This window comes from Jeotgalibacillus proteolyticus (assembly GCF_050107735.1).
Classification (GTDB): Bacteria; Bacillota; Bacilli; order Bacillales; family Jeotgalibacillaceae; genus Jeotgalibacillus; species Jeotgalibacillus proteolyticus_A.
Genome location: NZ_JBNILO010000001.1, coordinates 458,972 through 516,642, shown reverse-complemented (window position 1 = coordinate 516,642; position 57,671 = coordinate 458,972). Strand labels below are relative to the sequence as shown.

The 57,671-nt window shown below is 43.7% G+C and carries 57 protein-coding genes and 1 tRNA gene (2 of these 58 running past the window's edge); 4 read left to right on the top strand and 54 right to left on the bottom strand.

Features of this window, described 5'->3' with window-relative positions; all coding sequences use genetic code 11:
* From ACQCT8_RS02660 to ACQCT8_RS02635, 6 genes are all read right to left on the bottom strand, one after another.
* A protein-coding gene (locus ACQCT8_RS02660; RefSeq protein WP_426868194.1) for a phosphoglycerate kinase crosses the window boundary here: on the bottom strand, positions 1 to 71 show its 5' end (the start). Its footprint begins 1,117 nt before the window's first position; 71 of the gene's 1,188 nt are visible here — the first part of the coding sequence; the start codon lies at positions 69 to 71; its stop codon lies off the left edge, out of view.
* A gap of 144 nt (positions 72 to 215) precedes the next feature.
* Complete coding sequence (gap, locus tag ACQCT8_RS02655) at positions 216 to 1,223, bottom strand: type I glyceraldehyde-3-phosphate dehydrogenase (protein WP_278240365.1); 1,008 nt, start codon at positions 1,221 to 1,223, stop codon at positions 216 to 218.
* A gap of 39 nt (positions 1,224 to 1,262) precedes the next feature.
* The gene (locus tag ACQCT8_RS02650) at positions 1,263 to 2,303 is read right to left on the bottom strand and encodes a sugar-binding transcriptional regulator (protein ID WP_426868192.1); all 1,041 of its coding nucleotides are present in this window, start codon (positions 2,301 to 2,303) and stop codon (positions 1,263 to 1,265) included.
* A gap of 179 nt (positions 2,304 to 2,482) precedes the next feature.
* The gene (locus tag ACQCT8_RS02645) at positions 2,483 to 2,722 is read right to left on the bottom strand and encodes a glutaredoxin family protein (protein WP_426868190.1); all 240 of its coding nucleotides are present in this window, start codon (positions 2,720 to 2,722) and stop codon (positions 2,483 to 2,485) included.
* 72 nt (positions 2,723 to 2,794) lie between these two features.
* A complete protein-coding gene (locus tag ACQCT8_RS02640; RefSeq protein WP_426868188.1) occupies positions 2,795 to 3,619 on the bottom strand; it encodes a uroporphyrinogen-III synthase in 825 nt (274 codons plus the stop codon).
* A gap of 142 nt (positions 3,620 to 3,761) precedes the next feature.
* A tRNA-Arg gene (locus ACQCT8_RS02635) sits at positions 3,762 to 3,833 on the bottom strand.
* Between the two features lie 277 nt (positions 3,834 to 4,110).
* Between ACQCT8_RS02635 and clpP the strand changes: the two genes are divergently transcribed.
* Positions 4,111 to 4,713, top strand: a complete 603-nt coding sequence (clpP, locus tag ACQCT8_RS02630) for an ATP-dependent Clp endopeptidase proteolytic subunit ClpP (RefSeq protein WP_426868186.1) — start codon at positions 4,111 to 4,113, stop codon at positions 4,711 to 4,713.
* A 444-nt stretch (positions 4,714 to 5,157) separates the two neighbouring features.
* Here clpP and ACQCT8_RS02625 read toward each other — a convergent pair whose 3' ends face one another.
* The 16 genes from ACQCT8_RS02625 to ACQCT8_RS02550 form a co-directional block, all read right to left on the bottom strand.
* Complete coding sequence (locus tag ACQCT8_RS02625) at positions 5,158 to 5,415, bottom strand: HPr family phosphocarrier protein (protein ID WP_426868184.1); 258 nt, start codon at positions 5,413 to 5,415, stop codon at positions 5,158 to 5,160.
* 83 nt (positions 5,416 to 5,498) lie between these two features.
* Positions 5,499 to 6,446, bottom strand: a complete 948-nt coding sequence (whiA, locus tag ACQCT8_RS02620) for a DNA-binding protein WhiA (protein ID WP_426868182.1) — start codon at positions 6,444 to 6,446, stop codon at positions 5,499 to 5,501.
* A 143-nt stretch (positions 6,447 to 6,589) separates the two neighbouring features.
* On the bottom strand, positions 6,590 to 7,576 hold the full coding sequence (locus ACQCT8_RS02615) for a gluconeogenesis factor YvcK family protein (protein WP_426868180.1): 987 nt from the start codon (positions 7,574 to 7,576) through the stop codon (positions 6,590 to 6,592).
* Entirely contained in the window at positions 7,573 to 8,460 is an 888-nt protein-coding gene (gene rapZ / locus ACQCT8_RS02610; RefSeq protein WP_426868178.1) for an RNase adapter RapZ, read from the bottom strand. Before rapZ ends, ACQCT8_RS02615 begins: the two co-directional genes overlap by 4 nt.
* An 18-nt stretch (positions 8,461 to 8,478) precedes the next feature.
* Positions 8,479 to 8,937 (bottom strand): NUDIX hydrolase, encoded by a 459-nt coding sequence (locus ACQCT8_RS02605; RefSeq protein ID WP_426868176.1) that lies wholly within the window; start codon positions 8,935 to 8,937, stop codon positions 8,479 to 8,481.
* Positions 8,938 to 9,215: 278 nt separating this feature from the next.
* Entirely contained in the window at positions 9,216 to 10,166 is a 951-nt protein-coding gene (trxB, locus tag ACQCT8_RS02600) for a thioredoxin-disulfide reductase (RefSeq protein WP_426868175.1), read from the bottom strand.
* A gap of 90 nt (positions 10,167 to 10,256) precedes the next feature.
* Entirely contained in the window at positions 10,257 to 11,717 is a 1,461-nt protein-coding gene (locus tag ACQCT8_RS02595; RefSeq protein ID WP_426868173.1) for a tetratricopeptide repeat protein, read from the bottom strand.
* Between the two features lie 253 nt (positions 11,718 to 11,970).
* A complete protein-coding gene (gene hisIE, locus ACQCT8_RS02590) occupies positions 11,971 to 12,615 on the bottom strand; it encodes a bifunctional phosphoribosyl-AMP cyclohydrolase/phosphoribosyl-ATP diphosphatase HisIE (protein ID WP_426868171.1) in 645 nt (214 codons plus the stop codon).
* Positions 12,612 to 13,370: an imidazole glycerol phosphate synthase subunit HisF gene (gene hisF / locus ACQCT8_RS02585; protein ID WP_426868169.1), complete on the bottom strand. Its 759-nt coding sequence runs from the start codon at positions 13,368 to 13,370 to the stop codon at positions 12,612 to 12,614. The genes hisIE and hisF overlap by 4 nt, the downstream gene beginning before the upstream one ends.
* Entirely contained in the window at positions 13,370 to 14,098 is a 729-nt protein-coding gene (gene hisA, locus ACQCT8_RS02580) for a 1-(5-phosphoribosyl)-5-[(5-phosphoribosylamino)methylideneamino]imidazole-4-carboxamide isomerase (protein WP_426868167.1), read from the bottom strand. The genes hisF and hisA overlap by 1 nt, the downstream gene beginning before the upstream one ends.
* Positions 14,095 to 14,733 carry an imidazole glycerol phosphate synthase subunit HisH gene (gene hisH, locus ACQCT8_RS02575; protein ID WP_426868165.1) on the bottom strand — a complete coding sequence of 213 codons (639 nt, stop codon included), beginning with the start codon at positions 14,731 to 14,733 and terminating at the stop codon, positions 14,095 to 14,097. Before hisH ends, hisA begins: the two co-directional genes overlap by 4 nt.
* The gene (gene hisB, locus ACQCT8_RS02570; RefSeq protein ID WP_426868163.1) at positions 14,734 to 15,324 is read right to left on the bottom strand and encodes an imidazoleglycerol-phosphate dehydratase HisB; all 591 of its coding nucleotides are present in this window, start codon (positions 15,322 to 15,324) and stop codon (positions 14,734 to 14,736) included.
* A gap of 67 nt (positions 15,325 to 15,391) precedes the next feature.
* Positions 15,392 to 16,669, bottom strand: coding sequence for a histidinol dehydrogenase (hisD, locus tag ACQCT8_RS02565; RefSeq protein WP_426868161.1), 1,278 nt, complete (start codon positions 16,667 to 16,669; stop codon positions 15,392 to 15,394).
* 45 nt (positions 16,670 to 16,714) lie between these two features.
* The gene (gene hisG / locus ACQCT8_RS02560) at positions 16,715 to 17,353 is read right to left on the bottom strand and encodes an ATP phosphoribosyltransferase (protein ID WP_426868159.1); all 639 of its coding nucleotides are present in this window, start codon (positions 17,351 to 17,353) and stop codon (positions 16,715 to 16,717) included.
* Position 17,354: 1 nt separating this feature from the next.
* The gene (locus ACQCT8_RS02555) at positions 17,355 to 18,536 is read right to left on the bottom strand and encodes an ATP phosphoribosyltransferase regulatory subunit (RefSeq protein ID WP_426868157.1); all 1,182 of its coding nucleotides are present in this window, start codon (positions 18,534 to 18,536) and stop codon (positions 17,355 to 17,357) included.
* Between the two features lie 345 nt (positions 18,537 to 18,881).
* Complete coding sequence (locus tag ACQCT8_RS02550; RefSeq protein ID WP_426868155.1) at positions 18,882 to 19,673, bottom strand: SurA N-terminal domain-containing protein; 792 nt, start codon at positions 19,671 to 19,673, stop codon at positions 18,882 to 18,884.
* 281 nt (positions 19,674 to 19,954) lie between these two features.
* Between ACQCT8_RS02550 and ACQCT8_RS02545 the strand changes: the two genes are divergently transcribed.
* Positions 19,955 to 20,542 carry a biotin transporter BioY gene (locus tag ACQCT8_RS02545; RefSeq protein ID WP_426868153.1) on the top strand — a complete coding sequence of 196 codons (588 nt, stop codon included), beginning with the start codon at positions 19,955 to 19,957 and terminating at the stop codon, positions 20,540 to 20,542.
* Between the two features lie 202 nt (positions 20,543 to 20,744).
* Here the strand turns inward: ACQCT8_RS02545 and ACQCT8_RS02540 are convergent, their stop codons facing one another.
* The 5 genes from ACQCT8_RS02540 to hprK are packed head-to-tail and all read right to left on the bottom strand — an operon-like array spanning position 20,745 to position 24,665.
* Positions 20,745 to 21,269: an acyltransferase gene (locus tag ACQCT8_RS02540; RefSeq protein WP_426868151.1), complete on the bottom strand. Its 525-nt coding sequence runs from the start codon at positions 21,267 to 21,269 to the stop codon at positions 20,745 to 20,747.
* Positions 21,266 to 21,919 carry a pyrophosphatase PpaX gene (ppaX, locus tag ACQCT8_RS02535; protein ID WP_426868149.1) on the bottom strand — a complete coding sequence of 218 codons (654 nt, stop codon included), beginning with the start codon at positions 21,917 to 21,919 and terminating at the stop codon, positions 21,266 to 21,268. The genes ACQCT8_RS02540 and ppaX overlap by 4 nt, the downstream gene beginning before the upstream one ends.
* The gene (locus tag ACQCT8_RS02530; RefSeq protein WP_426868147.1) at positions 21,903 to 22,859 is read right to left on the bottom strand and encodes a nucleoside recognition domain-containing protein; all 957 of its coding nucleotides are present in this window, start codon (positions 22,857 to 22,859) and stop codon (positions 21,903 to 21,905) included. The genes ppaX and ACQCT8_RS02530 overlap by 17 nt, the downstream gene beginning before the upstream one ends.
* Before the next feature lie 12 nt (positions 22,860 to 22,871).
* Positions 22,872 to 23,702, bottom strand: a complete 831-nt coding sequence (gene lgt, locus ACQCT8_RS02525) for a prolipoprotein diacylglyceryl transferase (RefSeq protein ID WP_426868145.1) — start codon at positions 23,700 to 23,702, stop codon at positions 22,872 to 22,874.
* A gap of 27 nt (positions 23,703 to 23,729) precedes the next feature.
* The gene (gene hprK / locus ACQCT8_RS02520; protein ID WP_426868143.1) at positions 23,730 to 24,665 is read right to left on the bottom strand and encodes an HPr(Ser) kinase/phosphatase; all 936 of its coding nucleotides are present in this window, start codon (positions 24,663 to 24,665) and stop codon (positions 23,730 to 23,732) included.
* A gap of 168 nt (positions 24,666 to 24,833) precedes the next feature.
* On the opposite strand from hprK, the gene ACQCT8_RS02515 reads away from it, so the two are divergent.
* The gene (locus ACQCT8_RS02515; RefSeq protein ID WP_426868141.1) at positions 24,834 to 25,523 is read left to right on the top strand and encodes an N-acetylmuramoyl-L-alanine amidase; all 690 of its coding nucleotides are present in this window, start codon (positions 24,834 to 24,836) and stop codon (positions 25,521 to 25,523) included.
* Between the two features lie 141 nt (positions 25,524 to 25,664).
* Here ACQCT8_RS02515 and ACQCT8_RS02510 read toward each other — a convergent pair whose 3' ends face one another.
* The 9 genes from ACQCT8_RS02510 to ACQCT8_RS02470 all read right to left on the bottom strand — a co-directional run bounded on the left by ACQCT8_RS02510 (position 25,665) and on the right by ACQCT8_RS02470 (position 37,257).
* Positions 25,665 to 25,925 carry a hypothetical protein gene (locus ACQCT8_RS02510; RefSeq protein WP_426868139.1) on the bottom strand — a complete coding sequence of 87 codons (261 nt, stop codon included), beginning with the start codon at positions 25,923 to 25,925 and terminating at the stop codon, positions 25,665 to 25,667.
* Positions 25,926 to 26,131: 206 nt separating this feature from the next.
* Positions 26,132 to 27,367 carry a DUF4097 family beta strand repeat-containing protein gene (locus ACQCT8_RS02505; RefSeq protein ID WP_426868137.1) on the bottom strand — a complete coding sequence of 412 codons (1,236 nt, stop codon included), beginning with the start codon at positions 27,365 to 27,367 and terminating at the stop codon, positions 26,132 to 26,134.
* 264 nt (positions 27,368 to 27,631) lie between these two features.
* Positions 27,632 to 30,514 carry an excinuclease ABC subunit UvrA gene (gene uvrA, locus ACQCT8_RS02500; RefSeq protein ID WP_426868135.1) on the bottom strand — a complete coding sequence of 961 codons (2,883 nt, stop codon included), beginning with the start codon at positions 30,512 to 30,514 and terminating at the stop codon, positions 27,632 to 27,634.
* Between the two features lie 6 nt (positions 30,515 to 30,520).
* Positions 30,521 to 32,503, bottom strand: a complete 1,983-nt coding sequence (gene uvrB, locus ACQCT8_RS02495) for an excinuclease ABC subunit UvrB (protein ID WP_278240333.1) — start codon at positions 32,501 to 32,503, stop codon at positions 30,521 to 30,523.
* A 277-nt stretch (positions 32,504 to 32,780) separates the two neighbouring features.
* Entirely contained in the window at positions 32,781 to 33,026 is a 246-nt protein-coding gene (locus ACQCT8_RS02490; RefSeq protein WP_278240332.1) for a CsbA family protein, read from the bottom strand.
* 37 nt (positions 33,027 to 33,063) lie between these two features.
* Positions 33,064 to 33,702: an HD domain-containing protein gene (locus tag ACQCT8_RS02485; protein WP_426868132.1), complete on the bottom strand. Its 639-nt coding sequence runs from the start codon at positions 33,700 to 33,702 to the stop codon at positions 33,064 to 33,066.
* A gap of 147 nt (positions 33,703 to 33,849) precedes the next feature.
* Entirely contained in the window at positions 33,850 to 35,043 is a 1,194-nt protein-coding gene (locus ACQCT8_RS02480) for a PDZ domain-containing protein (RefSeq protein WP_426868130.1), read from the bottom strand.
* A gap of 145 nt (positions 35,044 to 35,188) precedes the next feature.
* Positions 35,189 to 36,616, bottom strand: a complete 1,428-nt coding sequence (locus ACQCT8_RS02475; protein WP_426868128.1) for a S41 family peptidase — start codon at positions 36,614 to 36,616, stop codon at positions 35,189 to 35,191.
* A gap of 74 nt (positions 36,617 to 36,690) precedes the next feature.
* Complete coding sequence (locus ACQCT8_RS02470; RefSeq protein WP_426868126.1) at positions 36,691 to 37,257, bottom strand: TlpA family protein disulfide reductase; 567 nt, start codon at positions 37,255 to 37,257, stop codon at positions 36,691 to 36,693.
* 480 nt (positions 37,258 to 37,737) lie between these two features.
* Between ACQCT8_RS02470 and ACQCT8_RS02465 the strand changes: the two genes are divergently transcribed.
* Positions 37,738 to 37,935 carry a hypothetical protein gene (locus tag ACQCT8_RS02465; RefSeq protein WP_426868125.1) on the top strand — a complete coding sequence of 66 codons (198 nt, stop codon included), beginning with the start codon at positions 37,738 to 37,740 and terminating at the stop codon, positions 37,933 to 37,935.
* A gap of 213 nt (positions 37,936 to 38,148) precedes the next feature.
* Here the strand turns inward: ACQCT8_RS02465 and ACQCT8_RS02460 are convergent, their stop codons facing one another.
* The 18 genes from ACQCT8_RS02460 to ACQCT8_RS02375 form a co-directional block, all read right to left on the bottom strand.
* Complete coding sequence (locus ACQCT8_RS02460) at positions 38,149 to 39,588, bottom strand: murein hydrolase activator EnvC family protein (protein WP_426868123.1); 1,440 nt, start codon at positions 39,586 to 39,588, stop codon at positions 38,149 to 38,151.
* A gap of 45 nt (positions 39,589 to 39,633) precedes the next feature.
* A complete protein-coding gene (gene ftsX, locus ACQCT8_RS02455) occupies positions 39,634 to 40,518 on the bottom strand; it encodes a permease-like cell division protein FtsX (RefSeq protein ID WP_426868121.1) in 885 nt (294 codons plus the stop codon).
* A complete protein-coding gene (gene ftsE, locus ACQCT8_RS02450; RefSeq protein WP_426868118.1) occupies positions 40,508 to 41,194 on the bottom strand; it encodes a cell division ATP-binding protein FtsE in 687 nt (228 codons plus the stop codon). The genes ftsX and ftsE overlap by 11 nt, the downstream gene beginning before the upstream one ends.
* Positions 41,195 to 41,463: 269 nt before the next feature.
* A complete protein-coding gene (locus ACQCT8_RS02445) occupies positions 41,464 to 41,775 on the bottom strand; it encodes a c-type cytochrome (RefSeq protein WP_426868117.1) in 312 nt (103 codons plus the stop codon).
* A 53-nt stretch (positions 41,776 to 41,828) separates the two neighbouring features.
* The gene (locus ACQCT8_RS02440; RefSeq protein WP_426868115.1) at positions 41,829 to 42,698 is read right to left on the bottom strand and encodes a YitT family protein; all 870 of its coding nucleotides are present in this window, start codon (positions 42,696 to 42,698) and stop codon (positions 41,829 to 41,831) included.
* A gap of 1,057 nt (positions 42,699 to 43,755) precedes the next feature.
* Positions 43,756 to 44,854 (bottom strand): peptide chain release factor 2 gene (gene prfB / locus ACQCT8_RS02435; protein ID WP_426868113.1). Its coding sequence is split into 2 segments (ribosomal slippage): positions 43,756 to 44,781 and positions 44,783 to 44,854, totalling 1,098 coding nucleotides; the frame shifts between segments, so codons are not numbered across the junction.
* A gap of 103 nt (positions 44,855 to 44,957) precedes the next feature.
* Positions 44,958 to 47,471: a preprotein translocase subunit SecA gene (gene secA / locus ACQCT8_RS02430; protein ID WP_426868111.1), complete on the bottom strand. Its 2,514-nt coding sequence runs from the start codon at positions 47,469 to 47,471 to the stop codon at positions 44,958 to 44,960.
* Positions 47,472 to 47,812: 341 nt separating this feature from the next.
* Positions 47,813 to 48,640 carry a DUF1028 domain-containing protein gene (locus ACQCT8_RS02425; RefSeq protein ID WP_426868109.1) on the bottom strand — a complete coding sequence of 276 codons (828 nt, stop codon included), beginning with the start codon at positions 48,638 to 48,640 and terminating at the stop codon, positions 47,813 to 47,815.
* An 83-nt stretch (positions 48,641 to 48,723) separates the two neighbouring features.
* Positions 48,724 to 49,257 (bottom strand): chromate transporter, encoded by a 534-nt coding sequence (locus ACQCT8_RS02420; protein WP_426868107.1) that lies wholly within the window; start codon positions 49,255 to 49,257, stop codon positions 48,724 to 48,726.
* Positions 49,254 to 49,802 carry a chromate transporter gene (locus ACQCT8_RS02415; RefSeq protein WP_426868311.1) on the bottom strand — a complete coding sequence of 183 codons (549 nt, stop codon included), beginning with the start codon at positions 49,800 to 49,802 and terminating at the stop codon, positions 49,254 to 49,256. Before ACQCT8_RS02415 ends, ACQCT8_RS02420 begins: the two co-directional genes overlap by 4 nt.
* Before the next feature lie 62 nt (positions 49,803 to 49,864).
* Entirely contained in the window at positions 49,865 to 51,409 is a 1,545-nt protein-coding gene (ggt, locus tag ACQCT8_RS02410) for a gamma-glutamyltransferase (RefSeq protein ID WP_426868309.1), read from the bottom strand.
* A gap of 264 nt (positions 51,410 to 51,673) precedes the next feature.
* A complete protein-coding gene (locus ACQCT8_RS02405) occupies positions 51,674 to 52,741 on the bottom strand; it encodes a YecA family protein (RefSeq protein ID WP_426868105.1) in 1,068 nt (355 codons plus the stop codon).
* Between the two features lie 105 nt (positions 52,742 to 52,846).
* Positions 52,847 to 53,431, bottom strand: a complete 585-nt coding sequence (gene hpf, locus ACQCT8_RS02400; protein WP_426868103.1) for a ribosome hibernation-promoting factor, HPF/YfiA family — start codon at positions 53,429 to 53,431, stop codon at positions 52,847 to 52,849.
* Between the two features lie 210 nt (positions 53,432 to 53,641).
* The gene (locus ACQCT8_RS02395; RefSeq protein WP_426868101.1) at positions 53,642 to 54,625 is read right to left on the bottom strand and encodes an aldo/keto reductase; all 984 of its coding nucleotides are present in this window, start codon (positions 54,623 to 54,625) and stop codon (positions 53,642 to 53,644) included.
* 129 nt (positions 54,626 to 54,754) lie between these two features.
* Positions 54,755 to 55,384, bottom strand: a complete 630-nt coding sequence (locus tag ACQCT8_RS02390) for a YesL family protein (protein ID WP_426868099.1) — start codon at positions 55,382 to 55,384, stop codon at positions 54,755 to 54,757.
* A gap of 35 nt (positions 55,385 to 55,419) precedes the next feature.
* Positions 55,420 to 56,286, bottom strand: a complete 867-nt coding sequence (locus tag ACQCT8_RS02385; RefSeq protein WP_426868307.1) for a carbohydrate ABC transporter permease — start codon at positions 56,284 to 56,286, stop codon at positions 55,420 to 55,422.
* 75 nt (positions 56,287 to 56,361) lie between these two features.
* Positions 56,362 to 57,240 carry a carbohydrate ABC transporter permease gene (locus ACQCT8_RS02380; protein ID WP_278240312.1) on the bottom strand — a complete coding sequence of 293 codons (879 nt, stop codon included), beginning with the start codon at positions 57,238 to 57,240 and terminating at the stop codon, positions 56,362 to 56,364.
* Positions 57,241 to 57,398: 158 nt separating this feature from the next.
* Positions 57,399 to 57,671, bottom strand: partial view of an extracellular solute-binding protein gene (locus ACQCT8_RS02375; RefSeq protein WP_426868096.1) — the final stretch only. It continues 1,035 nt past the right edge of the window; 273 of the gene's 1,308 nt are visible here — the last part of the coding sequence; its start codon lies beyond the right edge, outside the window; it ends in the stop codon at positions 57,399 to 57,401.

The window sequence follows — 57,671 nt, the reverse complement described above, 5'->3', positions numbered from 1 at the left end:
ACGTTGAAGTCAACGCGGCAAAAAACGCGTTTCCCCTTCAGTTCAATTTCTCTCATGCTCTTTTTGTTCATTGCAAAAGGCCTCCTTATGGTGGGTTGAGGGGTTGCTTTGAAAAAAGGGAGGGGGAACCATCCCCACTCCCCGTTATCCCCTCTAATTATAGAGGATGAAGTGGTTAAAAACCAATCATTCTTCTATAGTAAAAAGGTTGGATTTTATAGTCCTTTTTCAGCCATGAAAGCAGCTAGATCAACACAACGGTTTGAATAGCCAGTTTCATTGTCATACCAAGAAAGTACTTTTACCATGTTTCCTTCAAGAACCATTGTTGAAAGACCATCAACAATTGAAGAAGAAGTATTGCCATTGTAATCTGTTGATACAAGCGGCTCGTCGCTGTATTGAAGAATTCCTTTAAGGTTTCCTTCAGCAGCTTCTTTAAGCGCTTCGTTTACTTGATCAGCTGTTACTTCCTGATCAAATTCAGCTACAAGGTCAACAAGTGATACGTTTGGAGTCGGTACACGCATTGCCATACCATTCAATTTGCCTTCAAGCTCTGGAAGCACTAGAGAAACAGCTTTCGCAGCACCAGTTGATGTTGGAATGATGTTCTCAGCAGCTGCACGGGCACGACGGTAGTCTTTGTGAGGCAGGTCAAGAATCTGCTGGTCATTTGTGTATGAGTGAATTGTTGTCATCATACCGCGTTTAAGACCAAATTTATCGTTAAGAACTTTTGCAAATGGAGCAAGACAGTTTGTTGTACAAGAAGCATTTGAGATTACGTGGTGGCTTCCTGCATCGTATTTGTCTTCGTTAACACCCATTACAAGTGTGATATCTTCATCAGAAGCTGGCGCAGAAATAATGACTTTCTTCGCTCCGCCTTCAAGGTGCTTCGCAGCGTCTGCACGCTTCGTGAAACGTCCAGTAGACTCGATTACTACTTGAACTCCAAGGTCTCCCCATGGAAGCTGAGCAGGATCTTTTTCTGCAAGGACTTTGATTTTATGACCGTCAACGACAAGATCGTCTCCGTCTACAGTTACTTCAGCATTCAATGTTCCGTGAACTGTATCGTACTTAAGAAGGTGAGCAAGCATATTAGCATCAGTTAAATCGTTTACTGCTACTACTTCTACCTCCGGGTTATTTAGTGCTGCACGATATACGTTACGTCCAATACGTCCAAATCCGTTAATACCAATTTTTACAGTCATGAATAAGTTCCTCCTTCATAATTTTGGGGATGGTTAAATCTATTTTAAAAGGGATGACCCTTTCAAAAGCTCTTTTGCTGCTCCTTCGTCTGTGATCAGAGTCGAAGAAGACTGAGGCGTGCCTTTAAAATACGATTGAATGGCATTCGCCTTGGATGCCCCTCCCGCAACAGCAAACACGTTGGGGATGGAAGCTAAGTCTTTCAATTGAAGGCCGATCGTTTTAACTTTGTGTACGATTTTCCCGTGCACGTCAAAATAGTAGCCAAATGCTTCTCCTACTGCCTGACCTTCAAGAATGGTTCTGAGGTCATCTTCACTTGTGTTGCGGCGCTTTGCCATTGTAGCGGCATCGCCTATTCCATGAAGAACAATAGAAGCAGAAGTAATTAAAGCCATAACTTCCTTGATGGAAGGCTCCTTCATAATGGATTCATACATTTCCCGGCTTACCTGATCCGGCACATACAAGACGCGATGCTTGGCACCTGACTTTTGAGCCATTGTGGCACAAATGACATTCGCCTGGTTTTGAACGTCTTCCCCAATGCCGCCTCTAGCCGGAACAAAAAGCATATCCGGTGAAGCAAAGTCCGGGGTAAGCATCCCTGCAACAGACGACATCGTTGTGCCTCCTGTTACTGCGATAGTAGTATGGTCGGTTACGCAGCCCTTCATGCTTTGAATTGCAGCACGTCCCAGCTCTTCTTTCACCCATGGCGAATCGTCGCTGTTACCCGGTACAATCATGACACGCCGGACACCGAGTTTTTCCTTTAAGGAATCCTCCATTACGTTTATACCCACTATTTCATTCATCATGCGTTCAAGCGGCAATAAGATGTCGAATCCATCTTTTGTTAAACTCATACCTGAAGCATGAATATGAAGCAGATCCTGTGATTTCAGGAATTCTACCTCACTCCGCAAAACGCGCTCAGTCATCCCAAGCGATTGGGCCAGACTTCTTCTTCCCACGGGCTGCAGAAAACGAACGGATCGCAGAATATGATACTTCTGCTGTAAATCATCAAGCAGGTTTGGCACCAATCGCTTTTGGATGTCAATAAATGTTGGCATAAAAAAGCTCCTTTTTTAAGTTGGTGTGATCTTTTATGTATTCCCTAACTGACGGTAAAATATCGAGCTGGACATTAATAATCCCTCATAGACATATTATGTCCCATTAAGGATAAAAAAAAGATCCCTGCTGCATTTTTAATCATAACAGGGAATGATTTAGGTTACAAGCAATATTGTCAAGTGTTTTTTTGCAAACGTTTACTTAGCGTAGGGTAGTCCACTTGACCATACTGAATGATTTCCCCGCCTGTTTTTATAACCGGAATCATAAGCCCGAATTCTTCAGTCCATTCATCCCGCTCATTAATATTTTTTTCCTCTATTATAAAGGACTGATCCTCCTGCACGAGTTTCAGCATGATTTTCGCTTCCTCGCACAGGGGGCAGTCAGGCCGTGTATAAAATTCCACAATCATTGGCATATCCTCCTATATCTTATTCTGGGGATCAATACTAGGTAAGGGCAAATCACCCAGAGGAAAACATCTTTATAAATGAGAAGCGGATTCTTTTTCAATATACTTTGCAAGCTCTACGATCATAGCGCCCATCCGCTCCCGCTCCGGCGCTATATACCGGCTTACTCCTTCGTCTCTCAATGCTTCTGACGTTACTTTTCCTACTGAAACGGCAAGCACATGCTCTTCAAACACCTGATGAATACGGTCAGTCAGATCTTTTTTTCTCGCATAATCAAAAAGTGACCTCACCTGAATTTGTGTGGTAAAGCACACTGCATCTGCCTCGCCGTTCAGCAGTTCACTGCATAGCGTTCCGACGGTTTCTTCATCCGGTGGAATATGCTGATACGGAAGAACCGTCTCAACCTCCGCTCCTTTGTTTTCAAGAAATGAAACAAGGCTTGGCGCAGACTCTCCGTTGAGCTGAATCATCACATGCTTCCCGTTAAAATCCACCTCTGCAAGCGAACGAATCAGCCCCTGCGTAGAGCCATCTTCGTCAACAGCTAGAGGCTTAAGCCCGTTTCTTTTTAAAACGTTTAGGGTTTTATAACCTCGGGAAGCAATTTTTGCCTCTCTCAGTCTGCACAAAAATTCCTCCTCTTTTCCCATGTTACGCGCTATTCGCAGCAGCGTTTCTGTTCCGATACCCGTTGTGAAAATAATCCAGTCTGCGCCGTCCTCAATAAACCGGGCAACAGAGGGTTCCACTTCTTTCTCTGCTAAAAACACCGTTCCCTGGAGAGGCCGGCTGACCGGCTGTCCACCCTGTTTTTGAATTAATGCACTAATCTCTTCTATCTTTCTCGATCCGCCGATGACGATCGTTTTGCCTTCAAGTCCTTTTGCCATACCGAGCACTCCAATCCGTTCTTATTGATTTGATTTAGTTTAACATGATTTATTACTAGTGAGGAGAGAAAACAAGCCGGCATAGAAAAAGCAGCCATTCCCTTAGTGGGTATGACTGCTTTTGGGCTTAAATATTGGTGTATGCCCTCGAAGGGAATCGAACCCCTATCTCAAGAACCGGAATCTTACGTGTTATCCATTACACCACGAGGGCAAGTTTAAAAGTAACAATAGTACAAAATAAAATATATATCCTCATATGGGTTCTTTAAGGACACTTGATTATTATAATAGACAATTAGAGGATATGCAATAGTAAATGTCGAATCCTCTTTGTAATGCCTCAAACTTGTTAAACGTATAGGTGAATGGGTATGATGGTAGTAATACCGTAAGCAGGAAAATCAAACATATGATTTGACCTTTCCTGACCTTAGATGTATGATGACAATACATATCTCATATGAAGAGAATCAAAGGAGGCATTTCGGATGAATTTAATTCCAACAGTTATTGAACAAACAAATCGCGGCGAGCGTGCGTATGACATTTATTCGCGCCTGCTAAAAGACAGAATCATTATGCTTGGAAGCGGCATTGATGACAATGTAGCCAATTCAATCGTTTCGCAGCTTCTTTTCCTGGAAGCAGACAATCCTGAAAAAGATATTTATCTTTACATCAACTCTCCGGGCGGAAGCATTACAGCCGGAATGGCAATCTACGATACGATGCAGTTTATTAAGCCAAAAGTTCAAACCATCTGCATTGGTATGGCTGCTTCAATGGGCGCGTTCCTGCTTGCTGCCGGTGAAAAAGGCCACCGTTACGCCCTGCCAAATGCTGAAGTTATGATTCATCAGCCACTAGGCGGTGCTCAAGGTCAGGCAACTGAAATTGATATTGCAGCGAAACGGATTCTTTTCCTTCGTGACAAGCTTAATCAAATTCTTGCAGACCGCACTGGTCAGGACTTTGAAACCATTCAGCGCGACACAGAGCGTGATAACTTCATGACAGCCGGCCGTGCGAAGGATTATGGCCTGATCGACCAAATCATGGAACGAAACGATATTACAGAAACAAAATCATAAGAGAATTAAAAGAAGACCCGGCCATTTCATTGGCGGGTCTTCTTTTTTACATCTAAACTGCGGATCACGCTCTGTTCTTATTAAACTTCACAATGCTTGGCAGGAGCCAGAAACCAATAATTGCACCTGTTATAATACTGCCGATAAAAAAATTTCTTTCAAACTGCCCATTTATAAGGCTTAAGACTATGGCGAACAGTCCTAATAATGCCGCAAAGGACAGGCTTAGTACCACTCTTTTCTTTTTAATACTAAAACTCCTTCTGCGTTTAACATATAATTCTATGAGGATTGCACTATGTCTATTCCCCGTTTCAGTCTTTTTACACTTGTCAGGACCTGGTGGTTTCTATTCCATCTGTCAGGTCTGGTAAATGCTTCGCTTCTAAATAATTTGGACAAATAAAAAACCCCTGCAAAATTCAGCAGGGACGTTGCGACAAGCTATTTTTTTTCTTCCACGTATGATGCAAGCGATTGCAAAGCCTCTTCTTCGTCCAACCCCTCTGTCATAAGCGTAAAGGTGGTACCCGGTCCTAATGCTAAGCTCATCAGTCCCATGATGCTTTTTGCATTAACCTTTTTTCCGTCCTTCTCTATAAATACGTCTGCTTTATAACGTGTGGCTTCCTGTACAAAAAGTGCTGCCGGCCTAGCCTGCAAACCGGACTTCAAATTAACCGTTACGTCCTGTTGCTTCATTTAACATCCCCCTCATGTGGTCATATTACAGTTGAAAGCTTGATTTGTATTCTTGTCTATACCACAAATCAGCCTATTCAACCTTAATTTTCTACCATTTCTCCTTTGCGGAGCTTTTCTGCGATCTGATCAATCTTCCTTAATCGATGATTAATGCCTGACTTGCTGATGTTTCCTCCAGAAACCATTTCACCGAGTTCTTTTAGTGTCACATCCTGATAGGCAACTCTTAATTCTGCAATTTCACGTAGCTTGTCCGGCAGGATGCTTAACCCTGCGTGCTTTTCAATGAATCGGATGTTCTCCACCTGACGCAGAGAGGCTCCGATGGTTTTATTCAGGTTTGCTGTTTCACAGTTTACCAGACGGTTAACCGAGTTCCGCATGTCGCGGACAATCCGAACATCTTCAAAGCGGAGCAATGCTTGGTGAGCACCGATTAAACTGAAGAATTCAGTGATTTTTTCTGCTTCTTTTAAATAGGTGATAAAGCCTTTTTTGCGCTCGATCGTTTTGCTGTTTAGCCCAAATGTATTCATCAGCTTACTAACTGAATCATTGTGCTCTTCATATAATGTGAAAATTTCCAAATGATAAGAGGAAGTTTCAGGATTATTCACAGACCCTCCAGCAAGAAATGCGCCGCGCAAATAGGCACGCTGACAACATTTTTTACCTAGAATGGAAGGAGAGATTTCATGATTAATGGAAAAGCCCTCTTCCAGGATGCTGAGATCTTTTAAAATTTGCTGTGCCTGCTCTACCACTCTTACTATATAAACGTTATTCTTCTTAAGCCTCATTTTTTTACGAACAAGAAGCTCGACCTGAATAGCGTAATTTTTTTTAATTAACGTGTAAATTCTTCTGGCAATTGCTGCGTTTTCTGTTTGAATATTGACAACCAGCAGCCGATTGGAGAAAGAAAGCGATCCGTTCATGCGGATAAGAGCAGACAGCTCTGCTTTTGCGCAGCAATCGGCTGCTTCGATCTGAGTCAGCTCTTTTTTCGTTTCTGATGCAAATGACATACTCATTCACCAGCCTTTCTTCAGATCATTGAAAACTGCCTTATCTGTTATTGTGCATCCTGAGACTCTTCTGCTGATCGATCTCAGATGCTGCATACAAACTAAAGGCTGTTAACTGATCTGATTTGTTACTCGTAAAATCTTTACCGATACTTAAAACCTCGATTTTCTTGGAGCAGTTTTGCAATAATAGACGCCACCCGTTCCGTATCGTGGCGGATGAGTCCATTATGGTGTGTAATAATTTTATCATAAACTGCCTTTAGACCGAGACCCTGAAGGCGATCGACATCAAATTGTACGGGTTCTGCCATTTCTTTATCATAAAGGGATTTTACTTCCATCGGAATTTCTTCGTTGTTTACGAGAACATAATCCAAAAAGTGCTCTCCCATATGTTCATAAAGAGCCTTAATATGATCTCCGGCTGTATAGTTGAGCGTTTCACCGGCCTGCGTCATTAAATTGCAGATATAAACCTTTGGCGCTTTGGAGGCAAGAACTGCTTTACCTATATTTTTCACAAGCAGATTGGGAAGGATGCTTGTGTATAACGATCCCGGTCCAATCACGATCATATCCGCTTCCTGAATCGCTTCTACTGCCTGCGGCAACGCTTTCACGTGTTCAGGTGAAAGAAAAACCCGGCTGATTTTTTTTCCTGAGAACGGTATTTTAGATTCACCCTTGATGATGGAACCATCCTCCATCTCTGCTGAAAGAAGAATGCTTTGATTGGCCGAAGGCAGCACCTGCCCCCGAACATTCAATACCTTGCTCATTTCCTGTATGCCATGGGCAAAATCTCCTGTAATGGAGGTCATTGCGGCAATAATGAGATTTCCTAAAGCGTGTCCGCTTAATTCATTCTGGCTCGCAAAACGGTATTGAAACATTTCTTCAACCAGCGGCTCTACATCAGATAAAGCTGCCAGTACATTTCGAATATCACCCGGAGGCGGTATGTTTAAATCTTCCCGAATTCGCCCTGAGCTCCCGCCGTCATCCGCTACTGTCACAATGGCTGTTAAGTCAAGAGGCTGGTTTTTTAAGCCCCGGAGAAGCACAGATAACCCTGTGCCCCCTCCAATTACAACAACTTTTCCTTGCTCGGAATGCTTTGGTGTCAACTTGTTTTCCTCTTGCGTTTTTCAATATCACGGTGGGTAATTCGTGTATGATAATCTTTGGCAAAGGAACGGGCAATTTCCTCAGTCAGAGCGACAGAACGGTGCTGGCCGCCAGTGCAGCCAATCGCTACAACAAGCTGGCTTTTTCCTTCACGCTTATAATGCGGAAGCATAAAGGTTAAAAGGTCCAGCGTTTTTTCTAAAAACTTTTGTGTCTCGGTCCATTTCATGACGTATGTTGACACTTCCTCATCAAGACCTGTCTGCGGCCTCATGTGGTCAATATAGTGCGGGTTGGGAAGGAACCGCACATCAAATACGAGATCCGCGTCAATTGGGATTCCATATTTAAAGCCAAAAGACATGACGTTTACAGTAAAAAGCGACTGTTTATTCGCTGAGAATTCTGCGAGTATTTTTTCCCGCAGTTCTCTGGGCTTTAACGTGGACGTATTGTAGATTGTCTGAGCGCGCCCTTTTAAGTCCTGCAGCAAAAGCCGCTCCTGCTCAATTCCTTCGAGCGGCAGACCAAGCGGCGCGAGAGGGTGGGAGCGCCGTGTTTCTTTATAGCGTCTGACAAGTGCATCGTCGTCGGCATCCAAATAAAGAATTCGCGGGGTTACATAATCAGATTCGTGAAACTGATCCAGCGCCTTAAACAGCGAATCAAAGAATTCTCTGCCTCTTAGATCCATTACCAGCGCCACACGATTCATTTTATTGTTCGATTCCTTCATCAGCTCTAAAAACTTTGGCATCAGTGCAGGAGGAAGATTATCTACACAGAAAAAACCGAGATCTTCAAAGCTTTGAACGGCGACTGTTTTACCCGCACCGGACATTCCCGTTATAATGACCAATTCAACATCATTGACAGCTGACATAAGGACTCCCCCTTTTTCTTAATTAGGATCTAAACGATAAGAAAGAAGCTTAAAATCCTTCGTATACGTAAATGTTCCATAAATAACGCCTTGACCGTGCGCTACATATTCCAATATATGTCGGTCGCCTTCAGCCATATCGAGAGTTTGGATCGCTTCTACCGGCTGCCATTGAAGAATGCCCTCCGGCGATTCATCCATAATGACGCCATCTCCCTCAGTAGCCAAAAACGTAAACATCATCCACTCTGAAACAACTTCATTGCCTTCTTTAATAATAAATGTAAAGATTCCTTTAATATCTGGATTTTTAACATAAATACCGGTTTCTTCCCGGTATTCCCGAATACAGGCATCGCGTACGGATTCCCCTGCCTCCATCTTGCCGCCTGGTGCAACCCACCAGTTTCTGCGGGGCTTTTGAAGCAGCAGTGCCTGCCCATCTTTTATATAAACACAATTTGTAATTCGCTGCATTTTATCACCTGCTTAATTTTGCTCATTCATTTTATTATACATGCTTTTAAGTCCCTGAACAATTAGGGAGGACCATGCGAGGACGAAGAGAGTCCATTTTGACAAATGCCATCGTGCCCAGTATACAAAAAAAGGGCACGGACAACGAGGTCCGTGCCAAAAGTAATCTATAACTAAAAGGGGGTCAATTACTTATGGTTCTACTATACCCCTAAAGTATTGCACTGCTGTTACAGTGAAGTAACGTTTCCATAAAGTTTTTGTATAGACAGGATTTTTTATTGTGCGACTTTTAACGCTTCCTTTAATTCTTCTACATAATGCTGAACAGCTTGTGCTGCTATGCTTCCGTCACCGGTTGCAGTAACAATCTGGCGAAGTGTTTTGTCCCGTACGTCGCCTGCTGCAAAGATTCCAGGTACATTTGTCTGCATGGTGCCGTCTGTTTCAATGTATCCCTCATCGTTAAGAATTTTCAACGATTCAAACGGTTTCGTAAGCGGGACCATCCCTATATAAATAAACGCTCCATCTGCTGTAAAAGGACTCTCTGAGCCGTCTTCTGTTGACATAAGCGTGACAGACCCTACTTTTCCATTTTCCTCGTTAATTTCTTTGACTGTGTGATTCCAGATAAAATCAATTTTATCGTTATCAAAAGCTCTCTGTTGAAGGATTTGCTGAGCACGAAGCTTATCCCGGCGGTGCACGATCGTTACTTTGTTTGCAAAGCGGGTAAGATAGATGCCTTCTTCTACTGCAGAGTCTCCACCGCCCACAACGACAAGGTCTTTTCCTTTAAAGAACGCTCCATCACATACTGCACAATAAGAAACGCCGCGGCCGCCAAGTTCTTTTTCACCTGGCACACCTAGTTTTTTATATTCTGCACCGGTAGATAAAATTATGGAACGGGCTTTATATTCTTTAGATCCCGCTTTAATCGTTTTAAACTCTTTGCCGTCAATGATTTCTTTTACATCACCGTACGCGTATTCTGCTCCGAATTTTTTTGCATGATCAAACATTTTATTAGAAAGATCCGGACCGAGGATGTGGTCAAAACCAGGGTAGTTTTCAACATCTTCTGTGTTCGCCATTTGTCCACCTGGCACGCCGCGTTCAAGCATCAAAGTGGAGAGATTTCCCCGTGATGTATAGACTGCTGCAGTCATGCCGGCCGGACCGGCTCCAATAATCACTACGTCATAAATTTTTTCTTCTGTCATGAAAATACACTCCTTTTCGTACACCTAAGTGGTTTCCACTTCATCCACATTTATCGTAATGTAAGAGGAAGCAGGCGTCCACTAATCTGCTTAAGGCAGATAATTTTGAATATCACTGATGTATTTACGCATTGTTGCTACCGATATGCCGTGTTTTTGCGCGACTTCTTTTTGCGAAACGCGGTGAGCTCTTACTTTTTTCCAGGAATATTCAACTGCGGCGGTAAGAGCTGGGATGTTTTTAAACCCGTACATTTCCTCAGAGGCAAAAAATACAATGTGAAACCACATATAATAAAGCCCTTTGTTTTCTTCCAACGCCGCATCAAATGAATGATTCAGCAGCAGAGCAACCTCGTGCGCCCGTTGAAGAGGATTTTGATCCAGTCTGCCACTATGGTTGTGCAGCAAATTAAAATACTCTTCTTCCACGCTTGTAAAGTATGCGGGCGGTATTTGACCTGTTAAGGATGATCCCGCCATTGATGCTTTAAACAAAGAGAATAATCTTTCCTCCGGATACATCTCTTCGGAAAGTGTCTCATCGTCAGAATTCTTGTTCCAAGGCTCGTGCCCCTGTTTTTCGGGCTGCTCATCAAGCACTCTCTTCCATGCGTCTTCTGCCACTTTCTTGTGACCAGAGTGCCAGGCGGAATGAGAGAGCCAGAAGTAAAAGCCTGCGTCTCCTTCAAAGCCTCTTTTAACTAGGCTCTTCAGCCAGCCGTACGCTTTTTCGTGCCGTCCAACAAGCGCAAAAGTCGCTCCCAGCTTAAATCGATGCTCGTATAAAAACGGACGGACAGACTCAAGCGCATCCATCAGCTGCTCTAATTCATCGACTCTTTCCTGATAATGATAAAAAACAGCCAGGTTGCAAAGAGCATGCAGATTGCCAGGATTTCGATTCAGCACTTCTGTCAGCAAAGCCGTCGCCTGCTCGGTTTCGCCAAAATAAAAATAAGCCAGAGCTAAATTATTATAGGCAGACCAATAATCAGGGAACCGCTCAATTACTTCTTCAAGCAGGTCAATGGCTTCTTTAAATTTTCCTTCAGCAAGCAATTTCCCTGCCTGCTCCTGGTGCATAATCAGTTCATCCTGATCTAAATCCTCATCCCACTCTTCTTCTTCCTCTTCAAGGGACATAAGCTCAAGCAAATCCTCTGCATCTTCAGCAAATTCACCGTCTTCATTCAGATCCAGGTAAGCAGTCGCATGCTTATAGGCCTCCTGAAAAAGTCCAAGATGAGCAAAATTATTGGCCATAAAGTAATGAATCTCTGACATTGAAGGATCCAATGTATTCAAGACATGCCGCAGCTTGTCATTTGAGCTTGCAAACTCGCCGATTTCTGTCTCGATAATCGCAGCCTGGACTAAAATCATCGGTTCTTCCGGCTCTAATTCATGCGCGCGCATAATATATTTCAGCGCTTTATCTAATTGACCACGCTGATACATGGCCATTCCTCTTCTGTAATAGCTTTCTCCAGTTGGATTAAACGGATACACTTTTCCCATTCTTTCCGTTTTTTTCGATCCTTTTTTCATGTATAGCCTCCGTACATTGTAGTAACCAACCAATGATAGCATATTTTCCGATTCACCTGTAGAAATTAAGCTGATTCATGAAAAAAGAATTATGATGTAAAGGGTATAAATTCCAGCAGCAAACTAAACTTCTTCAATAGAATATGATCGTTTACCCGTTCTGTTCCTGTTTCAGCGCACCGAATGATTTCGCTTATAAGAATTATTTAAAAAAGTGATCCCCGATTTACCTGAGGATCACTTTTTTTAAAAATTATTTTTTGGGTTTATTATGCCGCTCTTCCAGAACGTTCAGCACCTCTTTAAATGGCAGCTTCTGCTCACGGAGCAGCACCATCGTGTGGTAAAGAAGGTCTGCCGTTTCCCATTTTAACTCTTCTGCATCACGGTTTTTGGCCGCAATAATCACTTCAGAGGCTTCTTCTCCTACTTTTTTCAGAATTTTATCCACACCTTCTTCAAACAGATATGTGGTATAAGCTCCTTCCGGCCGCTCTTCATCCCGTTCAGCTATTAAGCGTTCGAGTTTGGTGAGCATGCCAGCTGAGTCTTCACTCAACTGAAGTGTTTCATTTTGATAAACCGTTTCTTCAAAGCAGGTTTGAGCGCCCGTATGGCAGGCAGGTCCTTTAGGCAGCACGCGAACTACAAGAGAATCCTGATCGCAGTCCAATTTAATTTCAGCGATTTGCTGCGTGTTGCCGCTGGTTTCCCCTTTATGCCAAAGCTCTTCGCGTGATCGGCTCCAAAACCATGTTTCTTTTGTTTCCAGTGATTTCTTCAAGGATTCTTCATTCATATACGCAACTGTCAGCACGTCGCCGGTTTCAGCATGTTGAACCACAGCCGGCACTAGGCCGTTCTGGTCAAAGCGAATGCGCGTTATATCCAAACTCATCGTACATTCACTCCTTCTTCTTTTAAATGCGCTTTTACTTCTGCAATGCTTGTTTCTTTATAATGAAAAATAGAAGCGGCAAGCGCAGCATCGGCTTTTCCATCCCTAAATACTTCTGTAAAATCCTTTGCTTCTCCGGCTCCTCCGCTCGCAATCACCGGTACGGATACAGCTTCGCTTACCGCTTTAGTCAAGGCAAGATTAAAGCCTTTTTTCTCTCCATCGCTGTCCATACTCGTCAGTAGGATTTCCCCCGCTCCAAGGTCAACCGCTTCCTTTGCCCAGGCTACAGCCTCTTTATCGAGAGGTTTTCTGCCACCGTGAGTATAGACGCGCCACGTTCCAATCGTTTCATCCCACTTCGCATCAATCGCTACCACAATGCACTGAGAGCCAAAATAATCAGCTCCCGCTTTGATTAAATGAGGATCCAACAGAGCAGAAGTGTTCAGAGACACTTTATCTGCCCCCGCCCGAAGCAGCCTTTTCATATCCTCAAGTGTTTTAATTCCGCCGCCTACTGTGAAGGGAATGGCAAGCTCTGATGCGACGTCCTGTACAACATCCACCATCGTTTCCCGGCCTTCATGGGACGCGGAAATGTCGAGAAACACGAGCTCGTCTGCTCCCTGCTCATCGTAGGCGCGAGCGAGTTCAACTGGGTCGCCTGCGTCGCGAAGCTCAAGGAATTGAATGCCCTTTACCACTCTGCCCTCTTTTACATCCAGGCAGGGAATAATCCGTTTTGCAAGCATTAAGAAACCTCCTCAACTGCTTCTTTCACGGTAAATTTGTTGGTGTAAATGGCCTTTCCGACAATGGCTCCAGCCACACCACTTCCTGATACTGCCTGCAGAATACGAAGATCTTCAAGAGAACTGACACCGCCTGAAGCAATAATCTGTGCTCCCGTCGCTTCAGCGAGTTCAATAACCGCGTCTACATTGGGGCCGCTTAACATGCCGTCCGTCGCAATATCGGTAAAAATAAAGGTTTTGGCTCCAGCATCTGCCAGCTCCTGCCCGAGGTCCACAGCACGGAGAGCAGAGGTTTCAATCCAGCCATGCGTAGCAACATAGCCGTCTTTTGCATCCAGTCCAATCGCGATGCGGCTGCCATACTTGCCAAGCCATTCCTTTACAAGCTCTTTATTAGTTACAGCAAGACTTCCAATGATAACGCGGTCCACTCCCTGATCCAAATAGTGAACGACATCTTCTTCTGTACGGATGCCGCCGCCCACCTGGACTTTTGCCGGCAATTCGTTTACGACACGAAGCACATGCTCGTCATTAATTCTTTTGCCGTCTTTGGCTCCATCAAGATCCACCATATGAATCCATTCAGCGCCTTCTTCCACAAATTGCTTTGCCATATCAAATGGAGAATCTCCATAAACCGTCTCCTGATTGTAATCCCCTTGAGTCAGCCGGACACATTTTCCGCCTCTCATATCGATAGCCGGATAAATTGTGAAACTCATTTGAGCACCTCCGTCGTTTTTACATAGCGTGTATAATTCCGAAGCAGCTTGATCCCTAAGTCTCCGCTTTTTTCAGGATGAAACTGCATGCCGAATACCCGGTCTTTCCCCACCACTGCAGGTACTTCTCCAAAATAATCCGCTGAAGCAACTAATGTATCTTGATCGTGTTCTGCAATATAGTATGAATGAACAAAATACACATGATCCTCTTCAAGCGCTTCAGTTAATGGCGACTGCTTATGAAAATGTAATTTGTTCCAGCCCATATGCGGCACTTTATAGGATAAACCATCCTGATCTTTTCCGCTAAAATGAACCGCTCTGCCTTTCAATAAGCCAAGTCCCTGATGCAGCCCGTTTTCTTCACTTTCTTCAAACAGCAGCTGCATGCCGAGGCAGATGCCAAGAATCGGCTTGCCCTTTTGGACCTGTTCTGTAATAAAAGAAGCGAGGCCTGTTTCATTTAATAGCTTCATAGCATCCCGAAAAGCTCCCACGCCTGGAAGAATCAGTGCCTCTGCGTGAGCCAGCTGTTCTTTATTGTCACTGATTAAATAGGGAACCTCCATGCGTTCAAGAGCTTTTGAAACACTGAATAAATTACCCATTCCATAATCGACGATTCCGATCATTTACAACATCCCTTTCGTTGACGGCACACCTTTCACACGCGGGTCGATGGTGGTTGCTTCATCAAGCGCCCGACCCAGCGCTTTAAATATGGCTTCAATCATATGGTGCGTGTTATGTCCGTAATGAACATTCACATGCAGGTTCATTCTTGCTTCTAGCGCAAGCTTCCATAGGAACTCATGTACAAGCTCGACATCAAAGGTTCCTACACGGTCTGTTGGAAAATCAGCTCTCATTTCAAGATGAGGGCGATTGCTTAAATCCACCGTCACCTGAGCCAGCGCCTCATCCATCGGGACAAAAGCATTGCCGTACCGCTTAATTCCCTTTTTATCACCTAAAGATTCCAAAAGCGCCTGTCCAAGCACGATCCCGATATCTTCCGTTGTATGATGATCATCGATTTCGGTATCTCCTTTTGCATCAATGGAGACATCAAATTGACCATGCTTTGTAAATAGATCCAGCATATGCGTCATGAACGGCACAGCTGTTTTAATTTCCGACTTACCCTCTCCATCGATCGAAAAGGTTAGATTAATATTCGTTTCGTTCGTTTTACGGTAAAAGGAAGCTTGTCTATTATTCATTGTCTGGTCCCCCTAAACATCTGCTTCTATTGTAAATTCTACTTTTATTTCTTAAGCATTGCTTTTCTTACCGGCGATTTTTCGAAAAACGGGCTTCGACTGCCCGCGCATGCGCTTCAAGACCTTCAAGCCGGGCAAAATGAGCCACTTTTTCAGCATTTTCAATAAAAGCTTCCTCGCTGTAGGCGATTATGCTGGACTTTTTCACGAAATCTTCTACAGAAAGCGGACTTGAAAATCGAGCGGTTCCGCTTGTCGGCAGGGTGTGATTAGGGCCTGCAAAATAATCTCCGATCGGCTCTGAACTGTATCGTCCAACGAAAATCGCACCTGCATGACGGATTTTCCCTACAGTTTCCATTGCATGTTCAAGCTGGATTTCAAGATGCTCCGGTGCGATCTGATTGACCGCCTGAACCGCTTCTTCAAGGCTTTGTGCAACGTATATTGTACTTTGTTCGTTAATTGCCGCTTCAGCGATTTCCTTCCTCGGCAAATCTTCAAGCTGATGGCGCACCTCTTTTGATACGGCTTCCGCAAGCTCTGCAGATGTCGTCACAAGGTTGGCTTGGGACAGCTCCCCGTGCTCTGCCTGTGATAATAGATCTGCAGCCACTTCCTTTGCATGCGCGGTGTGATCAGCGAGCACGGTGATATCACTCGGTCCTGCAATCATATCAATATCAACGATTCCAAACACTTCACGCTTTGCTAGTGCAACAAAAATATTCCCGGGACCTGTTATTTTATCAACGCGTTCAACAGATTGTGTTCCGTACGCCAGTGCAGCGATCGCCTGTGCTCCTCCTATTTTATAGATTTCCCTGACTCCGGCAAGACGGGCTGCTGCTAAGACACCAGCCGGCACTCTGCCATCCGGACCAGGCGGTGTAACCATAACCACACGTTTCACCCCAGCCACTTGAGCAGGGATGGCATTCATCAGTACGGAGGACGGATACGCGGCTGTTCCACCAGGCACATAAATTCCGACTGCATCCAGCGGGGTAACCTTTTGACCAAGAATGGTTCCATCCTTTTGTGTGGTCATCCACGACTGCTGAATCTGTCTCTCATGAAACGCAGTAATATTGGCAGCTGCTTCATTTAAAACAGACCACGTCTGTTCATCCATTTCCAGTACGGCTGCATCCATTTCATCGTCTTCCACCTTTAAGGATGAAAGTTCAGCTCCGTCAAACTGAGCAGTGTATGCTTTAACTGCCTGATCACCGTTTTGTCTGACATCTTCAATAATGGATTGAACGCTTTTCCGCTGCTCTTCTGTTCCCTGATCAAGAGAAGGACGGGGGATGGAGTAGTCGGACAAATATCGTATATTCATAAGGATTATTCCTTTCCTTTCGGGATTAACGCTGTTTTTTCCTGCTTAACGGATTGTTTCTTTAGAAATCACATCATCAAGACGATCGACCATTTCCTGAATTCGCTGATGCTTAATCCGGTAGCTGACCGGGTTAACAATAAGGCGGGACGTAATATCCACGATCCGCTCATATTCCACGAGTCCGTTTTCCTTCAAGGTCCGCCCGGTAGACACAATGTCCACGATTCGGTCAGTAAGTCCGATAATTGGAGCAATTTCAATTGATCCATTCAGTTTGATAATTTCCACCTGTTCGCCCTGCTCCCGAAAGTAGGATGATGCTACATTCGGATACTTTGTGGCTATTTTAGGTGCTACTTCATTCATCACGGTATTTGGCAAACCGGCTACAGCAAGATAGCAGTGACTGATCGCAAGGTCGAGGAGCTCATATACATCACGCTCTTCTTCAAGCATGACATCTTTCCCTGCGATGCCAAGATCTGCTACCCCGTGCTCTACATACGTAGGAACATCCATCGGCTTGGCCAGAATAAACCGGAGTTTTTCCTCCGGCACCTCAATAATCAGCTTTCTTGAATCATCAAATTCGGGCGGGAGTCTGTAGCCTGCATTTTTCAGCATCACAACAGCTTCCTCGAAAATTCTGCCCTTAGGCATCGCGATTGTTAATTCCTTCATTTCAGACGCCTGCCTTTCCTGATCTGCCTACCATCCATTCCACTTCTGTGAATTGAGCAGTGAAACGATCCATATCCTTAACACCCGTTACATCCTGACTTATGACCTGCCTGCCCTCTGAGCGCAATTTATAAGTGAAATCAATCGCTTCTTTTCTTCTTTCCGCTGAAAACAGAACCAGCAGCGTTTCACTTTTTTCTGCCTGAGGGGATAAAGCTTCTATTAAATAGTCAAGCCGTATGCCGAATCCTGTTGCTGCCACCTGAGCCCCAAACTTATGAAGAAGGTGATTGTACCTTCCTCCATTGCCAAGCGAATATCCCACTTTGTCCGCATACACCTCAAATAAAACGCCTGTGTAATAGCTCATGTGGCTGACGAGTGAAACATCCATCGTGACATATTCAGTCAAACTATACTCCTCGAGAATCGAAAGCAGCTCTTCAAGCTCAGATAAAGGCTCTGTTCCCTTTTCGCCTTCTAAAAGCTCACGCGCATCCTGAATAGAGTCGCCATCTCCTCTGATCGTCAGCAAACGAAGGAGCCGCTGCTTATCAATGGAAGAAAGCGAAAGCGATTCTACATGCTTGCGGTAGCCGACATAGTTTTTATCGTATAAGTATCTTTTCAGCTGCTGAGCCCGTTCTTCCGTGCCGACAATTTGCAAGAACAATTCCTGCACAAATCCCATATGTCCAATGGAAATAGTAAAATCCTCGAGGCCGGCTGTCCGGAGGGAAGAAATAAGAAGTGCGATGGTTTCCGCATCACCGCTGACTGAAGCATCCCCAATCAATTCAACCCCCATTTGTTCAAACTCTGCAGGACGGCCTCCTTCACGCTGCTGCGCGCGAAACACATTCGCAGAGTATGCTAGCCTTAACGGATTGCGGTCTTTTAATAACTTTGATGCCGCTACTCTTGCGATAGGCGCTGTCATATCCGGCCGAAGTACGAGTGTTCTTCCCTGCTGGTCGAGAAGCTTAAACAGCTGTTGATCCAAAATAGCTGAAGCTTCCCCTACCGTTTCATCGTACTCCAAAGTAGGAGTTTCTAAGAATTCATAGCCCCATGCAGCCATCTCACTTTCTACATGTGAGCGGATTTGCTTTTTCATCTTATATAGATGAGGAAATGTGTCTCTCATTCCCATCGGTTTTTCAAACATAAACAACTCAGACATAATCAGGACAACCCTTTCTATTTGGAAAGTGTTTTTTAAATAATCTCATACTTTGATTCATACCTCCACTTTCAAGCCGGAAACCATCCGATTAGACTGTGAATGCAATAGATCAATCGTAATCCTTTAGTTCGCTAATGTGGTAGTAAAATAAAGATATTTAGTAGTGTACTAATTATGAGGACTCTCGTCAAGGGAATTGAGTGGTTGTTTTGTTAAACGGCCAGACTGATTTCAATTCATCCTCAAACATGAATTTGGGTATAAAAAAACCGTCATGACTTCCCATAAAATGGTGGTCATGACGGCTCATCTAATTATTCGTACTAAAAAAAGGTAAGGAGTTTAGATTAACAGCTCAATTTCCGCTGCTTCTTTTAATTCTTCTACATGCGCAGTAAGTGGTTCCTGCTGTTTTTGCTGCATAAGTGATGTTCTGATGTTTTCACTTACTTCTTCAAGTTCCGGCATTTCCTGACCGGCAGCTTCGTATTGCTCTGCTTGAGAGTCATACGCTTCCTGAATTTCTTCATCAGTAGGTTCCTCTACTGGAACAGCCTGCTCAATATATTTGTCGAACTTGATGGATTCAGCGATTTGGTCGCGAAGAGCATCGACTTCCATTCCTTGTTCTTCAAGGACTTCATTCAACCCTTCTTCTCCACCAAATTGCTCTTGAAACGCAGTAAGTTCTTCGTCAATTTCTTCTTCTGAAGCTGTAACTTCTTCTTCATCTGCTTTTTGAAGAATTAAAACCTGGTTCACAAGAGTGTCAAGCGTTTGAGTTTTAATTTGCTCAGATGCTTCTTCGCTTGTTGGGTCCTGACCCATTTGAGACATTTGACCCTGAATCTGTGTTAAAGCAGCATTATAATCTTCACCTGTAATTTCTTCGTCATTAACAGTAGCAACAACTTCATCTGCTTCTACTTGCTGTTCATCTAATTTTGCCTGCATTTCTTCAGCAGCAGCTTGCTGTTCTTCCTGAGAAGCTTCATCTTGTGAAGCACCTTCTTCTTGCTGTTCTGTTTCTTCTTCAGGTGCATCAGCTGTATTTTCTTCGTCGTCACTGCACGCCGCTAACCCTAATGCTAACGCTCCAGCTGCGAATGGAAGCAATATTTTTTTAAAATCCATACTCATAAAACCCCTTCCGGAAGTGTGATTCTCATTATTTCTAAGCCTAAAATGCATTGTAACGGACATTGAAGAAAAGATAAACCCAAAACGCTTAAAGAATGTTAATTGACATACAATTGTCACTTTTTTAATTTTATTTTTAAAAAAAGGAATATTTCAGCTGACGGCTTATAAATTTATTCGATCTCGATATTAGTTAACCTAAAAAATTTTAAGTTGACTTAAAATCAGTCCCATTATTATAATTGCTGTAGTACATAAAAAAAGGAGTAGATATTATGGTTAAATCTCCACTGCATGGCATGGTGCTGGCTTCACTTTTTGCTGCTCTGATGGCAATTGGAGCGAATATTACATCGATCGTTCCAATCCTGGTTATCGGAAGTATTCCGCTCACCCTCCAAACGGTAGTATGTATTCTTTCCGGATTATTATTAGGAAAGAAATGGGGGCCGGTTGCCATGATCATTTACTTATTAATCGGTTTGGCCGGTATGCCCGTCTTTGCTCAATGGTCTGGCGGCGTCCGCACACTTATCAGTCCAACATTTGGATTTATTCTATCTTATATCGCCGTAGCGTGGTTCAGCGGTTTAATTACAGAAAAAAAGAAAACCTATTTACTATTATTAACTGCTGCTTTTTTGGGAACAGCGATTAATTATGCAATAGGTACGAGCTGGATGTATATGGCTTATAAGCTTTGGTTTGCGGCTCCTGAAGGGTTTACGTATGCCATGGCCTGGATTTGGATGCTGCCATTTGTACCGAAAGACCTCATTTTAGCTGGAATTGCAGCCCTTGTGTCCATGAAGGTGCTTCAGGCATTTCCTCAGACCCGGACGAGAAAACGGGCTGCTGCGTGAGCCGTCGATTTTGCAGTTTGAAAAGAGCTTGAGACAAAAGTGTCTCAAGCTCTTTGACCGGTTCACTTCGCTTCAGGCAGACGCTTTCCGCAGGGACGGCGCTGAGTCTTTCCAGGGCCTTTCTCTGCATAGTCTCAGCTTGCCGCCTTATCCTGCACGCCGCCCTCTGCTTCGCTCAACTCATACTAATAATGCCTCATTTTCAACTTTCCAACTGATCGCCAGGAACCTTGCTCTGTTCCGTTTCCTTTAAGCGGATCATCTGCATCGGATTGCCCCCTACAAAAGCTCCTGCAGGAACATCTTTATGAACGAGCGTGCTCGCAGATACGATCGCACCGTCCCCAATACGCACTCCAGGCAAAATCGTCGTATTTGCCCCAATCAGCACTTCATCTCCGATTTCTACATTTCCAAGCCGGTATTCCTTGATTAGATACTCATGGGCAAGAATAGTGGTGTTATAGCCTATTACACTGTTTTTACCGACAGATATTTTTTCCGGAAACATTACATCGAGCATTACCATAAGTGCAAAAGAGGTTTGGGGCCCAACTTTAACACCTAAAAATGTACGGTAAAGCCAATTTTTCATCCCCAGAAAAGGTGTGTAGCGGGCCAGCTGAATGACAATAAAATTTCGCATGACCTTCCAAAAGGGAATGGTTTTATAAATATGCCATAAAGAATTTGCACCGGAGACTGGATACCGTTCTGTGCGTCTCATTTTTTGGGCTCCGGAATGATGGATAGCAAATCGGTCATCGATTCAAGCATCCAATCCGGTTGATAGGAAAGCAAATAATCTCTGCCTTTTGCAGACCAGGCAACACCTGCAGTTCTTGTTCCTGCATTTTTGCCCCCTTCAATATCGTGATGATTGTCACCAACCATGAGGCTTCTTTCTGCAGAGGAACCGAGCTTTTGTAGTGCAAGCAGGAGGGGTTCCGGATCTGGTTTCGCATTTTCAACATCATCCAGACCGACGACCACATCAAAAAAATGATCCAGTTTCATCAGTTTTAATCCCTTGATCACCACATCATTACGTTTGGTTGAGACAATCGCCATTTTAATTCCACGATCGGATAGCGTCTGAATCGTTTCTTCGACCCCTTCAAATCCGGTAACCAGCACATCATGCTGCTCCAGGTTAAATGCACGATAGAAATCTACCATTTCCTCCACTTTTTCCGGATTTACTTTCTGAAAGGATTCAACGAGCGGCGGCCCCATAAATGGCAGCACATCCTCCCGCTTATACTGATTTGGAAAATAATGATCCATTACGTGAAGGAAGGAAGAAATAATCAATTCATTTGTATCAATTAAGGTTCCGTCCAAATCAAACAGGACCGTATCAATTGGTTTGTTCATAATTCAGTTTCCTTTCCCGTGCAGTTTCATTCCGCTTCCACACATATGCAACAATCATCGTCAGCAGAATCGCTGTCGTAATCCGGATGAACAGCAGCGGCAGCACAGGGATGCCAAGCGGAATAAAAATGAGTGTATCTTCTACCACTGCATGACAGGCGACCAGAAAAATAAAGGCAAGTGTTGCATCTTTTTTGCTGACGCCATCTTCCTGTACGGCCTTAATCATCACGCCGGCTCCATAGGCTAAACCAATCGTTAAGCCTGCCACCAATGTCATGGACGTATTTTCCTTCATTCCAAGTCCTCTGGTTACAGGAGACATCCATCTTGAAAATACATCAAGCCATTTTAAATCTCTCATGATTTGAATGACAATCATGAGCGGAATCACAATGATCGCCAGCTGCAAGACACCAAAAGCAGCTTTTTCGAGTGCCATAAAGACAATGGATCCCCATCCGCTCACTTCTGCTCCAGCTTGTGCAGGCACCATTCCATACTGTGCGATTTCCTGACCCCCGCTCCAGACAAGGTTAATGACAATAGCGGAGACAAAAGCTAAACCTAAACGCACGACAAGCACGACCCACAGCTTCACGCCGACTTTTAATGCCACGCCTGTTTCAATCAGCAGATTATGAGAAAACGAGAGCATAACCGCAATAATAAATACCTCTTTCACGGTCATTTCGAGAGTCAAAATACCGGCAATTCCGGCATATAAGTTCAGAAAATTTCCTAGCACCAATGGAACTGCTGCTTCCCCGCTTAAACCAAACAAGCCCATAAAAGGTGCAATCAATTCAGTAATCCATGGCAGGACCGGGGTATATTGCAGCAGCATGACAATAAAAGTGACCGGGAAAATAATCTTCCCGAGCGTCCAGGTTGTTTGCAGCCCGGCTTTTAACCCGTCCACGAAGGTTTGTTTCGTCAATCTGATCCCCACCTAGTTGTTTCGTTTATCATTGTACCGTGTCTTCACGCCTTTTTTTCTTCGGTAAATCATAATGGCAATCGCCACAATAATTAAAACAACAGACAGCAGCTGTGCCACACGAATTGTCTCTGTCAGCATCAGACTGTCGGTTCTAAGCCCCTCCACAAACGCACGTCCGATCGAATACCAGATCACATACGTCAGGAAGATTTCGCCTCTTCGCGGATTTATTTTTCGCAGAAGCAGCAATAAAATCAGCCCCGCAAGATTCCATAAGGACTCATATAAAAAGGTCGGATGATAGTAAGCAAACGTTCCATCGATATTAATATACATCTGATCAATGATCCAGTCGGGAATAAAAAGGCTCTCTAAAAACGAGCGGGAGACTTCGCCGCCGTGAGCTTCCTGGTTGATAAAATTCCCCCAGCGTCCGAGCATCTGGCCTAAAATAATACTTGGTGCTGCAATATCAACAATTTTCCAAAAGGATAGACCTTTTATTCTCGCATAAATCACACCTGTCGCAACTGAACCAATCAGAGCACCATGGATGGCTATTCCGCCATTCCAAATTTGGATAATGGCCCCTGGATTTTGCGAGTAAAAATCCCACTGAAAAATCACATAATAAATACGTGCAGAGATAATGGCAATAGGCACTGCCCATATCAATAAATCGGCAAACATGTCCTTTGGCATCCCCAAACGGTCCGCTTCACGGTTTGCCAGAATATATCCTAATATAATTCCTGTCCCGATAATTAATCCATACCATGCGATATTTACTTCCCCAAAACTGATCGCAATTGGATCAATCGGCTGTATAGCTGCTAGCATATTCTTTCCCCTTTCAAATGGCTTCTCTTAAATATCATCATGATCCCCGTCCACAATTACATCCGCTAGACGATTTGAAAATTGTTCTGCTGCATTGACGCCCATCCGCTTTAAACGGAAATTCATTGCGGCCACTTCAATAATGACAGCTAAATTTCGTCCGGGTCGAACAGGAAGCGTAATTTTTGTGACTTCGGTGTCAATTATTTTCATTTTTTCCTCATCCAGGCCGAGACGGTCATACTGCTTATTTTTGTCCCAGATTTCCAGGTCAATAACGAGCGTTACCCTCTTATAGCTCCTGACTGCACCCGCTCCAAAAAGCGTCATAACATTAATAATTCCAAGTCCCCTGATTTCAAGCAAATGCTCGATTAATTCAGGCGAGGTACCAATCAGTGTGTCCGTATCTTCCTGTCTGATTTCCACACTGTCATCAGCGACAAGACGGTGTCCTCTTTTTACCAATTCCAGTGCAGTTTCACTTTTACCGACACCACTTTTACCGGTTATTAGAACCCCCACACCATAGATGTCTACTAAAACACCATGCAAAGCAGTAGTAGGAGCCAGCTTGCTTTCAAGAAAATTTGTGAGTCTGCTTGAAAAACGGGTTGTTTTAACCGGCGTTCTCATGACTGGAACCTGATTTTGAATAGATGCTTCAATTAATTCACCCGGAACTTTTATGTCTCTGGATAAAATGATGCCAGGCGTATTATCTGTACACATCTGAGACATCCGGTCCATTCGCTCGTCCTTAGACAAAAGCTCATAAAAAGACATTTCCGTTCGTCCCAAGAGTTGAATACGCTCTGCAGGATAATAGGAAAAATAACCCGCCATTTCAAGACCCGGCCGTGAAATATCACTCGTGATAATCGGCCGGTGTATGCCCTCTTCCCCGCTTACCAGTTCTAATTTAAATTGATCGATAATATCTTTCGTCGTAACCTTTGCCACGAATGAAGCCTCCTTCTTAATTTCCTCTATGTATTTCCTCCGTCACCCATACTTTCTATTGTAGCACTTTGGAAATTGATTCACTATATTTGTTCTTTCAAAGAATGGCTGAAGGGTGTCTAATTTTATACCGGCAAGCAATCTTACAAGTAAAAGGGAGGAATGAGCATGACACTAATCGCGATTGATGCAGGCCACGGCTATGAAACACCTGGTAAAAGAAGTCCGGATGGAATGAAGGAATATGAATTTAACCGGGCAGTCGCTAATGAATGTATTCATCAGCTTGAAAAGGCTTCTGTCAGGACGCTTCAAACTTACAGTGATCACCGGGACGTTCCATTGTCTGAGCGAACCGCAAAAGCAAATAACGGGAAAGCAGACTATTTTATTTCGATTCACGCCAATGCTTTCGGAAATGGACAGTGGAATGATGTTCACGGAATTGAAACTTTTATTCACACCGTAAAAGGTCAGTCCGCCTATCCGCTTGCAAGTAAAATCCACTCAGATCTTATAGTCAAAACGGGGAGAAAAAACAGAGGTTTAAAGAAAGCAGATTTTCATGTATTAAGAGAATCTCATATGCCGGCATTGCTGCTTGAATGCGGGTTTATGACAAATCGTGAGGAAAAGGCGCTTCTTGCTTCAACAGCCTACAGGACATTATGCGGAAAGCAAATTGCCGCCTCCATCCTGTCTTTTTTACCCAAACCTCATACCTCCCCGGCAAAGGATTCTTCATTGTATCGCGTACAGGCAGGTGTGTTTTCATCAAGAGAACGAGCAGAGCAGCAAGTAAAAAAATTAAAGAAAGCAGGCTTTGAAGCAGCAATCGGAACCATTCCATCACAGTAACAATCAGAAACCCCCAGCGATTTTCGCCGGGGGTTTTTCAGGCAGTCTTTAGTTTTTTCGTTATTTGTAAAGTAAACTAGTGGCCGCGGCCAAATCAAAAAGGATTATTATTCCCCCTCAATTTTGCGCTGCTGTTTATTTTTAGCCATTTTCTGAAGCAGTCTTTTTATTGCCTGACGAGAACCTCATCTTTAACCCAATGCCAATGGCAGCGAGTGCAATCAGACCTCCAATGATCCCAGTGCCAAAGAAGAAAATATATAAAATCCATTTAAAAAATGCCATCATTTCCACATCAATTATGTAAAATCCTAAAAGCGAAAATAAGACACTAATTCCTAAAAATGTGGCTCCAATGGCACTTAAGCCAAACCACGTTGTTCGATTAATAATCTTTTCCATGCTCGTCACCTGCTTTTTCTTTTTAGTTTCCCCTAACATACTGTTACTATCACTATACCAACAAAGCCGGTTGTGGAAACATATAGAAAGAAAAATGTTTCCACAGTGCCGCACAAAAAACGCAGCACATCAAAATAAGTTGGGGGACTTATTTCAATGGGCTGCGCAAATATATAGGGTGATTCTGGTCACCTGTATTGGATTGCTTACTCCTCTGAGGCCGGTTCCGCTTCTTTTTTCACTTCATAAGGCTTTACACTGACCGCGCCTGTTTTAGCATCAGCAAACAGATAAAGCTTAGAACCATCATTTTTTTCACGAGTAAAATGCAGCTTTCTTTGCATTAATTCCTCGCGTTCTTCCACATGGTCCATTTCACGGTGATTAATATCGAAGCGACCAAAATTTGATTTTAATGTACCGTCAAGACTCGCATCATTCGGAACAAAAAGATTGATCGAGCCTGCCAGCGTTTTTGCTTCAATTTTACGGGCGGAAGTGCTGGATGTTCTGCATATAATATTGCCGTTAAGCGACTGCACATCCATCTCATCCACTGCCCCTTCAATCGAAACTTTTCCATTTACACTTTCTGCATCAATTAAATCTGCCCGCGTGTTCTTTACCTCTATGCCGCCGTTAGCTGTTTCCAGCTCTCCACGTTCAATCAGCATATTCGCAAGCTCAATTTTGCCGTTGGCTGTTTTCACTTTTATTTTGTTTACATTGGCAGAGTCGCCATGAAACTTCCCGTTAAATAAACGGATGTCCCAGCGGTCATAACTGTTGCGGGGAACATAAATAACAGTATCAAGCTTAATCATTTTCAAATCAGAAATAAAACGCAGCTTCTTATATTGAGCATTAAATACTACTGATTCCCGAATTTGATTTTTCGCTTTTGCTTCATCATCTGACCGGTAAACTTTTACATCGCATTCTGCTTTAACATAATTCTCATCCCATGGCTTTATCTCAACTTTGCCGTTTGCCACACTGATTTCAATATCCTGCAGCTCGTTTTCCTGCACTTCAAATTGATGTCTGAATTCAAGTGAAGGACCCATATTAAATTCTAAGTCCATTCCCTTTACTTTTTCAAAGGCATTTTGAACAAAATCCATTATACGGTCTGTTGACTGGCTGCTGCTGTCATTTCTGGTTTGTCTTCCGGAATTCGTCTGAAAGATATCCTCTAAATTAAAAGGGAATTCCTTCTTTTTAGGGCGGTCCTTATATGAATCCTTTGAAGATGAACCAGTCTGTCCGGTCGTTGAGTGGCTGCTAGTCGTGTGAGATGATGAAGTTGACGAAGCGGCACTTGAACTGCTTTGTGAGGAATTCGGCTGTTTCTCAAGCGCTTCAAGCAAAGTCAGCGCTTCAGTGGCAGTGATCGTTCCCTTTTCTACCATATTTAAAATTCGTTTTCGTTCGTTTTCCATTGCTTTGACACGCTCCTTAAAATGAAATGATTGTTTCAATTCTTTTGAACGTTCCTAGTCTTATTACGTGTAAAACCCATAAAAGTTTCATTTGGATTTTCTACCATTAAGCATACCAAACCCAGCTCTAATCTCACCGGTCTGCAGACTGAGATTCACTTGCTCTTTAGCCATATACTCTTAGAGGTATTGCAAAAAAGGAACTGTTCCACCGGCTCTTATGTGCATGACATGACAAGCAGTGTATAACAGTTCCTTTTTCTCTTAAGAGCTTGTAACCGGTTCTCCCGTTCTTTCTGCCATCCGCTTCGCCATGCGTTGGCGCTCCCGTTCAAGAACAGGTCCCAAATACTTCCCGGTATAAGATCCTTTTACTTTGACAATATCTTCAGGTTTACCTGATGCAACGATCGTACCTCCCCGATCTCCTCCTTCAGGTCCGAGATCAATAATCCAGTCAGATGCTTTAATGACATCCAGATTATGCTCAATAACAAGAACCGTATCTCCGTTATCCACCAGGCGCTGCAGCACATCAAGCAGACGGGAAATGTCATCTACATGAAGACCTGTTGTCGGTTCATCCAGTATATATAGAGAACGGCCGGTTGAACGTCTGTGAAGCTCAGAAGCCAGCTTCACCCGCTGCGCTTCTCCCCCTGACAATGTAGTGGCAGGCTGACCCAGCCGCACATAGCCAAGCCCGACATCAACAATGGTCTGAAGCTTTCTGCTGATCTTCGGAATGTTTTCAAAGAAGGACAAACCGTCTTCTACGGTCATTTCCAGTACATCAGAAATATTTTTGCCTTTATATTTTACTTCCAGCGTCTCCCGATTATACCGTTTCCCATGACAAACCTCACATGGAACGTATACATCAGGCAGAAAGTGCATTTCTATTTTTATAATGCCGTCTCCTCTGCAGGCTTCACAGCGGCCGCCTTTAACATTGAAGCTAAATCGGCCTTTTTTATACCCTCGCACCTTCGCTTCATTAGTGGTCGCGTACACATCACGAATATCATCAAACACCCCGGTATAAGTGGCAGGGTTTGAACGCGGTGTTCTTCCAATCGGCGACTGATTAATATCAATCACTTTATCCAGCTGGTCAATCCCCTTAATGGCTTTATGCTCACCAGGTTTTGTTTTCGCTTTATGCAGCTTTTGAGCAAGCGCTTTGTGAAGAATGCCGTTAATAAGCGTACTTTTCCCAGAGCCTGAAACACCTGTTACAGAGGTAAAAACACCTAATGGTATATTGACCTTTGCGTTTTTCAGATTATTTTCTTTCGCACCGCTGATTTCAAGCTTTCTTCCGTCTCCTTTACGGCGTTCAAGAGGGAGAGGGATAAATTTTTCTCCGGACAAATATTTTCCGGTAAGAGAGTCCTTGCTTTTCATCACTTCTTCAGGAGTTCCTGCAGCTACAATCTCGCCTCCGTGGACACCTGCTCCCGGTCCTACATCGATCAAATAATCTGCTGCCATCATTGTGTCTTCGTCATGCTCAACGACGATCAGGGTATTGCCGATATCCCGCATGTTTTTCAAGGTTTCAATCAGCCGGTCATTGTCGCGCTGATGAAGACCAATTGATGGTTCATCCAAAATGTACAGAACGCCCGTCAGCTGCGAACCAATTTGAGTAGCCAGCCGGATTCGCTGTGCTTCCCCGCCGGAAAGCGTTCCTGCTGCCCGGCTGAGCGTTAAATAATCAAGCCCCACATTAATCAGGAAGGATAGCCGTTCGTTAATTTCTCTAAGAATCAGTCTTGCAATTTGAGTTTCTTTTTCAGTCAGTGAAAGCTCATTAAAAAATTGTCTGGCTTCTTCTATTGAATAAGCCGTTACCTGGCCAATGTGAAGCTCATTAATTTTAACCGCAAGGCTTTCTTTTTTCAGACGATGGCCTCCACACGATGGACAATCCTGCTGACCCATATATTTTTGCATCTGTTCACGAATGTATTCAGAGCTTGTTTCACGGTAGCGCCGTTCTACATTGCGCAAAACACCTTCAAATTGAATGGTATTTTCACGAACCTGACCAAAATCATTTGTGTAGCGAAAATATATTTTATCTTTTCCAGAACCGTAAAGAACTTTGTCCAGTTTCTTTTTCGGGATATCCTTAACCGGTATATCCATGTTGATATCATAATGCTTGCATACTGCTTCAAGCATAGAAGGATAGTATTGAGAGCTTGTCGGTTCCCAGGGTGCAATGGCATGTTCTTTCAGTGAACGTGTGCGATCGGGAATCACAAGGTCCAAATCCACTTCAAGCTTAGCACCTAAGCCATCGCACTCCCCGCAAGCGCCAAAAGGAGAATTAAATGAAAACATCCGCGGCTCCAGTTCATCAATTGAAAATCCGCAAACCGGGCAGGCATGGTGCTCGTTGAATTTAATTTCCTCGTGCTCCATGACATCAATAATGACGTTGCCTTCGGCTAATCTCAAGGCACTTTCAAGTGAATCTGCAAGGCGGGATTCAGCGCCTTCTTTTACAACGATCCGGTCGACCACAACTTCGATTGAATGCTTTTTATTTTTATCAAGCTCAATCTCATCTCCGATATCGGCCATTTCACCGTTAACCCGAATACGAACATACCCCTGCTTTTTAATATCTTCCAACACCTTGACGTGCGTGCCTTTCCGCCCTGACACGATCGGTGCAAGCACCTGCAGACGGGTGCGCTCAGGATACTCATAAATTCGGTCTACCATTTGTTCCACTGTCTGTGAAGTAATTTCAATTCCATGCTCCGGACAAACAGGACGTCCTACCCGGGCAAACAAAAGACGCAGATAATCATAAATCTCAGTCACTGTCCCAACCGTTGACCGGGGGTTTTTGCTTGTTGTCTTCTGATCTATGGATATCGCAGGAGAAAGTCCTTCAATTGCATCTACATCCGGCTTATCCATTTGACCAAGAAATTGTCTGGCATAGGCCGAAAGTGATTCTACATAACGCCGCTGTCCTTCAGCGTAAATGGTATCAAAAGCAAGCGAAGATTTGCCTGAGCCGGAAAGACCGGTCATGACAACAAGCTTATCTCTTGGGATGGTGACGTCAATATTTTTTAAATTGTGGGCTCTAGCACCCTGAATGATGATTTGATCTTTTGCCATATAGGGTCATCCTTCCGCTTTTAACTCCAATACCAGATCGCGAAGCTCTGCAGCACGCTCAAAATCAAGCGCTCTTGCTGCTTCTTTCATTTCTATCTCCATTGATTCAATTACTTTAGCCCGTTCTGGTTTGGATAGCTTTTTCATTTTTGAAGCAGGTGAAACGTATTCTTCAGATTCTTCCGCTGCATGCGTAGCGCGTATAACATCCCTAATTTTCTTATCGATCGTAACAGGCGTAATGTTATGCGCCTCGTTATAAGCAATCTGCTTTTCCCGTCTCCGTGATGTTTCATCGAGAGCCCGCTGCATGGAGTCTGTAATTTTGTTGGCATACATGATGACATGTCCGTTTGAATTACGCGCGGCACGTCCAATCGTTTGAATAAGTGATCGATCCGAACGTAAAAAGCCTTCTTTATCGGCATCCAAAATGGTAATGAGAGATACTTCCGGAATATCAAGTCCCTCTCTAAGCAGGTTAATTCCCACTAATACATCATACTTGCCTAATCGGAGATCTCTTATAATTTCGATCCGCTCAAGCGTTTTAATTTCAGAATGCAGATATTGAACTTTAATGCCAATCTCTTTTAAATAATCCGTTAAGTCCTCTGACATTTTCTTCGTCAAAGTTGTAATCAGCGTTCGCTCATTTTTCTTAATTCTTTCCTGTATTTCTCCAATAAGATCATCAATTTGGCCTTCGATCGGCCGAACTTCGATTGTCGGATCAAGCAGCCCCGTCGGACGAATGATCTGTTCCACCATTTCCGGTGTATGCTCAAGTTCGTAAGGACCAGGTGTTGCCGAAACAAAGACTGCCTGATTTACAAGATTCTCAAACTCATCAAATTTTAACGGACGGTTATCAAGCGCCGAAGGAAGTCTGAAGCCGTGATCCACCAGCACTTTTTTACGCGCCTGGTCACCATTGTACATCCCACGCACCTGCGGAAGAGTCACATGGGACTCATCGACGACCAGAAGAAAATCCTTCGGAAAATAATCGATCAGGGTATAGGGTGTAGCGCCTGCTTCACGCAGAGTCAAATGCCTTGAATAATTCTCAATTCCGGAACAAAAGCCCATCTCATTCATCATTTCAAGATCATAGCGTGTACGCTGCTCCAAGCGCTGGGCTTCAAGAAGTTTATCTTCTTCTTTAAGTACTTTCAGCTGTTCTTCTAATTCTTCTTCTATATTTAAAATGGCTTTTTTCATTTTTTCTTCGCGGGTAACGAAGTGGGAAGCCGGGAAAATGGCCACATGATCCCTGTCGCCCAAAATTTCACCGGTTAGTGCATCCACCATTCTGATCCGGTCAATTTCATCACCAAAAAATTCTATTCTGATGCAGTGCTCATCATTTTTAGCAGGGAAAATCTCGACGACATCCCCGCGAACACGAAACGTCCCTCGTGTAAAGGCAATATCGTTGCGTTCATATTGTATGTCCACCATTTTCCGAAGGAGCTGATTCCGTTCAATCTCCATTCCCTTTCTGAGAGAAACAACAAGCTCACTGTACTCTTCCGGCGAACCTAAACCGTATATACAGGATACACTGGCTATGATAATAACATCATCCCGTTCAAACAAGGAAGACGTAGCAGAGTGTCTGAGCTTATCAATTTCATCGTTTATGCTTGCATCTTTTTCTATAAATGTATCGGTCTGCGGCACATAGGCTTCAGGCTGATAATAGTCATAATAGCTGACAAAATATTCAACTGCATTGTTGGGGAAAAATTCTTTAAACTCACTGTAGAGCTGCCCAGCGAGTGTTTTATTGTGCGCAATCACAAGGGTCGGCTTTTTCACTTCCTGAATGACATTGGACATCGTAAACGTTTTTCCGGTTCCAGTCGCCCCGAGCAAGGTTTGATGTTTTTTGCCTTCTTTAATACCCTCAACTATTTTTTTAATGGCCGTAGGCTGATCACCGCCAGGCTCATAATGCGACTGAAGATCAAACTCCTGCTTCATGAATATGCCTCCCTTTTCCGAACAAGTCCTTCTTCTCTATTCATACCCTTTATCCTAGAACGAAACAGGGTAAACCGTCAAAATTATCGACTCAACTCACATCTCATTTTATTTTATCACACAGCTAAACGAAAAAGATAGCAAAAAGGGAACGTATATTCGTATGTATATTTTGGATGGTTGGCTGTGGTGATATAACGATGTAAAGGACTAAAGGGGCCAGGCCCCTTTAGTCCTTTACATCATCAACGGACAAATCCATAAGAAAAACGCGCCGTCAGGAGACGCCGCGCATTTTTTCGTTATTGTGCTTCATATATTTGTTTACAAACCAGAGGCCGAGGGTCAGGGAGGCTGCGTCTACGATAATGACGATCCAGCTGCCGACATAGCCCTTGTAGGATGAAGCTGCGATAAGAGCAATTGTAAGAATCATGGCGATGGTCCGGCTGAAGGTCACTCTGGTGAAAAGAATCACCAGAAGGGCAGGGGCGAAGAGTGCAAGCAATAGTTTGGTTCCCATGTCAATCACCTCATTCTATGATTCCATCTTACGCAACTCAGTCTCCATCTGCAATAAGGCTTTGGGTGATTTTGCTTAATTCGCTTTGCGGAATGAATTTCTCTGCCAGCATGTCCGGCAGAACATTGTCCAAAAAGAATTTCACACAGTCCATCTCATTGAATTTTACAATGGTTGTGAGAGCCTCCTGATAAATTTCAAGAAAAATAGGTTCAGGATTTCCTTTTTGAATTTCTCCAAATGACTCATATAATAAATCAATTTTATCCGCTACTGATAATATATTGCCCTCAAGAGAGCCGTCTTTTCCTTCTTTGAAGCGCTCGAGATAAATGTCCTGAAAGGCTGCAGGGAATTCCTGCGTGACAAATTTGTGGGTCATTTCTTCTTCCACTTCACTGAACAGACGGTTTAATTCTGAAGATGCATATTTAACAGGTGTTTTAATGTCTCCTGTAAAAATTTCAGGATAATCATGGTTCAGTGCTTTTTCGTAAAGAGATTTCCAGTTAAGTTTTTTTCCGTGATATTCTTCCACAGTACCAAGAAACTGAGCAATTTTTGTCACTTTAAAAGAGTGCGCCGCCACAGTGTGTTCATTATACAGAAATTTGCCGGGGCAGCGGTATAATTTTTCCATATCTGATAAGCTTTTAAAGTAATGATGGATACCCACGTAATCCTCTCCTGCTATGATGGTATGTAGCTTATCTTAGCACCCGCTGCAGCCCTGAACAAGCTGCAGCAGGTGATTTACTGAAAGTTAATATTGTTGGCTGCGTTAGATTATTAGTAGAGGATTTGAAAAATCACTGCAGTCCTCTCAGGCTGAGTCTGAGGAGAGACTACGCAGTGGATCTTCCACCATAATGATGCCCAGCTGATGATGCTGCCCTTCGTGAAGAGCCCTCTGAACAAAGCGGATCTGCCCCTGATGATCCAGGACCTCGAGTTTGCAATGAGCACGGTTTTTCTGAAGCGCTGCATAAAGATCACGCTCATCCCGCACGAGCATTCCATTTAGTTTGTGAATAATTTCCCCGCGTTTCAAGCCCATTTTCTCAGCCGGGGTGCCCGGAATAATATCGACTACCATGACTCCCTTTTCTTTGTTAGTAAAATAATAGCCTGAATGCCTGCAAATGGAACGGGTCCGCAATGCTAAGAAAATCCTTCCAGAAAATGCGACCGCAAAAGCGGCAATGTATAAATACGGAGCCCAAAATCCGGCGACTCCCAAAACAGTGACAAGCGCACTCAGCCACAAAACTTCCTTTGAGGCCTGTTTAATAATTTGTTCCGGTAAATCATGTACGATGGTTAATTGAAAGCCAAGGATAAATGGGACGGCAAAAACCGCCCAGGAAGATCCATTGTAAGTGAAAACGGGCCACCACCCGCCTGCTGCTTCCAGACTCCCTGCTGGAACCAGGAAAAATAATGGCACGAACCATATCCGCTTTGTAAAAAAAGCTCCTGCCTTTAATCCTCTTGGAGTACGCACCGTGCGCGGGGAAGTTTTTGCGCTTGCATTCCAGCGAATAAGCAATCCCTCTGCAAGAAGCAAAAGCCCCATCACGATACTGGTTAATCCAATAGCTTCCAAACCTTCGGGCAGTTCAAACGGTACCCATTCAGGTAAAGCGGGATTAAATACATATAGGGCGTACAATGCAGCCGCTGCTGCCGGCATAAAAAGAGCAGATGAAAGTAATCTGAATTGCCAGCTTGCGATAATAAGAATCATAAGAGCGGAAACTGTATAAATCCATATAAGCGGCACTTCTACACCCGCTGCAAGGGTAATCGCCGATAAAACCAGTCCAATCGGAATACCCAATCCGGCAAAGCTCTTTAATTCCAGCCATGAGGGCAAAAGACTGACTCTCAAATCGTTTCTTTCCCGCTTCACTCTCAGCACTCCTGCAATAAGTGCGGTGAGAATAGCTATGTAAAGAACGGGATTTATAAGTCCTATTAATGCTCCTGTGCCAATTTCCTGCATCCAGTCGTTCATTTTTTAGAGCCCAACCTTTCTTCTTCCATTCATTTTTCGTCCTAATGTAAATAAAAGAACCATTTAGTATCAAATGGTCCTTCTGGAAGGAAGATTCTGATAATCCTATTGTACCAAAACCAAGATCACTCTTGCATGAGAAATTTTACTCGTTCTCACTCAGGAATTCTATAGCCGATTGAAGCTGATGATCATGCTTCGGATTTTCCTTATAGGTTTGAATTGCCTTATCCAGCTCTGCCAATGTTGCTGTATTCGCTTCACCGTTTTGTTTCAGACCGGCTGATTTTTGAAAAGCAGTAAGAGCTTTTTCCGTGCTTCCGCTAAAATAGCCGTCAGTGCGGTCCACTTCATACCCTAGTCCATTTAAAATATTTTGAAGAACAGAAATTTTTTCATCATTCATGCCTTTTTTCAGTACTACGGCTGATTGCAGCGGCACTAACTCAAACACTGCAGGCTGAGACACCTCAAGAGTAGGCTGTATGCCTTCTTTGTGAATCCACTTTTTATTAGGAGTCAGCCATTTGGACATCGTCAGCTTCATTTGGCTGCCATCCCCCAGATCATACGATTGCTGAACAGTGCCTTTTCCAAATGTTTTTTCACCAATCAACGGATAGCCTTCTACTTCCTGCATGCCTGCCGCTAAAATTTCAGCTGCTGAAGCACTTCCCCCGTCAATTAATGTAGCAATCGGGTATTCCTTTTTCTCCTCAAGTACAGAACTTAAGGGTTCACGTTCTCCATTTCGTTCTTCTATATACATAAAAGGTTTTTTATTGGTAACAAATTCATCCAGCACCTCATGCACACTGGATAAAAGTCCCCCCGGGTTTCCTCTTACATCTAAAATCAAACCATTAATGCCTTCACTTTCGAGCTTCGTCAGTTCCGTTTTTAAATCTTCGGCTGTTCCCTTAGCAAACGTAGTAATTTCAAGATAGCCGATTTGGCTGCTTCCGAGCTTAAAACGTTTGCTATGTACTGTTTCCACCGGAATCTCATCACGGGTTACAGTAATATCCAGATTTTTTGCAGCATCTCCTCTTTCTACTCCTATTACGACTTTGCTTCCCTTAGGACCCCGGATTTTGGCTGTTACTTCGTATAGCGTTAACGACTGGATGCTTTCTCCATCGATGGATTTAATTTTGTCATTCGGCTTCAAGCCGGCCTGTTCTGCAGGAGACCCTTTAAAGCGGTCTACAATGATAAAGTCCTCCCCTTCTTTTGATACTTCTGCTCCAATCCCTGAAAAGGACGAATCCAGTGATTGCTCGAATTGTTTGGATGTCTCGCGGTCCATATAGACCGAATAAGGATCCCCCAGTGAAGCCACCATCCCCTGAATAGCTCCATCCAGCAATTTTGCCTCATCCACTTTCTCAACATAGCTCTTCTTAATTAACTCCTGTGCTTTTTCCAGCTTTGCAAGTGTTTCAGCAACCTCTGTTTCATTTGCCTGCTGAACCGGACCTTTCTTTAATACCAGATGCTCGACAGCAAAAAACAGAGCAGCTCCCAACGCCATACACACAACGATCAGGAGAAGCTTATTATACTTTTTCAAGCGCTTCATCTCCCCTCAAAAAATCATTTCCCCTTACTGTATGACGAGGCCGCCGAGGATAGAAGGACAACCCGTTACGGTTCAACCAATTCGATAAGTTCCTCTTTTGTTACAGGACCCATCAACTTTTTCATAATTCCACCATCTTTATTCACGATAAATGTAGTTGGAATAGTGAGGATCTGATAGTTCCTTTGTGTTTCTCCATCCAAATCAAGCAGGATGGGAAACGACATTAAATTCGCTTTTACAAAATGTTTAACAGACTCTTCCCCATGGTCTTCTTTTGATAAGTTCACACCCAAAAGAACAACATCCGGATTTTCTTTTACATACTCAGCATAAAATGCTTCAAGCTCGGGGATTTCTTCATGGCAGGGCGGACACCAGGTTGTCCAAAAATTAACTACAACCGTTTTTCCGCGTAAGTCAGATAATTTGATCGTTTCTCCCTGTAGATCTTGCAGCGAAAAATCAGGTGCTGCCGCTGGAGAGACCGTTGTTTCAACTGGTTCATTTGTGACCGCCACGTACCTCTCAAATCCTGGTTCATTCATCATCCCTCCGCTAGTGAGTAATAAATAAAACCCGAAGCCTCCCATAATAAACGCCCATGTTCCAGATTGAATCCACCTTCTCAACCTCCTGCCTCCTTTTTGATTGAGCCGTGTTGATAGGAGTATACGTGCGAAAAAGAAAAATAGAGATGAAAAATGAAGTTAGGGTGTTTTTAAAATCCGGATAAGTTTTAAGCATGTAGGAGGAGTGGTTGGAGTACGGCTTTAAGTACTGAATACAGTTTAAATATTTAATGCGGGAAAATTTTATTCCAGAGCGGCGTTAAGGGTCTTTGGTAAGAATTAAGCATAGGTTCGCAGTCAACAGTATTTCTCTTTAAAAGGTCAAAGGTTAATGTATCTAAAAAGAAAAAGAGGCTGGGACAAAACTGAAAAAAGGGAGTGCGAAGAGTAAGGTGTGACTCCTATTTACTAAAAAAATGTTGGTTGTAGTAAAAGTTTTTATATTTTGTTTAAATTTATAATAATTAGAGAATAACCTACTAACTGAGTGCGATAAAAGTAGAGTATTGAGCTGAGGAAATATGAGGAGGATGAGATTAAATGTATCCTAGATGGAGGCTTACAATGTTTGCCGGGATTATGGTCATTGTATTAACAATTGGCCAGATCATCACCGATACTCTGAATGCTGGTTATATCGTTGGGTTGTTTTTAGGGTTCGTGCTTATGGCATTCTTAAACTTTATTCTGATAAAAACTAATGTGATCGGCAGTGGTAAAGAAAAGAATAGTTCATAATTACCTACATAAATTACTCTCTATTCGCCAATCTTTTCTCGCAGACAGTTGAGGCCGGTATACGGAGGGTAGTTTAATAGCGTACATTTCTCCATTTAAAATTTAAATAATCACATCACAGGTCATTAACAGGCTTAACTACTTATCGGATGAGAAATGGTCGTATAAATCTATAAAACAAAAGACCGCCAAATTTGGCGGTCTTTTACATGATTAGAATGAGATATATTTACGTGGATTTACTGCATTTGATTTAGATGCATTCCAGCTGCCTTCGTGAAGTTCGAAGTGAAGGTGAGAACCGAATGAATAACCTGTGTTCCCCATGCCTCCAATATACTGGCCTTTTTCAAGATATTGTCCGTTTGATACCCCAATACTGCTTAAGTGAGCGTAAACAGTTGTGAACGTTTTGCCATTGATGCTATGAGTAACAATAACCATTTGTCCATAACCGCCGTTTTCACCGCTGCTTGCTTTTACCACATATCCGCTCGCTGCAGATACAATGGAAGTGCCTTGTGGAGCTGCAACATCGATTCCGTAATGAATACGAGGTTTTCCGTTAAGGATATCGTATCCGAATTCAGATGTAGTACGTCCAAATGCTGGTGTTGTCCATGCTCCTGCACTTGTTGCAGGCTTTGGAGCAGGCTTAGCAGCAGGTGCTGGCGTCGATGCTGGTGTTGATTGTGAAGATTGAGATGGTGCTGTGCTTGTTTGAGAAGCAGATGCTTCTTCCTGAGCTGCTGCCTCTGCTGCTGCCCGTTCTGCTGCTGCTTTTTCTTCAGCAGCTGCTTCAGCCGCTGCCGCTTCACGCTGGCGTTTTTCTTCTGCCTGACGCTCTAATTCTTTCTGGCGTGCAAGTTCTGCTAAACGCTCTTGTTCAGCTACAATGCTGTCAGCAACTTCTGATTCAAGCTCTTTTAATTCGCTGTCTTTATCTTCAAGGTTTGATTTTTCTTTTTCAAGACTTGCCTGCTGTGCTTCTAGTTCAGCCACGAGTCCTTTTTTATCTTCTTTTTGAGCAGAAAGACTTGATTTCAGCCCGTCCAACTCTGCTTTTTTACTTTCAAGTGAAGCAAGCTCATCTTTTACTTCTGCTTCTTTTTTCTCTAGTGCTTCCTGATCACTGCGTTGTTCTTCCATAATTTGACGGTCAGCATCTACTAATGTATTAACTGCTGAGAACCGGTCAATGAAATCACTGAAGCTCTCTGCTCCAAGAAGAACATCCATATAGCTTACATCGCCGCCGCTGATTTGAATTGCACGTGCACGCTCTTCCAGCAATGCTGTACGCTCAGCAATTTTTTTCTTTAATACTTCAATTTCTTCGCGAAGCTCTTCAATATGAGCGTTTGTATCCTCGATTTCACTGCTGACCTTTTCAATCGCATTATTGGTTTCTGAAATTTCAGCATCCAGTTCTTTTATCTGTGCAGTAATTTCTTCTTGCTTCGAGATTACTTTTTCTATGTTTTTATTTTTAGAAGAAATTTCCCCGCCTACTTCTTCTCTTTCCTGCTGAATATCATTTTGCTTATTTTTTAAATCATCCATTGATTCTGCAGAAGCTGTTCCGCCAAATGCCGGAATACTTCCCGCTATAAGTGCTGCTGTAATTGACAAGCTTAGAAATGACTTTTTCACAATATGTTCTCCCTCCAACTTTACCCTCTATTTTTATATTTGCTCTTAAACTTTTAAAAACTTTCGGACAGACATAAAGCTTCCCCACATGCCAATGACTACACCCATTAATAGAATAAGAGCGTTTATTTGATAGATAAATGGTGTAAACTCTAGTATCTGGATAAATGAATTTTCCAACCGTGGCTCCATGAATTCATACACATTATAGTAAAGGACTGAAACGACTGCGATCGGGAGGATGGCGCCGATGATTCCAAGCCAGATTCCTTCAAGCAGGAAGGGAAATCTTACAAACCAATTTGAAGCCCCTACAAGTTTCATAATCTCTATTTCTCTTCTTCTTGCTACAATCGTAATTTTGATGGTGTTGGATATTAAGAACATTGCTGTAAACAGCAGACCGAATATCAGAACCGCTCCAACGTTACGGCTGATTTCAAGTGTTTCAAAAAGCTGATCGATTTTGTCCTCCCCATATTCGACAGCTGCTATATTTTCAATGGTGGTAATTTGACTCGCCAGCCGTTCTGTCTGCCGGGGGTCAGTTGCTTTAACAATGAATTTATCCCGAAGCGGGTTGTTTTGTTCAAATAAAGCCATTTCATCGCCAAAGCTGTCTATTAAGCTGGATAATTCTTCTTCTTTTGACGAGTAGGTAACAGATTCAACACCTGAGAGCTCCGTTATTTGATCTTCAAGCGCGCTCACAGATACTTCATCAGCATCAATCTCTATATAAACGTTCATTTCAACGTCGTTTTCAATATCAGTTGCAGCTTTATTCATATTTAGCATTAAGGCTGTGAATACTCCAACAAGTAATAGCGTAACGGTGACGGCACTGACGGATGCGAATGTCATCCAGCCATTTCGGATGAGGCTTTTAAAGCTTTCCCTGAAATGTCTTGAAATTGTTCTAGCCTTCATAACCATACTCCCCTCGCTGCTCGTCACGAACGATCAAACCATTTTCGATCGCAATAACCCGGTGACGAATCGTGTTGACAATTTCACGGTTATGAGTAGCCATGATGATGGTCGTGCCTCTTGCATTAATTTCTTCAAAAAGATTCATAATCTCCCATGACGTTTCCGGATCTAGATTACCAGTCGGCTCATCTGCAATCATAATTTTTGGCTGATTTGCAATTGAGCGTGCAATTGATATTCGCTGTTGTTCTCCTCCGGAAAGCTCATCGGGCATCATTCTGGCTTTATGCTTCAACCCTACCAGGTCAAGGACTTCCATCGCTCTCTTTTTAATTGTTTTAGGATGTTCTTCTATGACTTCTAAAGCAAAAACAATATTTTCATAAACGGTCAGCTGGTTTAGCAGTTTAAAATCCTGGAAGACTACACCGATGTTTCGACGCAAGTAGGGAACACGCTTAGCTTTTAATGTCGCAATGTCGACATCATTTATTAAAATTGTTCCTTTAGTAGGCTTTTCTTCCCGGTACATCATTTTAATGAAAGTTGTTTTACCAGCACCACTAGGTCCAACGACATATACAAATTCACCTTGCTGAATGTTTACATCAAAGCCGTTCGCAGCCATGATCCCGTTGGAATACTTCTTATAAACCTGTTTCATTTGAATCATATGTATACTCACCTAATCTTTAGATTTGGATCTTGCTGTTTTCACAGAGGTGTAAGTTGGCAGGCTATTTACCTAGTAAATTTAATTACGGATAGGAGAATTGAGCCAATGTCAAAATACGGAGGATACACTCGATTTTTCGCTACAAGAGTAGTATAACGATTTTAAACCTGTTTGTTAACGTTTTTTATATTACATTTATGTTTCTTCTCTGCAACAAAAAAACAATCTTTTTCCAATTTAGAAAAAAGATTGTTTTATTTACCAGCTTATTTTTTCTCAGAAAGCCATTTTGCGACTTCTTCCGCACGTTCCCCTTCAAGCATTCCACCAGGCATCATACCTTGTCCCTCAAGAATAACATCGAGAATTTCATCATAGGATTTGCTTGCTCCTACGCTTGAAATGTCCGGGGCGCTGGATCCTTCCAGGTTTCCTCCGTGGCAGCTGGAGCATTTGCCCATGTAAAGCTCTGCCGGGTCCATTTCTTCCGCCGAAGAACCGGAGCTATCAGAATCGCCGCCGCATGCTGCAAGAAAAACAGCAGATCCCATTACAAAACTTAAAACTAACTTTTTCATTCGTGCACCTCATTTTTAAATTGTAAATCTCTCTTCTATTATTAGTATAGCATTTACGCCCGCTTAAACCCTTCGCCAAGCACTTCTGCTGCGTCACTGACAATAACAAAAGCATTAGGATCAATTTTACGGATCACATTTTTCAACTTTGAGAATTCAGTTTGATCAATTACGCACATTAAAATCGGCCTTTCATGATCTGTATATCCGCCCTGTGCAGATAATTTAGTTACACCACGGTCCACTTCTTCAAAAATAGCCTGACTGATTTCTTCCTGTTTGTTTGTAATAATGTAAAGCATTTTTGAACGGCCGAAGCCAATTTGCACCAGATCGATTGTTTTACTCGTTACATATAAGCCGATTAAAGCATACAGGCCACGTTCGATATCAAAAACTACTGCCGCTGAAAGAACAATTAAACCATCAATCATTGCTACACAGGTTCCTAAACCAAATCCTGAATATTTATGAATGATTTGAGCCGCTAAATCAGTTCCTCCGGTAGAAGCTTTGCCCCTGAAAACCACTCCAAGACCCATTCCAACTCCGATTCCTCCGAACAAAGCACCAAGCAGCGGTTCTTCTGTCCAGGGCTCCCAGGACTCCGTTAAAAATACAGCAAATGGGAGGAAAAATGAACCTACAGCTGTTTTCAGGCCAAACTGAAAGCCAAGAAAGACGAGACCCGCTATAAATAGAGGAATATTAAATGCCAGTTGAACAAAAGAAGGCCTCCAGTCAAACACTCCATTCAAAATTGTACTGATTCCGCTCACACCGCCTGAAGCCACTTCATTAGGCAGTAAAAACACATTAAATGCAATCGCTACAAAAATAGAACCTGCGATTATATAGAGATAATCCAAAATGGTATCTATTTTAGTCGATCTTGGTTTATTTTTTCTATTTCTTTTTTTCATCGTTATGCAACCTTTCTCTTCAAACTTTGCTTTTCACCGTTTGAGAGTATAGCATGAACCAACACGTATGTGAATAACATTCGAATAGAGCGGCAGTGTGGTGAAGCACTAAAGCCTGTACCAATACCAAATAAATAACCCTTTATAAAGTGAGAATTCTCTCAATTTATAAAAGGTCATATAATAGAAGAAACTCGGTATTCACTTCCAAGGGAAAATATAAATTACTGTTGTCATGCTGGCTTTTCGTCCACTATAGGCAGCGTATTAGCATCACTTTTAACCGGTTCGCTGCGCTTCAGACTGACGCTTTTTGCAGGGACGATGCTGAACCTCCCAAGTTATTAAAATGCATCAGCTGTAAGCGCGATGCAAGCCAGGCAGTCTAGCCCACAAAACGCTTGTCATTCAAGGAGCGAATCTCGACACAGAGCGGAGTTGCCTTAGGCGGCAATGAGCATCTGGATCAGGATGAGCAACGAAGAATGCGAGCGTTTGCCAGCGGTCTGCGCCGATTATTAACAATGATAAAATTCACAAGTAGAAACCAGGAGGCAAACGACGCAGAATAGCCCAAAACGCTTGTCAGTCGAGGCGCGAATCTCGACACAGAGCGGAGTTGCCTTAGGCGGCAATGAGCATCTGGGGCGGGATGAGCAACGAAGAATGCGAGCATTTCTCAGCGGTCTGCCCCGATTATTAACAATGATAAAATTCATCAGTAGTAACCAGGATGCAAACGACGCAGACTAGCCCAAAACGCTTGTCATTCGATGCGCGAATCTCGACACAGAGCGGAGTTGCCTTAACCGGCAATGAGCATCTGGGATCAGGATGAGCAACGAAGAATGCGAGCGGTTCTCAGCGGTCTGCCCCGCCTATTAAAGAAAATCACATGCATTAGTAACGACCAGGATGCAAACGACGCAGAATAGCCCAAAACGCTTGTCAGTCGAGGCGCGAATCCTGAGACAGAGCGGAGTTGCCTTTACCGGCAATGAGCATCTGGATCAGGATGAGCAACGAAGAATGCGAGCGTTTCTCAGCGGTCTGCCCCTTATAGTCTGGAACGCAAATAAGCATTAATAAACACATCCAACTCCCCATCCATCACACCTTGAACATTGCCCGACTCGGCACTTGTCCGGTGATCCTTTACCATGGAATAAGGATGGAAAACATACGAACGGATCTGGCTTCCCCAGCCGATTTCTTTTTGCTCACCGCGGATATCTGCAAGCTTTTGTTCCTGTTCTTCGATTCGCAGCTGGTACAATTTTGATTTCAGCATTTTCATGGCGTGCTCACGGTTTTTGATTTGAGAGCGTTCGTTTTGACACGAGACGACCGTATTGGTCGGAAGGTGAGTAATACGGACAGCGGAATCAGTCGTATTAATATGTTGACCGCCTGCACCGCTTGCACGGTACGTATCAATTTTCAAATCTTCGGTGCGAATTTCAATTTCAATTTCATCGTTAAATTCCGGCATGATGTCGCAGGAAACAAAGGAAGTATGGCGGCGTCCAGATGAATCGAACGGCGAAATTCGCACAAGACGGTGAACGCCTTTTTCAGCTTTTAGATACCCATATGCATTATGGCCTTTGAAAAGCAGTGTGACGCTTTTTATCCCCGCTTCGTCTCCAGGGAGATAATCCATTGTTTCCACTTTAAAGCCCTGCTTTTCTCCCCAGCGTGTATACATGCGTAGCAGCATAGAGCCCCAGTCCTGAGATTCAGTGCCGCCTGCTCCAGGATGCAGTTCTAAAATAGCGTTGTTTTTATCATATGGCTCACTCAATAAAAGCTGAAGTTCAAATTCATCCAGTGACTTCATGTATGCCTTCATTTCAGCTACCATGTCTTTTTCAAGTTCAGCGTCCGGCTCTTCTTTCAGCAGTTCATGGGTCAGCTCAAGGTTTTCCTGTGTGTCAAGAAGGTCTCTGTAGCCATGGACTGTCTCTTTTAAGGCGTTCAATTCATTAATAACGGATTGCGCTTTTTGCTGATCATCCCAAAAAGTCGGTTCCACCATTCTCTCATCAATCTCTGCAATTTGAGCTTCTTTGTTATCTAAGTCAAAGAGACCCCCTGAAGTCCGCTAATACCTTAGCTGTTCTCTCTAACTCTGCTTTTACTTCAAACATTTCCATAATTAAGGTCCACCTTATGTTTTATTTTTGTATTAAAGAATCCTATACCATTTGTCAAAAGAAAGCTGACCCGTCGAAAGCGGCGGGTCAGTCATAAAAAGTCTTATTGCGTAACGCCATGACAGTTTTTAAATTTCTTGCCGCTGCCGCATGGACATAGCTCATTGCGGCCTACCGGATTTGTTTTTCGGACCGGCTGGGCTTTCTTTTTTGCATCACTGTCTTCTTTTGGATTAACCGCCTGTCCTTTTGCTACTTCCTGACGCTCAAGGTTGTTGCGGATTTCGGCTTTCATAATGTGTTTGGATACCTCTTCATTTATTGAAGCCTGCATCGTTTCGAACATAGCAAAGCCTTCATTTTGATATTCACGAAGAGGGTCAATCTGACCGTATGCCCGTAGATGAATCCCTTGACGCAGCTGGTCCATCGCATCGATATGGTCAATCCATTTCGTATCAATTGAGCGCAGAAGGATGACTTTTTCAAATTCGCGCATCCGGTCGCCAAGTTCTATTTCTCTTGCATTATAGCGCTCGGTCACTTTATCAAGAAGCAGTGATTTCAGCTCGTCATTTGATTTGCCGGTCATATCGCTTTCAACAAGCTCCCCTTCAGGTAAAAGGTTGGCAAAAATAAAGTTTTCGAGACCTTTAAGATCCCATTCGCTCTGTTCTTCAGCAGCAGGAGCGTATTGATCAACCGCATTATACACAGTGCTTTCAAGCATCTTCTCTATAATCGTACGCAGATTTTCGGAATCTAATACCTCATAGCGATCTTTGTAAATGACTTCACGCTGCTGGCGAAGTACATCATCGTATTGAAGGAGCTGTTTACGTGCATCAAAGTTATTTCCTTCTACACGTTTCTGAGCCGATTCAACCGCCCGCGTCACCATTTTACTTTGAATTGGCTGCGTATCATCCATTCCAAGACGAGCCATCATGCTCTTCATATTATCAGAGCCAAAGCGGCGCATCAGTTCATCTTCCATGGAAAGATAAAATTGCGTCACACCAGGATCTCCCTGACGTCCTGCACGGCCTCGAAGCTGATTATCAATCCGTCGTGATTCATGACGCTCTGTACCAATTACAGCAAGTCCGCCTACTTCTGTTACACCCTCGCCAAGCTTGATATCTGTACCACGTCCGGCCATATTTGTTGCAATGGTCACGGCGCCGCGTTTACCGGCATCTGCGATGATTTGTGCTTCACCACCGTGATTTTTTGCGTTCAGAACATTATGCGGGATGCCTTTTAATTTCAGCTGAGCAGAAATTATTTCAGACGTTTCGATCGCCACCGTTCCGACTAAGACCGGCTGTCCCTTCTGATGACGCTCAGCGATATCTTCCACTGCCGCCATGTATTTGCCTTTAGTTGAAGCAAATATTAAATCAGCACGATCGTCCCGGATAATTTCCCGGTTCGTTGGAATCGAAATAACACGCATATTGTAAATGTTGCGGAATTCCTCTTCCTCTGTTTTTGCTGTACCCGTCATACCCGACAGCTTTTTGTACATACGGAAAAAGTTCTGGAAGGTAATAGAGGCCATCGTCATTGATTCGTTTTGAATTTCGAGACCTTCCTTTGCTTCAATAGCCTGATGAAGCCCGTCGCTGTAACGGCGGCCCTTCATTAAACGGCCGGTAAACTGGTCTACAATGACGACGTCGCCTTCCTGCACCACGTAGTCAAAATCAGCTTTCATGCTGACGTGCGCTTTTAAGGACTGCGTAATATGGTGGTTCAATGTTACATGGGTAATATCAAAAAGGTTATCGATTCGGAAGGCACTTTCAGCCTTGTTAATCCCGTCTTCTGTCAGCTGAACACCTTTTGTTTTTTCATCGTACGTGTAATCCTCATCCAGTCGAAGATTGCGGACAAAAGCGTTGGTCTGAATATACAACTGAGTAGACTTCTGCGCCTGTCCTGAAATAATAAGCGGTGTACGCGCTTCATCAATTAAGATGGAATCGACTTCATCAATGACGGCGAAATTAAGCGGGCGCTGAACCATCTGCTCTTTGTAAAGCACCATATTGTCACGAAGATAGTCGAAGCCGAGCTCATTGTTGGTGCTGTACGTAATATCTGCAAGATACGCTTCCCGCTTTTCATCCTTCGTCAAGCTATTTAGGTTTAAGCCTACTGACAGGCCTAAGAAATTGTACAGCTGGCCCATTTCCTCAGCATCACGAGCAGCAAGGTATTCATTAACAGTCACAACATGAACGCCTTTGCCAGAGATTGCATTTAAATAAACAGGCATTGTAGAAGTCAGTGTTTTACCTTCCCCTGTTTTCATCTCAGCTATATTACCTTCATGAAGAGCCACACCACCAAGGATCTGGACGCGGTAAGGATGAAGCCCCAATACACGCCTGGCCGACTCACGTATGACAGCAAATGCTTCGGTCATCAGATCTTCAAGTGATTCTCCCTTTTCATGACGGGATTTAAATTCCTCAGTTTTATTTCGTAAATCGGCATCAGAAAGCTGCTCCATTTGAGATTGAAGTGCTTCCACCTGATCCGCTACTTTTTCAAACTTCTTCACGTCACGCTTTGTTCCATCAAACACCTTGTTTAAAATTCCAAGCATGGTACCGCTCCTTTATATAGGCAGTTTCTGACCGTTTCTCTTCCCGTTCAAAGAGAAAGACGGCCGAATTTACATCATATACTCATTCATTTATAAAATGGGTTGGAATTATGAGAAAAAATCGTAAATATACCTATCTATCTTACCATTTTGACGGGAGCAGTACAAGATGGGGGATGAGACAGGGAGTGATGGTCGAGCCAAAAAAAACGAGCTTGAGACAAAAGTGTCTCAAGCTCGACCGGTTCGCTCCGCTTCACGCGGACGCTCTCCTCTTACTATCCATAAAAATTTCTTCATTCTTTACATTCTTTTGAGATTTGTCCAAGCCTCATTTGAGATCAGGACTGTTCCATATAATGCAGGACATCCAGGTCGATATAGCCTGATTCCTGTTTACGCATTTCAAAGTTTTCGTTGTTCAGGTAATTTTTTAGTGCTTGTGACAGGGTAAGGTCTTCTTTTTTGTAGCCAAGCCGGACAAGCTGGTATTCTAGCTTCGTTTCAATATCGCCTTCAATTGGTACGATATTGTCTTTATTAGAAGGAGCAAAATAGAGCTGGTGGAGCTTGAAAATGCGGTAAAGTTCGTCTACCGGTGTGACATGGTCGTCGACACGAATGTCGATGAAACGATCATTGTAGCCTCCATATCCGCCTTTTTCCTTTACGACTAAAAGAGCTGCTGACTGCTGCCCCCGAGAATCTCCACCTGCAGCTTGTCCTGCTGCAAGGGCTTCTAAAAGACGTTCTGCCAAAGACCCTTCAGAGGATTCAAAAGACCTGGCCATTGCTTCAACTGTGCCTGGAACTAAAATATTTCCTTGAGCAGCAAAGTTTTTGCCTGAAATTCCCCCTGACCAGTCATAGCAATTTCGTCCGGTAAATGTGGCAGCATTGCCGCTGGCGTCCACAATCCCCACCTGACGATAATCCTTGTCATCATCTTCTTCAGTCATCAGCTTTAATGTTTCTTCTGCACTTTTACCGTTCATCATATACGCAATGCCTTCAGGCCCGTATGTAGTATTCGCATATGCCTGCGTCGCCACTGCACCTACTCCTGCAACCGCATAAGGCACAACGGCCCCAACCCCCAGGAACTTGGACTGTGTCGCCACGCCCCATTCTCTCTCCACTGGATCAAAACCCACGATCGAATACGTCATCTCCATCACTCCTTTTTTATGCACTTTAGTGCATAAAAGGGGCCAGGCCCCTTTTATGCGCTAAAGCACTGCTCCACACATCATCAACCGCCTAAAAAGACAGCGCCGTAAAGAAGCGCGCCTGCAATCACCAAGGCGGGATGCACTTTCATTTTTTCCATTAAAATAAAACTGATAATCGCCAGCACGGCTGTTTGAATTCCGCCGGATGCCTTTATAGAATCAGCAAAAAATCCCCATGTCATGACTCCAAGGAGCACAGCAATGGTTGGGCGGACGAGGCTGGACATCATTTTTACACGAGGTGAGTCCTTGTATTTCAGCAAAAGACTCAGCAGTGCCACCATTAAAATGAGGGAAGGGGCAACCGTCGCAAAAAGCGCCACTCCGGCTCCAAGCCATCCGCCTTCAGCATAGCCGATATATCCAGCCATTTTGGTCGCAATCGGCCCTGGTAATGAATTACCCAATGCAAGCACTTCGCTAAACTCCTGGGTGGTCATCCATTCATATCGGTTCACGACTTCATTTTCTACTAACGGAATAGAAGCCGGTCCTCCACCATACCCTAAAATCCCGGGGATAAAAAAAGCCAAAAAGATTTCCCAGTAAATCATGAGCTCTCACCCCGCCTTTTGCGGCGTGCTTTCCCTTTGTGCCCAAACAGCAGTGCATAAGCTAAAATGGAGGCGATTAAAATGGCAGGATGAACCCCCAACGACTCCAGCAGCAAAAGACTGGCAGCGAGTAAAACGCCGGTGATGAGCCATCCAAGTGCAGAGGAGGACTTTTTTATAAAATCCCAGGTCAGAACGCCGAGCATGACCCCTACCACAGGAATAACAGCTTGCGACATGCCGTTCACCCACCCTACATCTCTATAGGCATTTAGGGTTGTCAACAGGAGGATCATCGCGGCAACCGTCGGGATAATGGTCGCTGCAATCGCGTTTAAAAGTCCAGCTATTCCTCCGACTCTGTAGCCGATATAGCCGGCCATTTTAGTGGCAATCGGTCCGGGCATTGCATTTCCAAGCGCCAGCACATCAGAAAACTCTTCATCATTCATCCACTTATAGGTCTTGACCACCTCTTTATGGACAAGTGTAATCGAAGCAGGACCTCCGCCAAATCCAAAGATCCCGGCTCTGAAAAAAGCCATAAATAAATCGGCTTGATTATTATTTTTCTTCAAGTAAGTCAACTCCGTATTCCATTACAAGTTTACCAGGCAGCGATATGCCCGTCTGTCCGTGATTCGGTTCCACCACGCAGGACGCCCGTTTCAGGATCACGCCAAATAATCTGACCGCGTCCAAAGGGTCCGCCGTCATTCATAATTTGAATGGTGTGTCCTTTTCGCTGAAGCGCCTGAACAAGGTGTGCCGGGAAGGACTGCTCAACCTGTATGGTTTTTCCGCTTGTCCACTGCCAGCGCGGGGCATCAAGTGCCGCTTGCGGATTTAAATGAAAATCCACCGTATTTGCGATCACCTGAAAATGTCCCTGCGGCTGCATATAGCCGCCCATGACGCCAAATGGTCCAACTGCCTGCCCGTCTTTTGTTAAAAAACCGGGAATGATCGTATGATAGGTCCGTTTTCCCGGCCTAAGAGCGTTCGGATGCTCAGGGTCTAAGCTAAAATCATGCCCGCGATTTTGCAGCGCAATGCCCGTTCCCGGAACGACTGCACCGGACCCAAAGCCCATATAATTACTTTGAATATATGAAATCATGTTTCCTTCGTCATCCGCTGCAGCTAAATACACAGTCCCGCCTTTTGGCAATTCCATGGGTTCCGGCATCATGGCTTTTTCACCAATGGCCTCCCGGCGTTTTTCTGCATATTCGCTCGACAGCAGCTCTTCAATTGAAACGGGCATATCCCCAGGCTCTGAAATAAACGCCTTGCCATCTGTAAATGCGAGTTTCATGGCTTCCATCTGCTTATGATAGGTTTCCACATTTTGAAACTCTGTAAATTCAAAGCCCTGTGCAATATTTAACGCCATTAAGGCAATCATCCCCTGGCCATTCGGAGGAATCTCCCACACATCGTATCCACGGTAGTTTACGGACACAGGATCCACCCACTCAGGCTTGAAGGCTGCTAAATCCTCCTTCGTCAGGAAGCCGCCGTGTTCTTTCATAAATTCATCTATTTTTTGAGCAAGTTCTCCATTATAAAAACTTTCAGCCTTTGTTTTGGCTATAGAAGACAGTGTAGCAGCATGTGCTTTAGAGGACCAGACCTCGCCAATTTGCGGCGCTCTGCCCTCCGGCGCAAATGTATCAAACCACCCTTGATGGACTTCATCTGTAAATAATTCCTTAAATTTTTGAGCCGCTGCATTCCAGTATTTCCCGAGAACCGGCGACAGGGGGTAGCCCTCTTCTGCTAAACGGATGGAAGGAGCCAGCACCTCTTCAAACGGCAGGCGTCCAAATTTTTCGGATAACTCAGCCCATGCAGCCGGAGCACCTGGAACAGTCACAGGCTCAACGCCAAATACCGGCATTTTTTCATGCCCGCGTTTCTTCATTTCATCTATCGTCAGCTTTTGAGGAGCAGGTCCACTGGCGTTTAGTCCATGAAGCTTGTCCTTTGTCCAGACAAGAGCAAAAGCGTCCCCGCCAATGCCGTTTGATGTCGGCTCCACAACTGTTAGAGCTGCAGCGGTCGCGATTGCCGCATCAATGGCATTGCCGCCTTTTTGTAAAATTTCCAGTCCTGCTTGTGCTGCGAGCGGCTGTGAAGTTGCCACCATTCCCCTCTTAGCAAATACAGTCTGCCTCTGAGAAGCAAACGGATGATATAAGTAATCTGTTGTCAATGCTTTTCACTCCTGTTCCTTTTACCCTTTTTTGTACCACTTATGTACTATTTCGTCTTGCGAAAAACCTCATCTTTTAGTATAAGGGAAATGTTGTGAAAATTCTATCTTCATAAAATTTCAGTCAAAATTCCAAAAAAGAACGCCCTGATGAAATGACACATTTCATCAGGGCGTTCGAATTTGCCGTCTCCCGCGTTAAACCGATTGCTCCTGAAGCTTTTCAAGCTCAGTCATAAACCAGTCTTCAATTTTTCTCACAGTGGATGAAACGCTTGAAGCCGAAACAGTAAAAGCTTCGCCTGCTTCTTTTTGTGTAAGAGGCGTTTCGGTGGCATGCTGGGCCATTAGATAAGAGATGGCCGCTAAATAGGTTTCAGGTTTTCGGACTTTATCTCCCTTTTCGGAGAAAAAGCTTGCTGCAATATGGCAGGCAAATAAAGACAGATCCTCGTTTGCACGGTCATCCCAGTATTGCTTCAATGACTGAAGCGCTTCCTGCTGGTTGGACTTTTCCACCTCAGACGTCATTTGAGTCATCCAGTCCTGTTCAAGTGCAGCTTCTTCATTCTGCGTCCTCTCTACCATAGCATTAATCAACTCAACGAGCATTGGAGTTTTAAGCCACAGGGAACGGTCATCGCCTTCAATATCAAGCATAGATATATGTTCAATCACGCGGCTGCGTTCCTCTTTTGAATAGATGGACGGGAACATAAAGCCATACGGCACCCATTTATCCTCGAGCGGGAGCAGGACGGCAAATACATAGTCAATCTCTGCCCATGAGTGAAATTCAGGCAGAATCACCGTATACTGATCATCGTTGATCACATCCTTCATGACCATTTCCCGGCTGTCTTCATCCATCTCGATTACTTCAGCCAGCACCGGTATTGGGTCGTGCCATTCCGGCATGATTTCCTTCATTCGCGGCCGATCCTGTACTTCCAGCTGTTCGTCGACAAAATGCGACCAATGCGTCTGGTCATTATACGGACGCAATCCAAACATAAATGTGGAGTACACCGTTAAAAATTGCTTTTCCTCAAAGGAAGGGGTGACATGGTCCAGAATATAGGTTAAATCCTCTTTATAGTCCCCCTGCATAGGAGCCATCTTTTCATTTAAAAATTTCAGCTGCAGATCCATTCCTTCTGTGACGAGAAGGGTTTGAATCGATACGACCTTCTTGCTTGCGCAGCATTTTTTGTATTTCTTCCCGCTGCCGCAAGGACAAGGTTCATTTCTTCCAACTTCCTGCATAGTGGCACTTCCTTTTTTCTTGATTAAGCACTATTGTACCACGGAGATGCGATGAAACAAAAAAACGCCCCTCCCATTTAGGAGAGGCGCTTTTTTTGTTGCTTCTTAAGCTTCTGTTTCAATCAAACCGTATTTACCGTCCTTACGCTTGTACACAATGTTTGTTCCGTTAGAATCAGCATCTGTGTACACGTAAAAGCTGTGGCCGAGCATATTCATTTGAAGAACAGCTTCTTCACTGTCCATTGGTTTCAAATTAAAGGTTTTTGTGCGGACAATATCCATGTCCTGTTCGTCATCATTGTCCTCATATTGAGCATCTAAATTTTCAATTCCGTTTTCAGGATCAACGCTGACAGCGAAGAATTCCGGCTCATTGCCCTTTTCACGGAATTTGCGGTTAACTTTTGTTTTGTGCTTGCGGATTTGACGTTCCAGCTTATCAAGAATCAAGTCAATCGCTGCATACATTTCCTCGTGGCGCTCTTCAGCCCGCAGCGTTAAACGCGGCATTGGAATCGTCACTTCAACCTTCGTTTGTTTATCATTGTAAACTTTTAAATTAACGTGGACATTTGCATCCGGCGTATCATTAAAATAACGTTCTAGCTTATCAATTTTCTTTTCCACATATTCGCGGATTGCTGGAGTTACCTCGATATTTTCGCCTCGGATATTATAGTTCAACATGTAAACTCCTCCTTTAATCAAAGCTATACTATCTATTTCTCCTCTACCCCTGTTTTATCCTGCTTAAGCGTAAAACTTTTAATAATTTTTTGTAAAAACTATTGGGGTTCTTAGCGGATTATGTCAGAATAAAGGGTTAATTGGAAAAAAAGGCGAGCAAAAACCCGATCACAAGGCAGTGATCGGGCTTTAAAATGGAAGCGGGATCTTTTAATAAGCTCCCCGAATATGTTCTTTTACATGCTCATGATAAAAATCGTTCAGCGTTCTCAGCTCATCCTGAGAAAAGGAAGGGGTTTCAATAGCCTGCAGATTTTCTTCTACCTGCTGCTGGTTTTTAAAGCCTGGGATGACACAGGTTACTTCCGGTTGATCCAAAATCCACCGTAGGGCCGCTCTTGCCATATTCCCTCTTCCTTCAGCGATCCATTCAAGCTGCTCGGCAAGCTGAACACCTTTTTTAAAGCCAAGACCTGCGAACGTTTCTCCTACATTAAAGGACTCGCCGTTCTCATTAAAGCTGCGGTGATCATCTTCTTCAAACTGATGATCAAGTGAAAATTTATTGGTCAGCAAGCCGCTTGCCAAAGGAAGTCTTACGATAATTCCGACTCCCCGCTGCTTCGCCTGGTCGAAAAGTTCTTCCAATGGCTTCTGGCGGAATACATTAAAAATGACCTGCAGCGATTTCACATTGGAATGCTCCAGGCAAAGAAGCCCTTCTTCTACTGTTTCAACACTGACACCGTAGTGCTTAATTTTCCCTTCTTTTTGAAGGTCATCCAATACGGCAAAAACACTGCCTTCTTTTATAATTTCGATCGGGGGACAGTGAATTTGATATAAATCAATAAACTCCCGCTCCAACCTTTTTAAGCTGGCTTCGCAATATTCGCGGACCCGCTCTTTTGAATAGGTTTCAGGGTCATGAATATCCCCCTGGCGGCAAAATTTTGTCGCAATATACACTCTGTCTCTCAAACCTCTGGTGGCTTCAGCGAGTAGTTCTTCACTGTGGCCGTCGCCATAAACATCAGCCGTGTCAAAAAAATTGACGCCTCTGTCTATGGCATAGCGAAGCGCTTTAAGCGATTCTGCATCGTTATTGGTTCCCCATGAACCGCCGATCGCCCAAGTGCCAAAGCTTACTTCGCTCACGCGGATGTCTGTATTTCCCAGCTGACGATAATTCATCTGCTCACTCCTTTGAAGGTATCTGCTTAGACGTAATGTAATTGATGGATTCTTTTTCTAGCCGACAATGCCGTGACTGTCCTTCTGTTTATTTCGAGTTTTAAAGAGGGAATTCCTTCTTATATTCCATCAAATTTCAATTTTTGCCCTTTTATTTACTACCTGGCTGAAACAGTGAAGTCCTCCGCCGAGCATACAGGAGGCGACCGCCACAAAACCAAAAAACGGCAGAAGGGATGGAATGATGGTGAAGACTATGATAAAGGACAAAACCCCAGCCCCCATTAAAATGGAATGCAGTGGATAAGACAAGAAGAGGATAAATGCGTGAAAGAGCACTCGCATTACACTAAGATCATAATGGACATACACAGGAAACAGGAATAAAGCTGTTCCCGAAGCGATTAAAGCAAAAAGAAAAAACAGGACAGACACTGCCATCTGCCATTCACCATCAAGCGACACTAAAAAGCGGAAATCAAGATACAGCAATAAAAGTGCCGCCATCACGGATGCTCCGAGCTTATTTGCCTTCATCCATTCATTTTTGTAGGTATGCCAGAAGGTTTGAAAAACGGGAAAACCTGTTTTCCCTAGAAACCACTGCCGCATTATAGTAAAGGCCGCAATGGACGCCGGGAAAATTCCTGCCGCAACAAAGCCCAAAAGAGAGAAAACGAGCCACAGGATGTTCAGATAAGCGAGCCGCATAACCCATTCACAAAGTTTGTACAACCCATCCATCTTTTCTGCTGTCATTTCTCTCTTCCTTTCTAGTGTGTAATGGCCGTGCTTTACCCTTTAACAGAACTTGCGGAGATCCCTTCCACAATCCGGTTGCTTAAAAACAGGAAGGCAAGAAGAATCGGAAGGATGCTGATCATCAGCGTGGCGCCGATTGCTCCCCAGTCTGTAGTATACTGTCCGATAAAGTTTTGAATGCCTACCGTTAAGGTTTTAAAGTTTTCTGAACTGATGAACGTATTCACAAACACAAATTCATTCCAGTTGTAAATCATATTAATGATGGCAGCGGTCGCCATAACCGGTGCCGTCATGGGAAGAGTTACTTGAAAGAAAATTCGGTGAATGGAAGCGCCGTCCATAATTGCAGCTTCCTCAACTTCCCGTGGAAGCACCTGATAAAACCCGAATAAAATCATAATGGTGATCGGCAGGTTGAATGCTGTGTACGTTAAAATAATGGAAAGCGGATGGTCGATCAGACCAATGCTTGAAAACGTACTGAACAACGGGATAAGAGTGGAGTGAATCGGAATCATTAATCCGACCATAAACAGCCCGAGCACCAGTCCATTTAACTTCCATTTCATACGCGTAATGGCAAACGTCACCATGCTCGCGAGCAGCACCGTTAAAATCACAGAGGATGCCGTATAGACCACTGAGTTCAGAAAGTACTGGCTGATATTTCCCTCTGTCCACACCTTGACATAATTTTCCCATTTTGGGTCAGTTGGAAGAGCAAAAGGAGAAAGCTCAAAGACTTCCTGATTATCTTTTAAAGAAAATAGAAAGAGCCAGATCAGAGGAAAGATCTGAAATACTGCGACGATGCCGAGCAGCACATAAATAAATCCAAGACCAATTTTATATCCGATACCGGCTGAAGCACCCTTTACCGGCTTTTGAGCTGGCATTTTTTCCTTTTGGACTGGTCTGGCAGAATCAAGCTTTTCTTCTTCTAAAAGTTCATTTCGCATAGAGCAGCCTCCTTAATATTGAATTTCTTCTTTTGTTGCCGTTACTTTACGAATCAGCCAGGTGATGACCAGGCAGATGACAAGCAGGAAAAAGCCAATGGCACTGGCATAGCCAAAATCAAAGCCGCGGAAGGCCTGGCCGTACATGTAGGAAGCCATTACTTCACTCGCGCCATTTGGACCGCCGTTTGTCATGATATAAATTAAATCAAAGTATTTCAGCGAGCCGACTACCGCCAGCACGATCGTTACTTTGATTACATTCATAATTAAAGGAATTTTGATTTTCCAGGCAATATCCCACGCTGTCGCTCCGTCAATTCGGGCAGATTCTACGAGAGACTCCGGTATATTTTTCAGTGCCGCATAATAAATCAAAATGTAAAAACCTGCATACTGCCAGATAATTGGAATGAAAATCGCAAACAGGACTAAATCAGGATTTGCCAGCCACATCGGGGGTTCTTCAATGCCAATGGACATCAGCAAATTGTTTAAAATACCGTTCGTAGGATGATAGATTTTCATCCAGAGCTGAGCAATAGCTACAGAAGCCAAAAGCATCGGAATTAAGTAAATCTTTCGCAGCGTATTGGCCCCTTTAATTTTACCGGCAAGAATAACTGAAATGAGCAGGTAGCCAACAAGGCTCAATGTAGAAAACAGCGCCAGTAAAAACGAGTGATAAGCAGAGCTCCAAAATAGCGGATCCTCAATGAGTCTTGAATAGTTTACGAGTCCGATAAACTCCTTGCTGCCCATGCCGTTCCATTTCATTAGCCCGTAGTAGCCGGTTTGTACAATTGGTACATAGATTAAGGCGAGCAGCAGAAATAGAGCGGGAAGCGTGTAAAGCATAATAACTTTAGGATTCGACATCGCCTTGTCCATTTTTCCCCATCCCTTTCTTTCTTCAAAATAAAAAGACATATCAGTTCAAAAGGATATGTCTTTCGTTTTCGCGACAGCCCCTTCATTTGGTTTCACACTGCCGCCTGTGCCAGCGAAGACACAGGACGGAGGTGTGATACACAGCAGTGACTATTCGGTTATTCTCTTGAAAGAGCTTCCTCATGCTGCTTTGTAAAATCTTCCGGTGTTACTTCTTTGCCAAATAAAGACTGAATTAAATTCAGATGCGTTTCAGCAACAGTTGCATTCATTTGAACATCTGCAAAGAGAGTGAGATTGCTCGAGTTCGCTAACTCATCAAGTACATCAATATACAGCTCAGGAAGTTCAACCGATTCTGTATCCACTTTTGTTGCCGGAATGACGCCCGCTTCTGTTACAGCACGCTCTCCCCAGCTTTCCACAAAGAA

Coding starts and splice junctions, on each gene's coding strand:
- gap (WP_278240365.1), bottom strand. CDS start 1,223: ATGACTGTAAAAATTGGTATTAACGGATTTGGACGTATTGGACGTAAC.
- ACQCT8_RS02650 (WP_426868192.1), bottom strand. CDS start 2,303: ATGCCAACATTTATTGACATCCAAAAGCGATTGGTGCCAAACCTGCTT.
- ACQCT8_RS02645 (WP_426868190.1), bottom strand. CDS start 2,722: ATGATTGTGGAATTTTATACACGGCCTGACTGCCCCCTGTGCGAGGAA.
- ACQCT8_RS02640 (WP_426868188.1), bottom strand. CDS start 3,619: ATGGCAAAAGGACTTGAAGGCAAAACGATCGTCATCGGCGGATCGAGA.
- clpP (WP_426868186.1), top strand. CDS start 4,111: ATGAATTTAATTCCAACAGTTATTGAACAAACAAATCGCGGCGAGCGT.
- ACQCT8_RS02625 (WP_426868184.1), bottom strand. CDS start 5,415: ATGAAGCAACAGGACGTAACGGTTAATTTGAAGTCCGGTTTGCAGGCT.
- whiA (WP_426868182.1), bottom strand. CDS start 6,446: ATGTCATTTGCATCAGAAACGAAAAAAGAGCTGACTCAGATCGAAGCA.
- rapZ (WP_426868178.1), bottom strand. CDS start 8,460: ATGTCAGCTGTCAATGATGTTGAATTGGTCATTATAACGGGAATGTCC.
- ACQCT8_RS02605 (WP_426868176.1), bottom strand. CDS start 8,937: ATGCAGCGAATTACAAATTGTGTTTATATAAAAGATGGGCAGGCACTG.
- trxB (WP_426868175.1), bottom strand. CDS start 10,166: ATGACAGAAGAAAAAATTTATGACGTAGTGATTATTGGAGCCGGTCCG.
- ACQCT8_RS02595 (WP_426868173.1), bottom strand. CDS start 11,717: ATGAAAAAAGGATCGAAAAAAACGGAAAGAATGGGAAAAGTGTATCCG.
- hisIE (WP_426868171.1), bottom strand. CDS start 12,615: ATGAGTTTGGATATAACGCGCATTCGCTTTGACCAGAACGGCCTAGTG.
- hisF (WP_426868169.1), bottom strand. CDS start 13,370: ATGCTTGCAAAACGGATTATTCCCTGCCTGGATGTAAAAGAGGGCAGA.
- hisA (WP_426868167.1), bottom strand. CDS start 14,098: ATGAGTTTCACAATTTATCCGGCTATCGATATGAGAGGCGGAAAATGT.
- hisH (WP_426868165.1), bottom strand. CDS start 14,733: ATGATCGGAATCGTCGATTATGGAATGGGTAATTTATTCAGTGTTTCA.
- hisB (WP_426868163.1), bottom strand. CDS start 15,324: ATGAATAATAGACAAGCTTCCTTTTACCGTAAAACGAACGAAACGAAT.
- hisD (WP_426868161.1), bottom strand. CDS start 16,669: ATGAATATACGATATTTGTCCGACTACTCCATCCCCCGTCCTTCTCTT.
- hisG (WP_426868159.1), bottom strand. CDS start 17,353: ATGAAGGAATTAACAATCGCGATGCCTAAGGGCAGAATTTTCGAGGAA.
- ACQCT8_RS02555 (WP_426868157.1), bottom strand. CDS start 18,536: ATGTCTGAGTTGTTTATGTTTGAAAAACCGATGGGAATGAGAGACACA.
- ACQCT8_RS02550 (WP_426868155.1), bottom strand. CDS start 19,673: ATGGATTTTAAAAAAATATTGCTTCCATTCGCAGCTGGAGCGTTAGCA.
- ACQCT8_RS02545 (WP_426868153.1), top strand. CDS start 19,955: ATGGTTAAATCTCCACTGCATGGCATGGTGCTGGCTTCACTTTTTGCT.
- ACQCT8_RS02540 (WP_426868151.1), bottom strand. CDS start 21,269: ATGAGACGCACAGAACGGTATCCAGTCTCCGGTGCAAATTCTTTATGG.
- ppaX (WP_426868149.1), bottom strand. CDS start 21,919: ATGAACAAACCAATTGATACGGTCCTGTTTGATTTGGACGGAACCTTA.
- lgt (WP_426868145.1), bottom strand. CDS start 23,702: ATGCTAGCAGCTATACAGCCGATTGATCCAATTGCGATCAGTTTTGGG.
- ACQCT8_RS02515 (WP_426868141.1), top strand. CDS start 24,834: ATGACACTAATCGCGATTGATGCAGGCCACGGCTATGAAACACCTGGT.
- ACQCT8_RS02510 (WP_426868139.1), bottom strand. CDS start 25,925: ATGGAAAAGATTATTAATCGAACAACGTGGTTTGGCTTAAGTGCCATT.
- ACQCT8_RS02505 (WP_426868137.1), bottom strand. CDS start 27,367: ATGGAAAACGAACGAAAACGAATTTTAAATATGGTAGAAAAGGGAACG.
- uvrA (WP_426868135.1), bottom strand. CDS start 30,514: ATGGCAAAAGATCAAATCATCATTCAGGGTGCTAGAGCCCACAATTTA.
- uvrB (WP_278240333.1), bottom strand. CDS start 32,503: ATGAAGCAGGAGTTTGATCTTCAGTCGCATTATGAGCCTGGCGGTGAT.
- ACQCT8_RS02490 (WP_278240332.1), bottom strand. CDS start 33,026: ATGGGAACCAAACTATTGCTTGCACTCTTCGCCCCTGCCCTTCTGGTG.
- ACQCT8_RS02480 (WP_426868130.1), bottom strand. CDS start 35,043: ATGAACGACTGGATGCAGGAAATTGGCACAGGAGCATTAATAGGACTT.
- ACQCT8_RS02465 (WP_426868125.1), top strand. CDS start 37,738: ATGTATCCTAGATGGAGGCTTACAATGTTTGCCGGGATTATGGTCATT.
- ftsX (WP_426868121.1), bottom strand. CDS start 40,518: ATGAAGGCTAGAACAATTTCAAGACATTTCAGGGAAAGCTTTAAAAGC.
- ftsE (WP_426868118.1), bottom strand. CDS start 41,194: ATGATTCAAATGAAACAGGTTTATAAGAAGTATTCCAACGGGATCATG.
- ACQCT8_RS02445 (WP_426868117.1), bottom strand. CDS start 41,775: ATGAAAAAGTTAGTTTTAAGTTTTGTAATGGGATCTGCTGTTTTTCTT.
- ACQCT8_RS02440 (WP_426868115.1), bottom strand. CDS start 42,698: ATGAAAAAAAGAAATAGAAAAAATAAACCAAGATCGACTAAAATAGAT.
- secA (WP_426868111.1), bottom strand. CDS start 47,471: ATGCTTGGAATTTTAAACAAGGTGTTTGATGGAACAAAGCGTGACGTG.
- ACQCT8_RS02425 (WP_426868109.1), bottom strand. CDS start 48,640: ATGACGTATTCGATCGTGGGTTTTGATCCAGTGGAGAGAGAATGGGGC.
- ACQCT8_RS02420 (WP_426868107.1), bottom strand. CDS start 49,257: ATGATTTACTGGGAAATCTTTTTGGCTTTTTTTATCCCCGGGATTTTA.
- ACQCT8_RS02415 (WP_426868311.1), bottom strand. CDS start 49,802: ATGGCTTTTTTCAGAGCCGGGATCTTTGGATTTGGCGGAGGTCCTGCT.
- ggt (WP_426868309.1), bottom strand. CDS start 51,409: ATGGTGGCAACTTCACAGCCGCTCGCAGCACAAGCAGGACTGGAAATT.
- ACQCT8_RS02405 (WP_426868105.1), bottom strand. CDS start 52,741: ATGCAGGAAGTTGGAAGAAATGAACCTTGTCCTTGCGGCAGCGGGAAG.
- hpf (WP_426868103.1), bottom strand. CDS start 53,431: ATGTTGAACTATAATATCCGAGGCGAAAATATCGAGGTAACTCCAGCA.
- ACQCT8_RS02395 (WP_426868101.1), bottom strand. CDS start 54,625: ATGAATTATCGTCAGCTGGGAAATACAGACATCCGCGTGAGCGAAGTA.
- ACQCT8_RS02390 (WP_426868099.1), bottom strand. CDS start 55,384: ATGACAGCAGAAAAGATGGATGGGTTGTACAAACTTTGTGAATGGGTT.
- ACQCT8_RS02385 (WP_426868307.1), bottom strand. CDS start 56,286: ATGCCAGCTCAAAAGCCGGTAAAGGGTGCTTCAGCCGGTATCGGATAT.
- ACQCT8_RS02380 (WP_278240312.1), bottom strand. CDS start 57,240: ATGGACAAGGCGATGTCGAATCCTAAAGTTATTATGCTTTACACGCTT.